Source organism: Limosilactobacillus pontis DSM 8475, from assembly GCF_001435345.1.
GTDB lineage: Bacteria > Bacillota > Bacilli > Lactobacillales > Lactobacillaceae > Limosilactobacillus > Limosilactobacillus pontis.
The window spans coordinates 1-55595 of record NZ_AZGO01000008.1 but is presented as its reverse complement, the minus strand read 5'-3'; the positions used below and the strand labels follow the sequence as shown (position 1 = coordinate 55595).

The window sequence follows — 55595 nt, the reverse complement described above, 5'->3', positions numbered from 1 at the left end:
ACTGACAAGCTACTTGACCGTGAGAAGGAATTGAAGGAACAATTGTTTAACTTACGTTTCCAGTTAGCAACCGGCCAATTGGAAAACACTGCAAGTCTGAAGCAAGTACGTAAGGACATTGCACGGGTTAAGACAGTTCTTCGTCAACAACAATTAAACAAATAAGAATACGAAAAGGAGGATTAGCGCATGAGTGAAGAACGTAATGCACGTAAGGTTTACCAAGGTCGCGTTGTTTCTGACAAGATGGACAAGACCATCACTGTCGTAGTTGACACTTACAAGAGTGCTCCTGTCTACGGCAAGCGTGTACGTTACTCAAAGAAGTACTACGCACATGACGAAAACAACGAAGCTAAGACCGGCGACACTGTACAAATCATGGAAACTCGGCCACTGTCAGCTAAGAAGCGTTTCCGTCTTGTAAAGATTGTCGAAAAGGCTGCTACCCTTTAATTAGCAGATAACTCTTAAATTCGTATTCTAATTCTTATTTGTAAATGGAAGGAGGACCTAACCGTGATTCAACAGGAAAGTCGGTTGAAAGTCGCTGATAACTCCGGTGCGCGCGAAATCTTAGTTATCAAGATTTTGGGTGGTTCCCGAGTTAAGACTGGTAATATTGGTGACATTATTGTTGCTACTGTAAAGCAGGCAACACCAGGTGGCGTTGTTAAGAAGGGTGACGTTGTTAAGGCCGTTGTCGTACGGACTAAGCATGGTCTGCACCGTAAGGATGGTTCATACATCAAGTTTGATGAAAACGCCGCTGTTCTGATTAACAATGACAAGAGCCCTAAGGGTACCCGTATTTTTGGCCCAATCGCTCGTGAGCTCCGTGGTGATGACTTCATGAAGATCGTCTCACTCGCTCCAGAAGTTCTGTAAGATTTAACCAAGAATAAGGAGGTGCACAATCAACATGTTCATTAAGACAGGTGACAAAGTTCGCGTTATCGCCGGTAAGGACAAGGGTAAGGAAGGTAGCGTTAAGAAGATCTTAGCTGCTGAAAACCGCGTTGTCGTTGAAGGCATTAACAAGATCAAGAAACATCAAAAGCCAAACAACGCTAACCCAAACGGTGGTGTTATCGATACTGAAGCTCCAATCAACGCTTCAAACGTAATGCTGATTGATCCTTCAACTAACGAACCAACCCGTGTCGGTTACAAGTTTGTTGATGGTAAGAAGGTTCGCGTTGCCAAGAAGTCAGGCAAGACCCTCGACTAATATTTGAAGAAAGGAGGAAAAACGACTAATGGAAAACCGTTTGAAAGCTAAATACGAAAGCGAAATTCGCCCAGCCTTAATTGAAAAGTTCAACTACTCTTCAGTTATGCAAGCCCCAAAGATTGACAAGATTGTTTTGAACATGGGTGTTGGTGATGCTACTACCAACTCAAAGAACCTGGATGAAGCTGTTGAAGAACTTAGCCTTATCGCTGGTCAAAAGCCACTGATTACCAAGGCTAAGAAGTCGATTGCCGGCTTCCGTCTTCGTGAAGGTATGGCAATTGGTGCCAAGGTTACCCTGCGTGGTGAACGGATGTACGATTTCTTGGACAAGTTAATCAACGTTGCTCTGCCACGGGTTCGTGACTTCCACGGTGTAAGCAACAAGGCCTTCGATGGTCGTGGTAACTACACCCTCGGTATTCGTGAACAATTAATTTTCCCAGAAATTGATTACGACAAGGTAAATCGTGTTCGTGGTTTGGACGTTGTAATCGTAACGACTGCTCAAAGTGATGAAGAATCACACGAATTACTTGCCAAGCTCGGCATGCCATTTGCTAAATAAAGGAGGTTCCACAAATTGGCTAAAAAATCAATGATTGCTAAGTGCAACCGTCCCGCTAAGTTCTCAAGTCGTGAATACACACGTTGTGCTCGTTGTGGACGTCCGCACTCAGTTTACCGTAAATTCCACCTATGCCGGATTTGCTTACGAGAACTTGCCCACAAGGGACAAATTCCTGGTTTGAAGAAGGCTAGCTGGTAAACAAATCACCGACAAAAGGAGGAAAACATCGATGTCTATGAGTGATCCAATTGCAGATTTCTTAACTCGTATTCGTAACGCTAACATGGCCCAACACGAATCAGTTGAGGCACCTGCATCAAAGATGAAGAAGGACATCGCTGAAATCTTGAAGAACGAAGGTTTCATTCGCGATGTTGAATATGTTGACGATAACAAGCAAGGCATCATCCGAGTATTCTTGAAGTACGGAAACGACGGTCAACGCGTTATTTCCGGCTTGAAGCGGATCTCAAAGCCTGGTTTACGCTCATACGTTAAGGCTGACGCTGTGCCAAAGGTTCTTAACGGTTTAGGTATTGCCATTATCTCAACATCTGAGGGTGTTGTGACTGACAAGGTTGCTCGCGCCAAGAACATTGGTGGCGAAGTTATCGCCTACGTTTGGTAATATTAATAATTAGTTAGGAGGTGTACGCATGAGTCGTATTGGTTACAAGGAAATTGACCTGCCAAAGGGCGTTGAAATATCACAAGATGGTAACGTGGTAACTGTTAAGGGGCCTAAGGGTACCTTATCTCGTGAAATCTCACCATTGATCAAGATGACCGTTGCCGACAACGTTGTTAAGTTTGATCGTGATGGCGATTCCAACAAGTTGAAGATGATCCACGGTACTACCCGGGCTAACGTTAACAACATGGTTGAAGGTGTTGTTGATGGTTACAAGAAAGTTCTGAAGCTCGTCGGTGTTGGTTACCGTGCACAATTCAAGGGTAACAAGCTGATCTTGACTGTTGGTTACTCCAACCCAGTTGAAATCGACAAGCCGGAAGATGTTGACATCAAGGTGCCAGATAACACCACGATCGAATTGAGCTCAATCAACAAGGAACACCTTGGTGATTTTGCTGCGCAAGTTCGTGCTGTTCGTTCACCTGAACCATACAAGGGTAAGGGTATTCGTTACGAAAACGAACACATCATCCGTAAGGAAGGTAAGACTGGTAAGTAATCTGATTAGGTTATTCTATCAGCGATTTATAATTAACATAAAATATTCAATAAGAGGTGACTATTGTGATTTCTAAACCAGATAAGAACAAGATCCGTCAACGCCGTCACATGCGCGTTCGCGGTAAGATTTCTGGTACTGCGGAGCGCCCACGCTTAAGTGTTTACCGTTCAAACAAAAACATTTACGCTCAATTAATTGATGACGTAAAGGGTGTGACGCTCGCTAGTGCCTCCACTATGGACAGTGAAGTTAGTGGCAAGACGAAGACTGAGCAAGCTAGTGGTGTTGGTGCCTTAATCGCCAAGCGTGCGGTTGCTAAGAACATCAGCAACGTTGTCTTCGATCGTGGTGGGTACCTCTACCACGGCCGTGTTGAAGCATTAGCTGACGCTGCTCGTGAAAACGGACTTAAATTCTAAAAAGAAGGAGGAATAACCTGCAATGACATCATCAGAATTCATTGATCCAGCAAAGTTGGACTTAGACGATCAAGTTGTTGCCATCAACCGGATTACCAAGGTTGTTAAGGGTGGTCGCCGGATGCGGTTTGCTGCCTTAGTAATCGTTGGTGATCGTAAGGGTCACGTTGGTTTCGGTACTGGTAAGGCCCAAGAAGTTCCGGAAGCCATCCGGAAGGCCCAAGCTACTGCTGAAAAGAACCTGATCACTGTGCCAATCGTTGGTACGACTATTCCACACGAAGTTATCGGTGTATACGGCGGTGGAAAGATCATGTTGAAGCCAGCCGTTGAAGGTTCCGGGGTTGCTGCCGGTGGTGCGGTACGTAACGTCATGGACCTTGCTGGTGTAGCTGATGTTACTTCAAAGCGTCTTGGTTCCAACACTCCTGTTAACGTTGTTCGTGCAACGTTTGAAGGTTTGAAGCACTTGAAGAGTGCTGAAGAAGTTGCCAAGCTTCGTGGCGTTTCAGTTGACCACTTGGCAGAATAAGGAGGGCACTAATTATGGCTAAAGTTAAAGTTACCTTAATCCACAGTGTTGCCCACCGTGAACCAACCCAACGTAAGACCGTTAAGGCATTGGGCCTGGGCAAGATCGGCAGTTCTAACATCCTGCCAGACAACGCCGCAACACGTGGTCAAATTTTCAAGGTTGCACACTTAGTTTCCATCGAAGAAGTTAAGTAATTACAATTAAATAATAAGGAGGTGCCTACTAAATGAAGTTAAATGAATTGAAGCCTGCAGAAGGTTCTCGTTCAAAGCGTCTTCGTAAGGGTCGTGGCCTGTCATCTGGTCATGGTTTTACTTCCGGACGTGGTACGAAGGGTCAAAAGGCTCATGGTAAGACTCGTCTGGGCTTTGAAGGGGGCCAAATGCCACTCTACCGGCAAATCCCAAAGCGTGGTTTCACCAACATTAACCGCAAGGAATACGCTATTGTTAACTTGACTGCATTGAACAAGTTCGATGACGGTACTGAAGTTACCCCACAAGTCCTGATGGAAAGTGGTCTGGTCAAGAACTTGAAGAGCGGTGTTAAGGTTCTTGGTAGTGGTAAGCTTGAGAAGAAGTTAACTGTTAAGGCTAACAAGTTTTCCGCTTCTGCAGTTTCTGCCATTGAAGCTGCTGGCGGTAAAACTGAGGTGATGTAATTTGTTCAAAGCCGTCAAGAATGCACTCGGGGTTAAGGATATTCGTAAGAAGATTCTGTTCACCCTGTTTGTATTGATTGTTTACCGAATTGGGGCGGCTATCACTGTTCCTGGAGTTAATGCTGCTGCACTGCAGGAGATTTCCTCGACCGGGTTAGCATCGATCCTCAATACTTTTAGTGGTGGTGGCTTGGAAAACTACTCATTGTTTGCAATGGGTGTTTCCCCATACATTACCGCTCAAATTGTTGTTCAACTGCTGCAGATGGACATTGTCCCGCGGTTTGTTGAATGGAGTAAGCAGGGTGAAGTTGGACGGCGAAAGTTGAATCAAGCAACTCGGTGGTTGACGATTGTGTTGGGGTTCATCCAATCGATCGGGATCACCGCCGGGTTTAATGCCTTGAGTTCAATCCACTTGGTTAACCATCCCGGGGTTCAGACCTATCTGACCATCGGATTGATCTTAACCGCTGGTACAATGTTTGCTACTTGGATGGGTGACATGATCACGGAACGGGGCCTTGGTAACGGGGTTTCCGTCATCATCTTCGCCGGGATTGTTGCACAGATGCCGGGTGGAATTCGGCAACTCTGGGATGATCAAATTGCGGGTGAATCTGGTTCCGCCCTCTGGATGGGAATCGGCTTCATCGCCTTAGTAGTTATTGCATTAGTCATTATTGTGGCATTCGTCACTTGGGTTCAACAGGCCGAGCGGCGGTTGCCAATTCAATATACTCGTCGGACAACCACTTCACCATCAAGTAGTTATCTACCATTAAAGATTAATGTTTCTGGAGTTATCCCAGTTATCTTCGCGGGTTCCTTCATTTCGACGCCGCAGACCATCCTGATGGCGTTCCAACAGAACCACGGTGGAGATACCTGGTACCAAGTTATGTCAACAATTTTTAATATGCAGTCTGGTCCGGGGATTACCCTTTACATTCTGCTGATTGTTGTCTTTACCTTTTTCTACGCCTTTGTTCAGGTTAATCCCGAAAAGCTGGCCGAGAACTTGCAGAAGCAAGGCAGTTACATTTCAGGTGTTCGTCCTGGAAAGGGAACGCAGGGATATGTTTCGTCACTGCTGATGCGCTTGAGCACGGTCGGTTCACTGATTCTGGGGTTGATCTCGTTAATCCCACTGGTTGCAAGTAACGTTTGGAACCTCAGCCAATCAATCGGTCTTGGTGGTACTAGTTTACTGATCATTGTTCAAATTGCATTGGATCTGGTTCGGCAATTGAATGGTTTAACCATGAAGCGCGAATACATTGGATTTATTCGTGAACCTGAAGGAGGAAATGAAAAATGAGTATGAATCTTGTTTTAATGGGTTTGCCTGGTGCTGGTAAGGGTACCCAAGCTCAGAAGATTGTGGAAGACTTCGACATTCCTCACATCTCAACCGGTGATATTTTCCGGGCGGCGATCAAGAATGAAACGCCGATGGGGCTCGAAGCCAAGAAGTACATCGATAAGGGTGAGCTTGTTCCAGACGAAGTCACTAATGGTATCGTCAAGGAACGGTTAGCGCAGGACGACACCAAGAACGGCTTCATGCTTGATGGTTTTCCTCGTAATCTTAACCAAGCAGCTGCCTTGGATAAGATGTTAGCTGAGAGTGACCGTCACTTAGATGCAGTCATCAACATCCACGTTGAACCGGATGTATTGGTTGAACGTCTGAGTGGCCGGTTCATCTGTCGCAACTGTGGAGCAACTTACCACAAGGTTTACAACCCAACCAAGGTTGAGGGAACCTGTGATGTTTGTGGCGGCCACGAATTCTACCAACGTGACGATGATAAGCCGGCAACGGTTAAGAATCGTCTTGATGTTAACATCAAACTGAATACACCACTGGTAGATTACTACCAAAAGCAAGGCGTTTTGCACACGATCGATGGTCAACAGGACATCGACAAGGTTTACGACGACGTCAAGAAAGTGCTTAATAATCTTTAATGCGGGTTATGCCTTGCGAAGTGTGGCTAGTTATGCTAAACTAGGCAAGGTTTATCTAGCTGACAGTGGGAAGTGACCGCACTTCCCACCGTTTTTACGTAATTTTCTTGATTAGGCAAGGAGGAACCATTCCGTGGCAAAAGCCGATGTGATTGAAGTAGAGGGTAAAGTTACCGAAACTTTGCCTAATGCGATGTTTAAAGTTGAACTGGAAAACGGAGCTGAGATCTTAGCCCACGTTTCCGGTAAGATTCGGATGCACTACATCAAGATCTTACCTGGTGACCGGGTTAAGGTTGAAATGTCCCCTTATGACCTGACCAAGGGTCGGATCACGTTCCGGTTTAAGTAGTAGTTAACAGGAACTCTCTAGGAGGATTTAATAATGAAAGTAAGACCATCAGTCAAGCGGATGTGCGAGCACTGCAAGATCGTTAAGCGTCATGGACGTGTTATGGTTATTTGCTCTGCAAACCCTAAGCACAAGCAGCGTCAAGGTAAGTAATAAAATTAATTAAGAACGGAGGTGCAATAAATGGCTCGTATTGCAGGTGTCGATTTACCTCGTGACAAGCGTATCGTAATCGGCTTAACTTATATTTACGGTATTGGTGATTCTCGTGCAAAGAAGATCCTTGAAAATGCCGGTGTTTCAGAAGACATTCGTGTTCGTGATTTGACTCCAGATCAAGAAGAAAAGATCCGTGCACAAGTCGACCAAATCCAAGTGGAAGGTGACTTGCGTCGTGAAGTTTCCATGAACATCAAGCGGCTCCAAGAAATTGGTTCATACCGTGGTATGCGTCACCGTCGTGGTTTGCCTGTTCGTGGTCAACACACGAAGAACAACGCCCGGACTCGTAAGGGTAAGGCCGTTACCATCGCAAACAAGAAGAAGTAATTAGATTATATTAAAAAAGGAGGTTAGTACTAGATATGGCAACCAAAAAGGGTACGCGTAAGCGTCGTGCAAAAAAGAACGTTGAAACTGGTGTTGCCCACATTCACTCAACGTTCAACAACACTTTGATCATGATCACTGATGTTCAAGGTAACGCTGTTGCTTGGTCATCAGCCGGTGTTTTAGGCTTCAAGGGTAGTCGTAAGTCTACGCCATTCGCTGCTCAGATGGCATCAGAAGCTGCTGCTAAGCAAGCAATGGAACACGGTATGAAGACCGTTGAAGTTGAAGTTAAGGGTCCAGGTTCCGGTCGTGAATCTGCCATCCGTGCTCTTCAAACAACTGGTTTGGAAGTTACTGTTATTCGTGATGTAACTCCAGTCCCACACAATGGTTCTCGTCCTCCAAAGCGTCGTCGTGTTTAATTGACATTGTTGGTATTTCCAGCAATTGCCTTTTCGTCTCAAATGCGAACCACGTTTTGAAAGGGGTACAGGGATAGAATGATCGAATTTGAAAAGCCAAACATTCACAAAATTGAAGAGACTGATAACTACGGCAAGTTTGTTGTAGAACCACTTGAACGCGGTTATGGAACTACTCTTGGTAATTCATTAAGACGTGTACTGCTGGCTTCACTCCCGGGTGCAGCAATCACCAGTATGCAAATTGATGGGGTTTTGCATGAATTTAGCACCGTTGAAGGTGTTACTGAAGATGTGACCCAAATTATCTTAAATCTTAAGAAGGTTTCCTTGAAGATCAACTCCGAGGATCAAAAAGACCTCGAACTTGATGTTAAGGGGCCGGCCGAAGTAACCGCCGCCGACATCCAGGGTGATGGGGAAGTCACTATCTTAAACCCTGACCTGCACATTGCAACTGTTGCTGATGGTGCGGAATTACACATTAAGATGACAGCTGATAAAGGTCGCGGTTACCTTTCTGCTAATGATAACAAGGCCCGGATGGAAGATCTTGCCATCGGTGTATTACCAATTGATTCCATCTATACCCCAATCGAACGTGTAAATTACACTGTCGAAAATGCACGTGTTGGTCAACGCAACGACTACGATAAGTTGACTTTGGATGTTTGGACTGACGGTTCATTAACACCTACTGAAGCGGTGAGCCTTGGGGCCAAGATTTTGACCGAACACCTGGCAATTTTTGTGGATCTGACTGAGGAAGCACAAAATTCCCAAGTGATGGTTGAAAAGGAAGAGACCCACAAGGAAAAGATGCTCGAAATGACAATTGAGGAATTGGACCTCTCAGTACGGTCATACAACTGCCTCAAGCGTGCTGGCATCAACACCGTCAAGGAATTAACTGATCGGACCGTTTCTGACATGATGAAGGTTCGGAACTTAGGACAGAAGTCATTAGAAGAAATTAAGCTTAAGTTAAATGATCTCGGTGTTTCATTCCGCCAAGATGATTAATTAACACCAATTGCAAAGGAGGGAACCACTTCATGAGTTACCGTAAATTAGGACGTACAAGTTCACAACGTAAAGCTTTATTACGTGATTTAACTACTGATTTAATTGTTAATGGTCAAATTACCACTACCGAAGCACGGGCTAAGGAAGTTCGTAAGACTGCTGATAAGATGATCACGCTTGCCAAGCATGGTGATCTTGCATCCCGGCGTAAGGCTGCTGCTTACCTTCGGAACGTCGTTGCTGACGTTAAGGAAGATGGCGACAACATTCGGATTCAATCTGCTCTTCAACACCTGTTTGAAGAACTTGCTCCAAAGTATGCTGACCGTCAAGGTGGTTACACGCGGATTCTGAAGACGATGCCTCGTCGTGGTGACGGCGCACCAATGGTTATTTTGGAATTCGTTGACTAATTTCTTGTCGACCAATAACTAAATACGTAATAAAGAATCACTATCATTGGTGGTATAGAGCGTTACGATGGTGGGAATACTCCCTAGTCTAGCTCGAATGCAGAAACCCTGCGCACCCCGGTGGTAAGTGATTTTTTAGTTTAAATTCCTTTTGATGGTGGAGGTTGGCTGTTAAAATAGTGATATTAACGATGTGAGGAGGAACGCGTGGTGGATGCAGTCACACTGACCAACGTTCAATTTCAATACCCCAATGCTGACCGGATGATCCTCGATGGCGTTAGCCTTCGTTTTCCCCAGGGTGAATGGACGGCAATCATCGGGCGTAACGGGAGCGGGAAGAGCACCTTGGCCCGCCTGATCGACGGTCTCTTACTCCCTAAGCAGGGACAGGTCACGGTTTGCAACCTGCCGGTGACCGAGGAGAACATGACGAGGGTGCACCAGCAGGTCGGAATTGTCTTTCAGAACCCCGATAATCAGTTTGTTGGTGCCACTGTGGCCGATGACGTCGCCTTTGGCTTGGAGAATCGCCAGGTTCCGCTTGCAAAAATGCGGTCCCGGATCCAACAGGCCCTGGCAGCGGTTGATATGACCGACCTGGCAAGTGCGGAACCGACGATGCTGTCCGGGGGACAAAAGCAGCGGGTGGCGATCGCCGGTATCCTGGCCCTTAAGCCGCAGGTGATCATCCTGGATGAGGCCACCAGTATGCTCGATCCGGCCGGGCGGCAGCTGGTTCTTGACCTTCTGCAGCGTCTGCGAACACAGCAGCAATATACGATTATTTCAATTACTCATGATCCCACGGAGATGGCGATTGCGGATCGGGTCGTGGTTCTTGATGGCGGCCAGGTTATCCGTCAGGGGGACACGGCCACGGTGCTGGCGGATGTCGACCTCCTGCGCCATGTTGGGGTTGGTGTGCCGGCGGGTCAGGCCCTCCGTCAGGCCCTAGTTGACCGTGGGATAACCGTGCCGGCCCGCTACTTCACGGAGGAAGAGATGGTGAGATGGATATGCCAGCAGTTGTAATTAAAAACGTCAGCTTTAATTACTCGTCACAAACGAAGCGCCCGGCACTGGACAACGTCAGTCTGCAAATTGCGCCCGGTAGCTTCGTCGGCATTGTCGGACATACCGGAAGTGGGAAGAGTACCCTGGTTTCTTTGATTGACGGTCTGGGCCGCCCAACCAGTGGCCAGATCCAGGTGGGGGACGTTGTGGTTGATGCCCAGTCGTCGGCAACTGACCTAGCTAAGTTGCGCCACCACGTCGGTTACGTCTTTCAGTTTCCCGAGCAGCAGCTCTTTGCCGAGACGATCGGCCAGGACATTGCCTTTGGTCCCACCAACCTGGGCTGGTCGGCCGACCGCGTCCAGGCTGCGGTCAGCGACGCCTTGAGGATGGTGGACCTGCCAGCGGAATTTGCCAAGCGTTCGCCTTTCGCTCTTTCCGGTGGTCAGATGCGGCGGGTCGCCATCGCCGGTGTCCTAGCCATGCATCCAGCCATCCTGATCCTGGATGAGCCAACCGCGGGGCTCGATGCCGCGGTCACGCACCGTTTGATGGCCAATATCGCCAAGCTCCACGTGGCCGGGACCACGATCCTCCTGATCACTCACCAGATGGATCAGGTGGCCCAGTATGCTGATCAGGTAGTGGTGATGAATCAGGGACGCCTGGTAAAAAGTGCCTCCCCGCGGGAGATCTTTGCCGATCCAGCATTTCTGATGGCTAATCACCTCAACGTCCCACCTGCCGTAGCGATATCTCACCGGCTCCGTGACGCTGGCCTAGCAATCGCCCCGGCGATGAGCATTGATGCCCTGGCTGATCAGCTAGCGGCCAAGTTAGGGGGGACGCCTGGTGAATAATAAGATTGTCTTTGGTAGCTATGTCCCGGTTGCCTCGCCCCTGCACCGTCTTGACCCCCGGATGAAGCTTTTGATGTGCATCTGGTACGTTATTCTGGTTTTCTTTGCCAACAGTTGGGGAACCAGTCTTTGGCTGCTGGCGGGACTCCTGCTAGCGATGCTGATGAGTCACGTCAGCTTCCGCCAGTACTGGCAAGGGTTGCGCCCGCTGGCTTGGGTGATCGTCTTCACGGTTGCCTTCCAGGTACTCTTCTCTAGCGGTGGGCGGCTTTACTGGCATTGGGGGATCATGTCGATTACCCATGATGGACTGGTGAACGCCCTGATCATCTTCTACCGGTTCATGGTTATCATCACTGCCTCGACGGTGCTCACGGCGACGACCCCGACCCTGCGGATTGCAGACGGCTTGGACTGTTTCATGCGGCCGCTGAAGTTCTTACGGGTACCGGTCAACCAGATTACGTTGATGCTGTCGATCGCCCTGCGCTTTATCCCGACAATCATGGATGAAGCGGGTAAGATTACCAACGCCCAGCGGTCACGGGGGATGAACTTCCACCAGGGAACCCTGGTTCAGCGGGTAAGGCACCTCGTTCCGGTCCTAATCCCGTTGTTTGTCAACTCCTTCAAGCGAGCTGAGGACCTGGCCACCGCCATGGAGGCCCGGGGCTATGATCCCGACAGCCCCCGGACCCACTTCCGTCAGCTGCACTGGCGGGGATGCGACACGATGACCTTTGTGGTGATGGTTTTGGTAACCACCATCCTATTCTTGATCAGAGGAGGACTATTGTAACTTTGTATCGCTATAAAATTACCTTTGCCTACGATGGCACCAACTTCTCCGGCTTCCAGATCCAGCCTCATAAGCGGACCGTGGAACAGGTGTTGAAGAATGCCGTCAACAAGATCGCTAAACACCCGGATCCCGCCATCCCGGTAATTGGGTCGGGGCGGACGGACGCCGGGGTTCACGCTCTCAACCAGGTTGCCCACTTTGATATTCCATACCACCTGAGTAACGATTCGATGCGGAAGGCCTTAAACAGCATCCTCCCCCTCGATATCCTGGTAAAGAAGGCTGAGGAGGTCACCCCCGACTTTCATGCCCGCTACAGTGCCCACCGCAAGACCTATCGTTACCGGGTCGACCAGGGGGAGTTCGTCAACCCCTTCAAGCGCAACTACACGGCTCACTTCAAGTACCCGCTCGACCTGGCGAAGATGAAGGAAGCTGCCAAGGACTTCATCGGTGAGCACGACTTCACTTCCTTTGTTGCCTCGGGGAGCCAGGCCAAGAGCAACTTCCGGACGGTGGAGAAGATCAGCATCTACCGCGACGAGCACGATAACGAGGTGATCTTCGAGTTCACTGGTAACGGCTTCCTCTATAACCAGATCCGAATCATGGTGGCCTTTTTGCTCGAGGTCGGCAGCAACCAGCGGCCGGTCAGCGACGTCAAGCGGGTGCTGGCGGCTAAGGACCGGACCCAGGCCCGGATGACCGCCCCGGCCAGTGGCTTGTACCTTGTATCAGTGGATTACGGAAAATGATTGACGCCGGGGGCAGAAGAAGGTATACTAGCACTTGGTATTTCTTTTCCATCTAATAACTCGGTACACTATTATATGTAAAAGAAAAACAAAATTGGAGGATTTAATCGTGAGAACGACATACATCGCAAAACCTGGTGAAGTTGATCGCAAGTGGTACGTTGTCGATGCTAAGGATGTCCCAATGGGTCGTCTGGCCACCGTCGTCGCATCAATTCTGCGTGGTAAGAACAAGCCAACATTTACTCCACACGTTGACACTGGTGACAATGTCATTGTTATCAACGCTGCGCAAGTTAAGTTAACTGGTAAGAAGGCTTCGCAAAAGAAGTACTACCGTCACTCAAACTACCCTGGTGGTTTGAAGGAACGGACTGCCGGTGACTTCCGTGCTAAGGAACCAGAGAAGCTTCTGGAAACTGCTATCAAGGGTATGCTTCCACACAACTCCCTGGGTCACAAGATGGGCTTGAAGCTGCATGTTTACGCTGGTGAAGACCACAGTCATGCTGCTCAAAAGCCAGAAGCATTGGACATTACGAACTTAATCTAAGGAGGGAATGGAATTGGCTCAACAAGTACAATACAGTGGTACTGGTCGGCGTAAGGACGCAACCGTACGTGTTCGCTTAGTACCAGGTTCAGGTAAGATTACGATGAACGGCAAGGCAATTGACGACTACATTCCATTTGCCGACTTACGTGCTATCGTAAACCAACCATTTGATGTTACCAAGACTAACGGCCAATACGACGTTATCGCTAACATCAATGGTGGTGGATTCTCCGGTCAAGCCGGCGCTGTTCGTCACGGGATCGCCCGCGCCCTGCTCAGCGTTGACCCTGACTTCCGTGACGCCCTCAAGAAGGCCGGTCTTTTGACTCGTGACCCTCGGATGAAGGAACGTCGTAAGCCAGGTCTGAAGAAGGCTCGTAAGGCTGCTCAATTCAGTAAGCGTTAATATTCGATTATCGCTTCAATATCAAAAGCATCAGCGCTTTGGCTGGTGCTTTTTTGTGTTTAGCTTCGGGATACACATTAGTCAGGAGCGCTTTTAACGACCGATAATAGTTTATTACTTCACATTTGAAAACGCTTCAGTTATAATTAAAGTGTTGATAGAAATTGGATATTGAGGAGGTAGTCTCTCATGGCAAAGAAAGTTGCAATTGTTACCGGTGGTAGTCAAGGGATCGGGAAGGCGATTGCCGAACGGCTCGTTCATGATGGTTTTGCTGTTGCCCTGGTCGCTCTGGAAAAGGATAAGCTGGATGCGACCGCTAAGGAGCTTGAGGACAAGGGTGGTGAAGCACTGCCGATCGTGGCTGACGTCTCCGATCGTGATGCCGTCTTCGCTGCGGTTGACCAGACCGTCGACCACTTTGGCGATCTTAACGTGATGGTCAATAATGCCGGCCTGGGCCCAACCACCCCGATCGACACGATCACCCCGGAACAGTTTAGTAAGGTTTACGGTGTCAACGTCGGTGGGGTCCTCTGGGGAATCCAGGCTACCCACCAGGCCTTCAAGAAGCTGGGTCACGGCGGGAAGATCATCAACGCCACCTCACAGGCCGGAGTTGTCGGGAACCCGAACCTGGCCCTGTACTCCGGCACCAAGTTTGCCATCCGGGGAATTACCCAGGTAGCCGCCCGGGACCTCGCGGATGAAGGGATTACCGTCAATGCCTACGCACCAGGAATCGTTAAGACGCCGATGATGTTCGACATCGCTCATCAGGTCGGGAAGAATGCCGGTAAGAGCGACGAATGGGGGATGCAGACCTTTGCCAAGAACATCGCCCTAAAGCGGCTTTCTGAACCAGAAGACGTTGCCAATGCGGTCGGCTTCCTGGCTGGACCGGACTCCAACTACATTACTGGTCAGACCATCATTGTCGATGGTGGGATGCAGTTCCACTAGAATAAATTTGCTAAGGACCCAGCTAAGAAGCTGAGTTCTTATTTTTGTTTAAAATGTAACGCCAAAGTGGGTTAACTTTGCTACAATTAGGAGCTAGTAGGACAAAGGAGGCCCATTTTTTGGCAAAACGTAGAAGAAAAGCAAAGAAGCGTCTTTCGACAACCAAGACGACGGTATGGATACTAGCAATCATCGTGATCTTCTTGGGAGTGTATGCCGGCCACCACTTCTATCGGATCTGGAACCAGCAGCGGATTGAGCAGCAGGCGTGGGAGCGGGATCGGGAGGCCAAGGAACTCTTCATCAAGCAGGTCGCACCGGAGGCCCAGGCAATGCAGAACACCTACCACGTCTATGCCTCGATCACGATTGCCCAGGCGATCCTGGAGTCGCAGTGGGGGACCAGCAAGCTGGCGTCACAGTACCACAACCTCTTCGGAATCAAGGGGACCGGTCCCAATTCTCGTGAACTGACTACCAAGGAGTATATCAACGGCAAGTGGATCGTAACCAAGGGTCGCTTCCGGGTTTATGACAGCTGGAGTGACTCGATCAAGGATCATACTAAGCTGATGCTGACCGGAACCGACACCAACCAGCAGAACTACGACCGGGTGGTCAAGGCCAGCAACTACCGGGAGGCTGCTCAGGCCCTTCAGGATTCCGGCTACGCCACCGACCCGGATTACGCCCAGAAATTAATCTCGGTAATCAAGGCTTATAAGTTATATAATTATGATAAGTAGTAAATAGAGGGGAGTAACGACGATGCGTGAACTAGAGGAAAAAATTAAAGAATACGGAACGGTTTTGCCGGGCAACGTCCTCAAGGTGGACGCCTTCCTGAACCACCAGGTGGACCCGGAATTGATGCTGCACGTGGGTCAAGAGTTTGCCAGGCTCTTCGCCGATGCAGGGGTTACCAAGGTCTGGACCGTCGAGTCATCCGGGATCGCCCCGGCGGTGATGACCGGGCTGGCGATGAAGGTGCCGGTGATCTTCGCCCGTAAGCACAAGAGTCTGACCTTAAACCAGAACATGTACGTAGCCGACGTTTACTCGTATACCAAGAAGACGACTAACCGGATCTCAATTTCCAAGAAGTACGTTTCACAAGACGACAAGGTCCTGATGATTGATGATTTCCTGGCAAATGGTCAGGCCGTTGAGGGGATGCTGGAGATTGCCGATCAGGCCGGTGTTCAGGTTGCCGGGGCCGGCATCGTGATCGAGAAGAGTTTCCAGCCAGGAGCCAAGGAACTCAAGGACCGGGGGATCCGGCTAGAATCACTGGCCCGGATCAAGTCCCTAGCCGACAACCAGATTGAATTTATGCCCGACTAGGCAGCGAAAGGAGCTTAAGCATGAAGAGGAATGCATTTTATCCAGGGAGCACCCTGGGGATCATTGCCATCAACCGGAACGGCGGTACCTTGATTGCGGCGGCAAAGAAGGCCGGGTTCAACGTCCTGGTCTACGTTGACCATGCCCAGCCAGCAATCACCAAGATGGCTGACGAGACCATCGTGGGGGCCTACAACGATAAAATCAAGCTGGCCCAGTTTGGTGAGGCTTGTGACGCCATCATTTACCAGACGCCGAACGTTGACGCCCGGGTCCTGCATTTTCTGGGTCAGTACGCCGCTATTCCGCAGGGGACCAACGGCCTGGAGATCATCCAGGATCGGTTGATGGAGCGGGCCTTTCTCGACCAGATCAACATCAACATCACCCCCTATGTTACGGTGGTCAGCCTGGATGACGTCTACCAGTCGATCGACTCAATCGGCTACCCAGCCCTGTTGAAGCCGATTCAGCGAGGATTGGGTGAGCAGTCAATGATCATCAAGCGCCAGTCCGATATTGTCCGGGCGGCGGACTTCGTTGAAACCGGAACCTACCTGCTAGAGTCCTGGATTGATCACACGAGCGAGTACACGATGACGGCGGCGACCGATGGTGAGGAGACTGCGATCTTCCCGCTGGCCAAGTTGCACTTCACGCCGGATCGTCAACTGCTCGCGGTTGCTGCCCCAGCAACTGTTAACGATGACATGTTGAATGAGATGCAGCGGATCGTGAAGAGCGTTGCCGGTTCGCTGGAATACAACGGAGTCTTCTCGGTTAACTTCTACGTTACCGGGACCGGGACCCTCTACGTCAAGAACATTGAGCTGGGACTGACTTCAATCGCCAATGTCTACGACACCACAACCAACGTTGATCAGTACGAGGAACAGATCCGGGCGACGGTGGGGATGCCCCTCCACCAGATTCAGCCCCTACAGGTGGGCTTGCTGATGGTCGTTCGCAAGTATCAGCAGCTGGCTATCCAGCGTCAGTGGCTTCTGAAGAACAACTGGCAGTTCCGGTTTTTCAACGATCAGGACGGTGACGACCAGAGCATTCTTGGCTTCGTCTGGGTCACGGGTAGTGATAACCTGGTCGACCTGGAGAATCAGGTGGACGATACCGAGGTTTGGAAGGAACCGGTCAGTGAGGAACAAGCAGATAATTAAATACAATAGGTAAAAGGGAGCAGCTCCGTGAAAGAAGCTGCTCCCTTTTGTTTAGTTGAAATGCGGTCGGTAGACGTGATAGAGGAAGCCGGCGAGGACCAGGGTGAGGACGTCGGCACAGGCCTGGGCGGCTAGAATTCCGGTGTAGCCGAAGAAGTGGGTCAAGACGACGATGACGACGGCAAAGATCAGCCCCTGCCGACTAAAGGAGAGCCAGAAGGCGGGAACGGCCTTGCCCATCGACTGGAAGGTGGTGGTCAGAACCATTACGATCCCGGCGATGGTCGTTGATGATGCCAGCCAACGCAGCATCCCAGTTCCCTCGCGGACGATGACCGGATCGTGCATGAACAGGCGGATGATCTGGGGGGCCAGGATCATCATCAGGGCGGTCAGGACAATCGCCAAGCCGGCGACCACGGCCAGATCAAAGTGAAGGATCTGCCTAAAGCGGCGTTCGTCGCGGGCTCCGTAGGTGTAGCCGATCAGCGGTTGGGCACCGAAGGCAAATCCGACCATCACCATCACAATGATCGTGTTGACCTTCATGGCGATCCCCATTGCGGCGACGCTGTCGGCCCCGTAGGCAATCAGGTAGCGGTTGGTGAGGGCGGTGGCGAAGGTCACCATGATGTTGGTCACCGAGGCGGGGATGCCGATGGCGTATATCTCACGTTGAAGCCGGCCGGAGATCCGGGTCTCGTGGATTGAGGTGGTCAGTTTCTTGCTCCTGGTCCGCAGGTAGTAGACCATCAGGATGTCGGCAATGACGTTGCTGACCACGGTGGCGAGGGCCGATCCGGCCGCCCCCAGCCCGCAGGTGAAGATGAAGATCGGGTTGAGGACGATGTTGATCCCGGTCCCGGTGATACTGGCGATCATCGACTGGGAAGCCAAGCCCTCGGTCCGTAGGATGTTGGTCGGTGAGAGGCCGAAGATGATGAAGGTTGCCCCGGCGGCAATTACCAGATAGTACTCACGGGCGTACTTCCAGGTGGTCGGGGAAGCTCCCAGCATGTGAAGGACCGGAGTCTGGAAGATGAACATCAGGGCAGTGACGACCAGACCACAGGCGATGGATGCGTAGAAGCAGTAGCCGCTGACGTAGCGGGCCGTCTGATCGCGGCGCTCACCGAAGAGACGGGAGATCACCGAGCTACCGCCAAGCCCGAAGATATCCCCGATGGCGATCATCAACGTGAAGATTGGTGCCCCCTGGGAGACCCCGGCGACCAGGTCGGGGTTACCGGTCTTGGCGACGAAGAAGGTGTCGACCATGTTGTAGACGATCGTGACCGCCATGCTCATGACCACCGGCAGGGCCAGGATGAAGTAGGCGCGCTTGATCGAGGTGTTTTCAAATAGCTTATCCACACAATTCCTCCTTAATTAATACTAAATTTACAAAACAGGTTATTTTAGCACGACCGTCGTCGCACGGACAAGGCGGCCGGGGAATTTGCCGGTGCGTTTCGGCCCAAGGGAGCGGATTATTTGGTATAATATTAGCTGATGATTTTTTAAGAGAGGACGGTAACGGCGTGAGTAATAGTCAAGAGCTTTTAGAAGGAATGAATGACAAGCAGGCTGAGGCGGTAGTGACCACTGAGGGGCCGCTGCTGGTGATGGCCGGGGCGGGTTCCGGGAAGACCCGGGTCCTGACCCACCGGGTGGCCTACCTGATTGAGGAGAAGGGGGTTCTTCCCTGGAACATCCTGGCGATCACCTTCACGAACAAGGCCGCCAAGGAGATGCAGGAGCGGGTCGGCAAGCTGCTCGGCGAGAGTGCCAACGACGTCTGGGTTTCGACCTTCCACGCTCTGTGTGTGCGGATCCTGCGTCGCGACATTGAGAAGATCGGCTATAATCGGGCCTTCACGATTGCCGACACCAGTGAGCAACGGACGCTGATGAAGCGGATCTGTGGCGAGTTGAACATCGACACCAAAAAGTTCGACCCCCGCAGCATTCTCAGCGAGATTTCCAACGCCAAGAACGCCCTGCTGACGCCGGCTGAGTACAGCGATAAGGCTAACAGCATGTTTGAGAACATGGTAGCCCGGGCCTACAAGCTCTACCAGCAGGAACTGGAGGCCAACCAGGCCCTAGACTTCGACGACCTGATCATGAAAACGATCGAGCTGTTTGAACAGGACCAGGAGACCCTGGAGTTCTACCAAAACAAGTTCCACTACATCCACGTCGACGAGTACCAGGACACCAACGACGCTCAGTACCGCCTGGTTAACCTGCTGGCCCGTGGTTATCAGAACCTCTGCGTTGTCGGGGATGCCGACCAGAGCATCTACGGCTGGCGGGGTGCCAACATGAATAACATTCTGAACTTTGAGCACGACTACCCGCAAGCCAAGACGGTCATGCTGGAGCAGAACTACCGGTCCACCCAGAACATCCTGGACGCGGCCAATGAGGTGATTGTCAACAACGTCAACCGGCGCAAGAAGAAGCTCTGGACCGAGAATGGGCAGGGGGAGAAGATCTCCTACTACCGGGCCCAGAGCGAGCACGATGAGGCCCAGTTCATCGTTGCCAAGATCAAGGAGGAACGGGAGAAGCACGGCTACCACTACAATGATTTTGCCATCCTCTACCGGACCAATGCCCAGTCACGGGTGGTCGAGGAAACCTTCCTGAAGAGCAGTGTGCCCTACACGATGGTCGGGGGCCACAAGTTCTACGACCGCAAGGAAATCCGGGACGTCCTAGCCTACCTGACCCTGATTGTCAACCCCCAGGATTCGATGAGCTTCACCCGGGTCGTCAATACTCCCAAGCGGGGCATCGGCATGACCAGTGTTGAGCACCTGCGAGAATTTGCCAATGACAACCACTGGTCCCTCCTTCAGGCGGCCGAGAACGTCGACATCGCCAACCAGATTACCAGCCGGACCCGGAACAAGATCGCCGCGTTTGGCGACCTGATGAAGAACCTAACCAAGCAGTCCGAATACCTGAGCCTGACTGACCTGACCGACCAGATTCTGGAACTGAGCGGCTATAACAAGATGCTTGACCAGGACAAGAACCTCGAGGCGCAGGCCCGCCGGGAGAACCTGGACGAATTCAAGTCTGTGACCCAGGAGTACGACGAGAAGCACAAGGACGATGAGGGTGATAACATCCAGAAGATCACCAACTTCCTGGCCGACCTAGCCCTAGTTTCCGACCAGGACGACGTCGACGAGCAGGCACCGGCCGTCACGCTGATGACCCTGCATGCGGCCAAGGGGCTGGAGTTCCCGGTTGTCTTCCTGGTTGGGATGGAAGAGGGGATCTTCCCACTCTCCCGGGCCGTCATGGAGGACGACGAGCTGGAGGAGGAACGGCGCCTGGCCTACGTCGGGATCACTCGGGCCAAGAAGAAACTCTACCTGACCAATGCCTTCTCCCGTCTGCTGTATGGACGGATCCAGCGCAACCAACCGTCCCGCTTCGTCGAGGAGATCAACCCCGACCTGCTGCAGTTTGAAAACAGTGACGAGGGTAATGACCTAAACGAGCGTAAGCTGCCGTTTGGGCAGGGAGTCAAGCGCAGCAGCTGGGGCAATCGCAAACAAGCCGCAGCCACGGCGACGACCTACAGTTCCCAGCAACACCATTACCGTGACGCCGGGAAAAAGGTCAAGCCAATTACCAACACTGGGACTGGGGCCGACAAGGTCAGCTGGAAGACCGGTGACAAGGTCCAGCACAAGAAGTGGGGCCAGGGGACCGTGGTCAAGGTCAGCGGGACCGGTAACGACATGGAGCTCGATATTGCCTTCCCACAGCAGGGGGTCAGACGGCTCCTGGCCAGTTTTGCCCCAATTACCAAAGTTGATTGAGAGAAGTGAGGCCATACAATGGATAAACAAGTACCAGTAAGCCAGCTCAGTCTGGCGGCGGCCAAAGAAGAGATTGCCCCCCTCCGTAAGCAGCTCACCCAGTGGGGGAAAGAATACTACGAGCAGGATAATCCTAGCGTAGAAGATTACGTCTACGACCGGGCCTACCAGCGCCTGGTTGAACTGGAGACCCGGTTTCCCGAACTGAAATCGGCGGACTCCCCAACGCAGCGGGTCGGCGGGGCGGTGACCACCCAGCTGACTAAGGTCCACCACGATATCCCGATGCTGTCGATGGGGGATGTTTTCTCCGTGGACGAGTTGATGGACTTCAACCGTCGTCAGCAAGAAAACGGCGACGTGACCGTGGCCCCGGAATACAACCTGGAGCTCAAGATCGACGGCCTGTCCCTCTCCCTGGTCTACGAGAATGGAAAGCTGGTTCAAGGATCGACCCGCGGTAACGGGACGATCGGCGAGGACGTAACTGCCAACGTGATGACGATCAAATCGATCCCCCACCAGCCCCCCGAGCCGTTAACCTTGGAGTTTCGGGGCGAGTGCTACATGCCTAAGGCGTCCTTCGTAAAATTGAACCAGGAGCGCGAGGCGGCGGGCCTGCCCGTCTTCGCCAACCCGCGGAACGCGGCGGCGGGTAGCCTTCGTCAACTTGACCCTAAGGTGACGGCCAAGCGGGACTTGGCAACCTTCATGTATTACGTGCCGGAATATCAGAAACTGGGGGTGACCACCCAGGCCGAGTCCCTCGATCGGATGCGGGAGCTTGGCTTCAGTGTCAATCCTAATAACCGGGTGGTTCATAGCGAGGAGGAGATCGCTGTCTACATTGACGAGTACACCAAGCAGCGTGACCAGCTGTCATACGGGATCGACGGGATCGTGGAGAAGGTCAATGACCTGGCCACCGAGAACGCCCTCGGCAACACGGTCAAGGTACCCCGCTGGGAGATTGCCTACAAGTTCCCACCGGAGGAACAGGCAACGATTGTTCGGGACATCGTCTGGACGGTCGGCCGAACGGGCAACGTGACGCCGACCGCGGTGATGGACCCGGTTCAACTGGCCGGGACGACGGTCAGCCGGGCCTCCCTCCACAACCCAGACTACCTGCGGGAGAAGGATATCCGCCTCGGCGACACCGTCTACATCCACAAGGCCGGCGATATCATTCCCGAGATCTCCCGGGTTGACCTCAAGAAACGTCCGGCCGATAGTCAGGAGTATGTGATTCCAACCAAGTGCCCGATCTGTGGGGCTGAATTGGTTCACTTAGACGACGAGGTGGCCCTGCGCTGCATTAACCCAATGTGTCCGGCCCAGATCAAGGAGGGGTTGGCCCACTTTGCCTCCCGGAACGCCATGAACATCGATGGCCTGGGACCAAAGATCATCCAGCAACTCTGGGATCGAAAATTGATCCATGACGTGGCTGACCTTTACCACCTGACCTACGACCAATTGTTAACTTTAGATAAATTTGGTGACAAATCGGCTAATAACCTATTGACATCAATTGACAATAGTCGTAATAATTCTGTCGAGCGCTTATTATTCGGCCTTGGTATCCGTCACGTTGGCGCCAAGGCGGCCCAACAGATCATGGCCCACTTTGGCAACCTGGACCAGCTGATGGCGGCCAGCGCCGATGAGATCGCAGCCGTCGACGGAATTGGTCCGACCATCGGCGAGAGTGTCCACACCTACTTTGCCAATCCGCAGGTAGTGGCACTGATTGACGAGCTCCGGGATGCGGGGATCAATTTTTCCTACCAGGGGCCGGCCGCCACGGTGGCGGTAGAGAGCGACTGGAACGGTCGTCGGGTTGTCTTAACCGGGAAGCTGGAAGAGATGACCCGCGGTGCCGCAAAGCAGTGGCTTGAGGCTCACGGTGCCAAGGTAACTAGCAGCGTATCAAAGAAAACAGATATTGTCATTGCGGGAACGGCGGCCGGCAGTAAGCTGACCCGTGCTCAGGACCTCGGGATTACCGTTTGGGACGAGGCCCGGTTCCACCAAGCAATGCAGGAGGAAGAATAATCGTGAATGCGAAAGTAAAGAAAATTACCGCTGCCACCATGATCCTGATGAGCAGCCTTGTTCTAGCATCATGTGGCTTCGGCGGGCACTCATCCTCATCCAAGGATTACACCACGACCGGTTCCGGTGGTGGCAACTATCAGGGGGTTATCCAAAACGGTCGCTATAAGACCAGCAAGGCCCGGGGGATCAACGTCAGCCAGAACGATAACCAGTATAACCTGAAGAGCTTTGAAAATGGGCTGACCCAGGTTTCAAAGCGGGTCTTCTCACCGAAGAGCTACATCTTCCAGGAGGGGCAGTACCTGGACACCAGCACGCTGGAAGACTGGCTCGGACGAAAGACGAAGAATAACCCGTCCGGTCTGAATCCAGCCGAGGGGAAGCAGAGCAACCCGAACCCGATATACATTCAGCAGATCGAGGAGCAGGACTACATGGAAGAGAGTGGTAACTCCATGAAGCTGAAGGGGATGACCATCGGGATTGGGATCAACTCCGAGTATAACTACAAGAAGAAGGATGATGGCCCAAGCTTCACCAAGAAGATTAGTGACGCAGAGGTCAAGCGTCAGGGAGAGATCGCTGCGGCCAAGGTCCTCAAGCGGGTCCGGCAGAAATCGGGTGTCGGCGACATTCCAATCGTGATTGCCCTCTACAAGCAGGCACCGGATGACAGCCTAGTCGGTGGGAGCTTCTTTGCCTACAGTAAGAATAGCGGTAGTACGATCAGCGGCTGGCACCAGTTGAACTACAAGACCGTGGTTCTGCCAAAGGCCAGCGGGACGACCAGTTCGACGGGGAGTGCCAGCCAGACTGACAACGATAGCTTCTCCAACTTCAAGAGTCAGATTCAGAGCTTCTTCCCGAACCTGAGCGGGGTTACCGCCCAGGCCCAGTACAAGAACGGCCAGCTGAACGGGATGCACATTACCGTGACGACTCAGTTCTATAGCCAGTCGGAGATCGCCAGCTTCACCCAGTACATCGCCCGGGCGGCTAAGAAGTACCTGCCAAACGGGATTCCGATTGACATCCGGATCCAGTCTGACTCCGAGATGCAGGCAATCGTTTACCGTGACGCCGGATCTGATACCTTCCGGACCCACATCCTGACATCATACTAGAAGTAAAAGATCAGCTTGATCGGCTTAGCCGGTTCGGCTGATTTTGATTTATCATGGCCCTTTGATAAAAATCGAGGACATTCTGTGCTAAAATTATAAAATGTATGTATACAAAATTACTGGAAAAGAGGTAGAGAGAATGGCCAGTAAAATCACTGAGCAACAGGTAGAACACGTTGCTGAACTTGCCAAGCTTGAGTTCCCCAAGGACGAACTGGGTAAGTTTACCACTCAATTAGGAAGCATTATCGATATGTTTGAAGACCTCACTGCCGTCGACACCGATGGGGTTGAACCAATGACTTCAGCCACCGACCGGGTCAACGTGATGCGTGAAGACAAGGCCGTCAGATCATCCAAGGAGGAGCGCGAGGCAATTCTGAAGAACGCGCCGGACACCGATGGCGGTTATATCAAGGTTCCAGCAATCATTGACGAAAGCGAGGACGGCGAATAATGGATTTCTATCAAACTGATCTGACCCAGTTACACGATGACCTGGTCAACAAGAAGATCAGCGCCACGGAACTGGCCAAGGAGACCTTCGACCACATCAAGGATAACGACGATCAGGTCAAGGCCTTCATCACCCTGAACGAGGACGCAGCCATAAAGCGCGCTCAGGAGATTGACGCGGCCGGGATCGCCGGGGACCAACTGGTTTCTGGGGTGCCACTGGCGGTCAAGGATAACATCCTGACCAAGGGACTGACGACGACGGCCGCCTCCAAGATGTTGGCCAACTTCAACCCGGTTTACGACGCCACGGTTGTTGACAAGCTGAATCGTGCCGGTTTCATCAACGTCGGTAAGACCAACCTGGACGAATTTGCCATGGGTTCCTCGACGGAAAGCTCCGCCTTCTTCACCTCCCACAACCCGTGGGACCTGACCCGGGTACCCGGCGGTTCCTCAGGTGGTTCGGCGGCAGCCGTTGCGGCCGGTGACGTCCTCGGCGCCCTCGGTACCGATACCGGTGGTTCCATCCGGATGCCAGCCTCCTTTAACGGCGTGGTCGGCATGAAGCCAACCTATGGCCGGGTTTCCCGGTGGGGGATCATTGCCTTCGGTTCCAGCTTTGACCAGGTTGGCTGGTTGACTCGGACCGTCAAGGACAACGCCTACCTGACTGCCCTGATCGCCGGCAACGATGAACACGACATGACCTCCTCACTCAAGGAGGTACCGGACTGGGCCGCCAACCTGAACGACAGCACCAGTGTCAAGGGCCTGCGGATTGCCGTGCCAAAGGAGTACTTCGATGACCTGGATGAGGATGTGCATGACGTTATCAAGGCAGCCCTAGACCACCTCGAGTCCCTCGGCGCCATCATCGACGAGGTTAGCCTGCCGCATACCAAGTACGGGGTACCGGCTTACTACATCCTTGCCTCATCTGAGGCCTCATCCAACCTGCAGCGTTACGATGGGATCCGTTACGGCTTCCGGGCCAAGGACGTCAAGAACCTGGAAGACGTCTACGTGCGGTCCCGTTCCGAAGGCTTTGGTGAGGAAGTCAAGCGGCGGATCATGCTGGGGACCTTCTCCCTGTCCGCCGGGTTCTACGACGCCTACTTCAACAAGGCCGCCAAGGTTCGTCGCCTGATTGCCCAGGACTTTGACGATGTCTTCAAGAACCACGATCTGATTCTGGGGGCTACCGGTGCTTCCACCGCCTTCAAGATCGGTGCCGAGATTGACGACCCGAAGAAGATGTACATGAACGATGTCTTGACCGTGCCAGTTAACATGGCCGGTCTGCCGTCGATGTCTGTCCCAGCCGGCTTCTCCGCAAAGAATGGGATGCCTGTTGGCCTGCAGATTATTGGGAAGCCATTCGACGAACAGACCATCTACAATGCCGGTTACGTCTTTGAACAGACGACTGACTTCCACAAGCAAGCACCAAAGTTAGGGGGCCAAAACTAAGATGAACTTTCAAACAACCATTGGGCTCGAAGTCCACGTTGAATTAAAGACGAATTCAAAGATCTACAGTCCATCACCGGTTGAGTATGGTGACCAGCCAAACGCCAACACCAACGTGATCGACTGGGGGTACCCCGGTGTTTTGCCAACCCTGAACAAGGGGGTTGTTCGTGATGGGATCATGGCCGGCCTGGCCCTGCACGCGCAGATTGCCCACCACATGCACTTTGATCGAAAGAACTACTTCTACCCAGATAACCCGAAGGCCTACCAGATTACCCAATCCGATACACCAATCGCTCATGACGGGTGGATCGAGATTGAGGTCAACGGCAAGAAGAAGAAGATCGGGATCGAAGAGATGCACATCGAGGAAGATGCCGGGAAGAACACCCACACCAGCAAGTACTCCTACGTCGACCTCAACCGGCAGGGGACGCCGCTGATCGAAATCGTCTCTAAGCCAGATATTGCCTCCCCAGACGAGGCCGTGGCCTACCTGGAGGCCCTTCGGCAGCGGGTCCAGTTTACCGGGATCTCCGACGTGAAGATGGAAGAGGGGTCGATGCGTGTCGACACCAACATCTCCATCCGGCCGGTCGGCTCCGATCAGTTTGGGACCAAGACGGAAATGAAGAACATCAACTCCTTCAACTACGTTCGTAAGGCCCTGGCCTTTGAAGAGAAGCGGCACCAGAATGTCCTGATGTCCGGTGGTCACATTGCCCAGGAAACGCGGCGATACGATGAGCCAACCGGGACCACGGTTTCCATGCGGACCAAGGAAGGGGCCGATGACTACCGTTACTTCCCAGAACCGGATATCCCAGACTTAAACGTCAGTGATGACTGGATCAAGGAAATTGAATCCGAGATGCCGGAAATGCCGGGTGAACGGCGTAAGCACTATGTCGACGACCTCGGGTTGACCGACTACGACGCCATGGTTCTGACCCAGACGAAGGAAATGTCTGACTTCTTTGAGGCTACCGTCAAGGATGGTGGCGATCCAAAGCGGGTGGCCAACTACCTGATGAACGATGTGAACTCCTACTTAAACGACCAGCACCTTGACCTGCCAGAGACCAAGCTGACACCAGCCAACCTGGCCGGGATGGTCAAGCTGATCGAAGACGGTACCATCTCATCCAAGATGGCTAAGAAAGTCTTCAAGGGGATCCTGAAAGGAGAGGAACCGAGTGCCTACGCTAAGGCACACGGTTTGGTTCAACTCTCGGACCCGGCTCAGCTGCAGCCAATCGTCGACGATGTCCTGGCCAACAACCAGCAGTCCATCGACGACTACAAGAGTGGTAAGGACCGGGCATTCGGCTTCCTGATGGGGCAGATCATGAAGCAGACCCGCGGGAAGGCTAACCCACAGATGGTTACCCAGCTGTTGAAGAAGTCCTTGGCTGCCATGTAGCAAAGGAGGATTGGCCATGCGAAAACGAGCGCGAGTGATTTATAACCCAACTTCTGGTCGGGAGGCCCTGCGCATCGACCTGGTGGACATCCTCTCGATCTACGAGCAGGCCGGCTATGAGACCAGTGCCTTTGCCACCACGCCGGCACCAAACTCCGCTAAGAACGAGGCCCGGCGTGCGGCTGAGGAGGGTTTTGACCTGATCGTGGCTGCCGGTGGTGACGGGACTCTAAACGAGGTTGTCAACGGGATTGCCGGGTTGAAACACCGGCCGACGATGGCAATCATCCCCGCCGGGACCACTAACGATTACGCGCGGGCGTTGCGGATTCCGCGTGATGATCCGATTGCGGCGGCCAAACTGATCCTGCGCAAGAACAAGAAGTTCAAGATCGACATTGGCCAGGCCGGCGATAACTACTTCATGAACATTGCGGCCGGGGGAACCCTGACCGAGCTGACCTACGATGTACCATCACAGATGAAGTCGTTGTTTGGCTACGCCGCCTACTTTGCCAAGGGGGCCGAACTCCTACCCCGGGTTAAGCCGGTCGACGTAGATATCAAATATGACGGCCAGGAGTACCGGGGCCAGGCCTCAACGCTTTTCCTGGCGCTGACCAATTCAGTTGGTGGCTTCGAGCAGATTGTACCCGACGCTTCGCTGGACGACGGGAAGTTCACGATGATCATCGTCAAGAAGAGCAGCCTGATCGATATGCTGAGCCTGATGGCGAAGGCCTTGCAGGGTAAGCACATCGGTGACCCGGGAATCATCTATGCCAAGGCGACGGACGTTGAGGTGACGCCGCTAAATAAGGATGACCGGATCATGATCAACCTGGATGGTGAATACGGTGGCGATGCACCGATGAAATTCCACGATCTCAAGCAACACCTGGAAGTAATCGCCAACTTAGACGAGATTCCGGACGATGCAATTACTGAATCACCCGACTTCAAGCGGGTTGAGAAGGACTTCGTCGAGGGTGTCAGCAAGATCAATCGGGATCAAGAAATGTAATGAATAGCATAAAAGGGACTAGTTGATCGGCTGTGATTGGCTAGTCCCTCTTTTTTGTCCCGGAGTAGAAGTACTCCCGAGAAAACAAAAAAGCCCAGTAGAATAACATCTACCGGACTTATCTTATGCCCCAAACAGGATTCGAACCTGTACATGGAAACCCATACAACGACCTGAACGTTGCGCGTCTGCCAATTCCGCCACTGGGGCATCGCTGTTAAGTTGTTTTGTTATCTCAACCAGACAACATAAATAATTATATCTAAATTCTGGAGAAATGCAATACTTTTTTCAAAATTTATTTGAAAAAGTTTTTAAAACCAGAGTGTAACCACGACGAGGGCGATCACCAGGGCAAAGATGGCCATGTATGAACGGTTGGGATTGCCAAAGGTCTCGCGCTTCAGGCGGAAGTTGGTCTCCATAAAGGCATCCACCAGGATCAGGTAAAGGATCACAGGCAAAGGCCAATCCACAGTTCGTGTGGGAAGGTCAGAATTAATTTGATGATGGTAACGGTCAGTAGGGTGAAGAAACAGAGCCGGGCAAGAATCAACCAGTCGGTCACGTGTTTTTCCTTCTTGGCCTTGCTGCCACCAAGGTTGGCCACGATCAAGAACGCGGTGGCAAAGATCGCGATTGCTTGTAACATTGGAGCCCCTCCTTTCTCCCTAATTTTAACATTCCCCTACGACTGACACCAGCAGACTTTTGACTTGAAAAAAATTGTTAAAAAGTGTAAAGTAGCATGTACTGTATACGAATATATAAATGAGGTGAAATTTAGTGGCTGATTTCGAAATTGGTGACGTTGTGAAGGGTAAGAAGTTTGGGCCGCTGGAACACGACTTTTCTGGTGTTGTTGAGAAGGTCTACACCAACTCAATCATGGTTTCAATCCAAGACTTTGATCCCGCCGACAAGAGCGGGGTCAACGAGCTGAACGGTCGGGCCGTAATTCGCCAGAAGGAAGCAAAGATGATCAAGGCCGTGCCGCGCGTGGAAAAAGACGACGAGGCTGACGAAGACAAGGAAACAAATACGACATCTAAGTCAACTAAGTCAGCATCCAAGGCCAAGGCAACCCCCAAGAAAAAAACTCGGAAAAAATCAACAAAAAAGGCTGACAAATAGTCAATAAAGTTATATACTGGCTTAGTAAGTTAATTGAGCTAGTTTATGCGGGTATAGTTTAGTGGTAAAACACAACCTTCCCAAGGTTGCGTCGCGAGTTCGATTCTCGTTACCCGCTTCAGTCAGGCAGGAGTTGTTGCTCCTGCCTTTTTTGTATAGACAGACGGCTCAGCCCGTTTCTGCTATAATGACCGAGAATGAAGAAAATGGGGGATTATCGTGAAAGTTAAAGTGCCAGTTCATAAGAATGAAGAGTACCCGGCTAAGGTGGTCGACTTATCATACGAGGGCAACGGGGTCGTCAAAATCGACGACTTCCCGGTCTTTGTGCCCAACGCCCTGCCGGGGGAAGAGGTCACCGTTAAGATCACCAAGGTGGCCAGTCACTTTGCCTGGGGGCGGGTGATGGCCTGGCAGACCAAGAGTCCGGACCGGGTGGACGTTAAGGATAAGAAGTACATCCAAACTGGGATTGCACCACTGGGTCACCTGAAGTACGCAGCCCAGTTGAAGTTCAAGCAGCATCAGATTGAAGAGCTCTTGGAGAAGGCTCACCTAGATGATATTGAGGTATTGCCGACGATGGGGATGGACCAGCCTTACCACTACCGGAATAAGGCCCAGGTGCCAGTTAAGATGATCAGGGGCCAGCTGCAGACCGGCTTCTACAAGCGGGGGAGCCACAGTCTCGTACCGATTGAGGACTTCTACATCCAGGATCCGAAGATTGATTCGGCAATCGTGGTCGTTCGCAACCTCTTGCGCAAGTACCACGTGACCCCGTACGATGAGCGAACCAGTAAGGGGGTTATCCGGACGGTGATGGTGCGGCGTGGCTATTACAGCCATGAGCTGATGGTAGTATTGGTCACCAATACCCGGCGCTTGCCGATGGCCGACCAGATCGTGAATGGTATCGTGGCCGGGGTACCGGAGGTCAAGAGCATTGTCCAAAACATTAATGACAAGCGGACCAACCGCCTGCTGGGTGACCGGAACAGGACCCTGTGGGGGAAGGACGAGATCCACGACCAGCTGCTGGGGATTGACTTTGCGATCTCACCGCTGTCCTTCTACCAGGTCAACCCGCAACAGACCGAGCGCCTCTACCAGACGGCGATTGACAACGCCGGATTGGACGGTAGCCAGACCGTGATCGATGCCTACTGCGGGATTGGAACGATTTCCCTGGCCGTGGCCAAGCACGCCAAGCAGGTCTACGGGGTCGAGATCGTCCCTGCCGCAATTGAAGATGCCAAGCACAATGCCAAGCGTAACGGGATCAAGAATGCCCAGTTTGTAGTTGGGAAGGCGGAGGACCAGTTTGCTAAGTGGCAGGCGGCCGGTCTGAAACCGGACGTGGTTATCGTCGACCCGCCGCGTAAAGGAGTGGCCGAAACGCTGATCGAAGCCACCGGCCAGATGGCATCAAAGAAGGTTATCTACGTGTCCTGTAACCCGGCAACCCTGGTCCGGGACATCAAACGCTTCGGGGAGCAGGGCTACCATGTAGTCAAGCCAATCCAGCCCGTCGACCAGTTTCCGCAGACGACGCATGTCGAGAGCGTTACTGTGCTGGAACGCGTCTAGCAGGAGCGTGAAAGCATTAGAAATGCTCCATGCGATAGCCACTCGAGAATGAGAAATGATTGGTTAGTGGCGAACCGTTGAGAGTGTAACGATGATGGAACGGGGAAATAGGTGATATTTAGGGTGTACTAATTTCCATCTTTGTGATTGGAATTAGTGCACTTTTGTTTTGCGCGATAGGACTAGTATGTTGGGGGAGCTAGGAAGGTTTATGAAATTTATCCAGTATAGCCTGGTGGGTAAAGTGATTAGGCAGTGTTATACCAATAGCATTAGCGAGTTTAGTTCATACCCATTAGGTCAAAAGGTGAGGGTGACAACGAGTGATCGGAAGGAGTATGTTGGCTTTTGGTCAGCACCATATAACCCTGCTGTAGTAAAAACGGTTGAATTATTACGGTACAATTTAGATGAGGGTACCGGGATGCTGAGGAGTCATGATCTGAATGGCGATACAATAATATTTGTTCCGGTAGCGCCCATTGTGAAGATCGAGGCCATCATGCACAGCAACCCCCGCTGGGGAACGCGGCCAACCAATAAGTTTGAATTTGCAAAGACGGTAAAGTTCGACCCCGAGACGGATCCGTTTAAGAATTGGCCTAGAAAATAGTTTCCTGTAGAGTGATTGAAGTTAATGATCTCTTGAGATATTTAAAAAGTCGCCACCTTGGATTCTAGGTTGAGTTCCAAGATGGTGACTTTTTTAGACCTTTTGCCATTTTAAAGCACATAGCCTTTGTATAGGCAAGCTACCGATCCATATAAAAAAGGAAATCCAAAATGGAAGATCTTAATTCAATCAGCATTCAGATGGAAATTTAACTTTCATATAAGGGTAAACTATATCTTTTGGAGCCAGTCTACGATAAGTCGGGCATTTATGCCGTAGCCTGGATGCTATCAACGGATGGTGGAAATAAGAGCAAGAGGATAGATGAGACCGAACCAGCAAAAGTCATAGAGATTCTCATTGATGGTGTGCCATTGAGAAGAATATGGCCGTTGGTTTCTGTAGAAATGATGTAATATTGCTCAACAAACGAAATTCCCAGAATTATCTCTCAGGGTATCGTACATTGTTGAAAGTAGGTGGGAAAATGAAAACCAGTAAGCAATTAATGGAGAACTTTAATTATTTAACCGATCCCATGGCGGTTGGTAAATATGGTGAACGCTTTGCGAGCCTGGAAGCATTTGTTGCCGCAATGGGTGCCAACATGGAACTCGATTTTGTGTTCAACCATATTCGCTGGTACCTTGGCCCGGCTAAATGTGGCTACATACTTAGCAAAGATGATGGACAATGGACGCATCCATTTAATTCGATCGATGAAATATTGAATTATGATTTCAATGGCTTGAACATTCGCCAAAATTGGTCAGAAATTTTTATCAACGAGCTATAGAAATACCCTCAGCAAGCTTGTGACCCTCAAAAGCGCTACAATAGCCCCAAAGGAGGACAAAAACAATGCCATACGATTTCAAAAAAGAACAGCGCTCCCTGTACCACCCGGGCAAGCGTCCGGCCCTTATTGACGTCCCCACGATGAACTACATCGCCGTCCGTGGGCAGGGCGATCCTAACCAGCCGGACAGTGAATATAAGCGCTCGATCCAGGATCTTTACAGCGTGGCTTACACTATCAAGATGAGCAAGAAGGGATCTCACCATATTCCGGGTTACTTTGATTTTGTCGTGCCACCGTTGGAGGGTTTCTGGTGGCAGGATGGGGACCAGGGGATCGACTTCACCCGTAAGGACCGCTTCCACTTCGTCTCCTGTATCCGCATGCCAGACTTTGTTGACCGGGCTACCTTTAACTGGGCAGTCCAGACGGCCAGCACCAAGAAGCAGCTTGACCTTACCAACGTTGAGTTTCTTACCCTTGATGAGGGCCGCTGCGCTCAGATCATGCATGTCGGGACGTATGATGAGGAAGCCGCAACCATCGCTAGGCTGACCGATTTTGTTACGCAAAACGACCTACAGCCTGACTACTCAGCCACCCGGCGCCACCACGAGATCTACCTCTCTGACCCGCGGCGGACCAAGCCAGAAAACTGTAAGACGGTGATTCGGATTCCGGTACGTTGACCTTAGCGAGTTTATTTCCCGGATAATACACAACGAAGAATGTTCGTAGTAAAATTAGGGTGATTCAAGTAAAGAAGGCAGCGTCAATGACGTCAGACCTTATATTAGCTAACCAGCGCGGAATTGCGGTTTCAATGGATACCATGGAGGCAAGCTCACAGGGTGAGGAATACCGGAGGACCAACCAGTAGTAATCAATCAACCACCCCGCTGCTGCCGCTTAACAGTGATCCCCTACCGTTTTTAAACGGGGACGAATTGAATTAATGACGCAAAAGCCTTGACCAGCTCGCTAGCCGGTGCTTTTTAAATTAGGAGGTGTAGTGATAAATGAATATCCGTCAGACGGCCCCCTGGCCAATCCCGCCGGATGCCCAGGGGGCAGTGGCAGACTAAGCACGGTTATTGCCAGATCAAGTACAGCTGGCGGCAGGCGGGCTGGCGCTACGAGGCCCGCTGGCACGAACGGATCCCGAAGGCCAAGCTGATTACGCGGCCCAGCTGGCGCCTTGACCGGGTCCGACCCGGTAAGGGATACGGCCCTCATGTCCAGCCACGGCTGGCTGAAACCAGGGTGGGGGATCGCTGGTTACCCCTGCGGCGGATCCGTTATGCAGCGGTGCGCTACAACCATGGTCAGGCGACCACGGCGGATATTCAGATGCTGCGGGCGGCCCACCCGGTAGCCGTCGCCAAACCATTTCCCGGGAAATAAGAGGTGAGATCAATGAATAAAAATATGGAGCTCGGTCATCGCCTGGTTAAACAGCTAGACGTACTGGCCGGGGAGGGCTGGCCCGGACCTGCCTGCCACGTATACCGGTGCAACCTCCAGCGGTCACCGCGGACGCACCGCCTCCTCAACACCACTTTCCATCAGGCCCACCTGGTTGGCAGTCCCCTATACATGCGGATGCTGGAAGCAAGTCAGTTGACCGCTCGTCAGCGGCTTAGCCTGATCTTGGATCGTCACCTGGGCGCACGTGTTGAATGGACCGGCTTTCTTCAGCTGACCAGTCACGACTACCAGTTGGACCCCACGATATCGCCACTTGCCCCATTCTATGCCGAGTTTCGGCAGCTGGTCCGTGATGCCTATCCGGGGACAGCCGGGCTACGAGCGGATGAATTGGGGCACCGTCTTCACCTCTTTCGGGCCTACCTGGATCACCAGGCCATCACCTACGTTCGTGCCTACACTGACGGTCTTCCTGACGAGGCTTGTGATCTCGACCGCCTGTATCAGTTTGCTCACGACCATCACGTGGCCCTCGATTTTCAAACCGCGGCAGCCTACCATAACCGCCAGCACGGCCCAGCTGTGTATCCACGAAACATGAAGGTCCAGCTACGGCGCAACTCCTATGCCCGCCGTGTGAATCCAGCCCGGATGATCGAGTTCATTGTTGATATCGACAGCGGCGACTTTGTCAGTGAGTGGAACGTTTACCGCAGCCAGCCGAATGGGCGAGTGGACGCTGATCCGCACCATTACACCGCGGCGGACCTGTACCAGGTAGCGAACACCGAGTCCTTTAACTACGGGATCCCGCATGGCGGTTACTTTGTCTGGCCCCGCGACCGCCAATCCCACCGCCGCCTGGATATCGACCAGCCCACGGACAGTCGGATTCGTGCCCGGGCTAAGGGCTATTGGAAGACCCCGCGCCTATATGCCGACCTGGTGAAGGGGCCCCGCGATGTTCTGGCCTGGCGCCTGGTGCCCGCTAGCGTCCGCACACAGCTCTATGCCGCTTTTGTCCACGATACTCAAACCCACCGTAACCAGGGTATCAACTACTTTCTATTAAAGAGTCCACGCTACCGTTGCTACCACGTCGGCCGTGGATGTGATAAAATGAGGCCATCTTAGGTACTTGCAGGCGATACCTAGCCCAACATTGCCGTCGACGGAAAGGATCTAACATGCGGATTAATGTTTTACAACACACGCCAAACGAGGGCCCAGGGTCGATTCAGGACTGGGCCCACGTGCATGACCATGAATTCTACGTCTACCATCCCTACCAGTTCGGCAACCTCCCGACCGCAGACGAGACGGACCTCCTGGTAATCCTTGGCGGCCCGATGAGTCCCAACGATGACCTGCCCTGGATCAAGGAGGAGCGGGTGCTGATCCAGCAGCTACTTGACCAACATAAGCCGATCTTCGGCGCCTGCTACGGTGCCCAGCAGATTGTCAAGACGCTAGGCTACGCGGTCACTAAGGCACCGCACAAGGAAGTCGGTTGGGCACCCGTTTACCGTCAGTCGGACGCTATTCCGGGCATCCCGGACCAGCTGGTGGCCCTTCACTGGCACGAGGAAATGTTTCAGGTGCCAGCCGAAGCCCAGCTGCTCTTCTCCAGCGACCTGGTCGAAAACCAGGGCTTCCTGCTCGGTGACAACGTGATCGGCCTACAGTTCCACTTCGAGCCGCAGGTCGATAACGTTCGCGAGATGGCGGTCAACGATGACCAATATCCATTGGAACACAATGACCTCCACCAGACCCCACAAGAGATCATTGACCACGGGGTTCCGGCGGCCAACAAACGGGTCATGTTCAGCCTGTTAGATTACATCACGAGATAGAAAAAGGGGAACGACGCCCGCCGGATAGCGGGGCCGTTCCTTTTGTTTTGGTGAAATACATTAAAATCTTGCTCATTATATCCCAAAAGTGTTACAGTTGAGTGCGAGATAAAAAGATGAGGGTGGAGAAGCGATGACTGGAAAATATGATGCGATTAAGACGGCATTAAACGAGCCCGCGATGAATGCCAAGATGTTTGCCTGTCGCTTTGGATTGGAAGTAAAAAAGCACCGGGTGCTGACGAATGGGCGAGCAAGTCGCTATCCATACCCGGTCAACCTGCGTTCCCGGCGGCACAACCTGTACCTAAACTCTGGGTTTACTGATGATATGATTGACTTTGAGACCGAGCCGGTCGTTGGTAGCAAGCGAGCGGTACAGCACTTAAAGGCCCTGGAGCAGATCATGATCGCCAACCTGCACGACGATGAACGCCTCTGGCCACTGAGCATGGCCCCAGCGCCACTCTACCAAAATGACCTGGACTACCTCAAGACGGACTTTACCAAGCCGTGGGGCCAGGCCAATCACGACTACCTGGGGAAAAAGTATGGAATCGCCCAGGAGATCTTGGGGGATGTCCACGTTAATTTCAGCCTGGACAACGACCTGGTTCAGGAATTGTACCAACGCTTCTATACTGACCGTTACACGAGCCTGACCGACTTTCAAAACCACCTCTACTTCAAGTTGGCTCAGCACTTCTACCTCTATCAATGGCTCTTCACCTACCTCTTCGGCGCCAGCCCGGTCACCGAGGACATGCCACAGAGCTTCCCAGACGATCTCCAGTTACCGGTACGGAGCCTGCGCTGCAGCAACTACGGTGATGACAATCTGGCTACGGAGCAGGTAACCTACGCCTCACTGGAGGAGCACTTCAAGCAGCTCCAGGCTTACATCGACAATGGAACCTTCTACAGCTTGAAGGAGTTCTTCGGTCCGGTGCGGATGCGGCGGCATAACCACGATAACAACGACCTGATGGGAATCCTCAACAACGGGATTAACTACCTGGAGTTTCGGAACTTTGACCTTGACCCGCTATCCCGGACGGGGATCAGTGACGACACGATCAACTTCCTGGAGCTTCTTCTCCTGGACAGCCTGGTTTCACCACTACCGAATAACCTGGCGCACAGCTTGGTCGAGGCCCGGAAACTGAATAACGAGGTGGCCCTCCAGAAGGCCAAGGACGAGACGGAATGGATGAAGAAGGCGGCCAACGAGTTGATGATCGAGCTCCAAGCCTTCGTCGAGGACTTCAACGCTCCGCGAGAGTACCGGCTAGCATTGACCTTTGCCCAACGGCGAATCGACGACCCGTCGCTGACCATCAGTGGTCAATTGGCAGACCAGTTGGAGAATGGAAACCTCCTGTCATTTGGCCTGAAGATCGCTAATGACCGCTACACTGCTAATATCGGCTATCAGCACCCCCTGCAGGCCCTTAGCAATGAATATTCCGACGATGCCCAGCGCCTGGTCCGGGCCGCAATTGAACTCGGTGTTCAGACCCGCCTGGAGCCGACCGCGATTACCCTGTCGGTCGGTGATCACCAGGAGGTCTACCAACCGCATGGTGAATTTGACTTCAGCAAGGGCGCCCGTGAGTTTGTTCTCAACGTCTTTCCTGAGGCTGCGGCATTTCAGGAAGAGCAGTAAGTAAAGTTTAAGGGGAGGTACAAGCTGTGGCCGTGTTGGTCCCAGCTTTTTTATTTCCCGGGAAATAAAGGTGAGAAGAAATGAGTAAGATTGGAATCATTGGATTAGGACACGTCGGCCGGCTGCTGGCCCACCAGCTACTGGTGACGGGAATGGGGGATGAGTTGGTGCTGATTGACCGGGATGACCAATTGGCCCTGGCCGTCCAGACCGACCTGCGTGATGCCGCGGTTGCCCTGGCCGGCCACCCCAAAATTATTATTCAGGACTACGCTGCATTGCGGGATGCCCAGGTCATCGTCGTGGCGGTGGGCAAGAGCAGCCTGATCGCTGACCAGCCAATGGCTGAGCTGGTCTTCAACCATGACGCCATCAAGCAGGTGGCTACTCAGGTCAAGACCAGTGGCTTTACCGGCGTTGTCCTTAATCTGAGCAACCCCAACGAGGCGGTCACCGCCTACCTCCAGCAGCAGCTCCTCCTGCCGCCCAAGCAGGTGCTGGGAATCGGCACCGTTTTAGAGACGGCCCGCCTGCACCAGGCGATCGCCGCGGCGGCCAAGCTTGCCCCGGCCAGTGTGTCCGGCTTCGTTTATGGTCAACACGATGGTCAGCAGGCCTTTGCCTGGTCGACGGTCCGGGTTAACGGCCAATCCCTTGACCAGACGATTAATGGCCACCACCTTGACCACCAACAGCTCAAGATCAACGCCGACCTTGACAACTGGTACACTTTGCAGGGGCTGGGCTACAACGCCAGCGCGGCCTGCACCTGGGCAGCTCGGATCGTCAGAGCAATCCTGACCGATGAGCAGCTGGCCCTACCGGTGGCAATCTTCCAGCCCCAGTACGAGGGTTACGTCAGCTTCCCGGCCCTGATAGGTCGGCAGGGCATTGGTAACCTCCTTTTGCTCAATCTCTATCCGGTTGAACAAGCCGGAATCAAAACCGCCGCGGCGACGATCGGTCAACAGGTTGCGGCACTACAAAGGATGGATGAAAACAATGATTAAACGCTTAGCAATATACTGTGGGGCCCGTGACAGTCACGATCCCCGTTACCTTCAGTCAGCCCACGAGCTTGGTCTGACGATGGCCAAGCACCAGATCGAACTGGTCTATGGTGGGGGTCGCTACGGCCTGATGGGTGCCGTTGCCCAGGGGGTCCTCGATGGGCAGGGGATTGTCCACGGGGTGATTACCAAACAGCTGGCCGGGCGTGGGGTTACCTTCGAGGCGGCTACCGACCTGCACCTGGTCGACGACATGGATACCCGTAAGGAAACGATGATGAAACTGGCCGATGGGATGCTGGCCCTTCCCGGCGGCCTGGGGACCCTTGAGGAGATTAGCCAGGCGGCATCTTGGATGACCCTTGGCAACAACGACAAACCAATTGCCTTTTATAACCTCAATGATTTCTATTCTCCCCTGCAGAAGCTCCTGGTCGAGATGAATAAGGCCGGTTTCCTGGAGCAGCGCTACCTGGATAGTCTCTGCTTCAGTGCCGACTTCAAGCGGGTCCTGGCCTTCATGAATAGCTATCGGGCACCAATGCGGCGGCATTATAAGAACGAAAAAAGAAGTTTAAACTAAAAAAAGCCGTATCAACGGCGGTCAAATTATTGTAATGGTTGAATCGCATAGACCTGGTCATCGGCCTCGTCGGTAAGCGAGACGGGCCGGTTTTCGTTGGCGCGGATCGTAATGTGATAACCGAACTTGTCGAGGAAGACCAGCTTATCGGCTTTGATCTGTTGAACGGTGGCCGGAATGGGTTGATTATCGATGTCCAGTTTTAATTCAGGAGAAATGGTGATTTTGTGGGATCGATCGCGTTCCTTATCATAATATTGCCAGGTGCCAGTGTAAAAAATTGGTAACGCGGTCGTAGTGTTACTCTTCTTGGCGTGACTGAACCCTAAAGTACTGCTGAGTCCAGCCATCAGTCCCGCACCGAAAAGTAACATTCCCTTTTTCTTCATATTTCATCAGTCTCCTCAATTAAGTATGTGATAAGTCAAATTTAGCTCCAAGATTATTATACATACATTTGTATTATGAGAAGATTTCATTTCTGTTAAAATCACGCAATAATTGGTAAAATTAGGTGTAAGCAATTTTAGATTACGTAAAGGGAGACGAGAAAAGGATGCTTAAACTCGGAATTATTGGAACGCACATTATCACTGATCAGATGTTAGATGCAGCTAAGACGACCGGCAAGTACCAATTGACGACGGTTTATTCACGGGCGCTGGCCCGGGCCAAGGAATTTGGTGAGCCATATGGTGCCACTGAATTCTACGATGACCTGAATAAGTTCTTCGAAGAGGGGGACTTCGACGTTGTCTACATCGCCTCACCAAACAGCCTCCACTACCAACAGGTTCGGTTAGCGATCGAAAATGACAAGTTCATCATCGTTGAGAAGCCGGCCTTCGTCAACCCGGACGAGTTCAGCGCAATCGAATCCCTGCTGGCAGCCCACCCAAAGGCCCGGCTGGTCGAGGCGGCCCGCCACATCCACACACCACTCTACCAACAGGCCCTGGAAAAGGTCGATTCGATGAAGCAGAACCATTGCCAGGGGGCCACGATTACGGTCATGAAGTACTCCTCCCGTTATGACAAGGTTCTGGCCGATGACAAGCCATACCCGAACATCTTCACCCTGAAGTTTGCCGGTGGGGCACTGATGGACCTCGGGGTATACGCCGTCTATGGTGCAGTTACCCTGTTTGGTGAACCGTCAACGGTGGTCTACTACCCAACCCTGGCCAAGACCGGCGTCGATGCCAAGGGTGTGGCCATCCTGAACTACCAGGACTTCTCTGTCACTCTGAACTTCGGGAAGACGGCTAACTCCCACCTCGACTCCGAGGTCTACGGTCTCAAGGACACCTTGGTCTTTGACAGCATCTTCAACACCAAGCAGGTTACCTACTATGATGCCGACCAGAACGCCCACCCGCTGGACGCCCCGGTCGAGAAGAACTCGATGACGGATGAGATGAATGACTTTGCCGACCTCTTCAACAACCCCGACGACGAAGGCGAGATGAAGAAGTACAAGCACTGGATGGACCTGGCACGGACGGTCAACTCCGTCATGTACTCGATGCGCCAATCCGCCAACCTTATTTTCCCCGCCGACAATGATCAGGAATAGGATGATGTTTAATTGATCAAACAGTTTCAAGAACACTTTAACGAACGCTACCAGGAACCAACGGCGATCCAGTCAGCCGTCGCGGCGGCACTGGCCAATGATCAATCGGTCCTGGGGATTGCCCCAACCGGTTCCGGGAAGACTTTGGCCTTCACCCTGCCCCTCCTGCCCAAGGTGATGCCGGGGACGGGGACCCAACTGTTGGTCCTGTCGCCTTCTCAGGAGTTGGCCTTGCAGACCGCCCGGGTGATGCGGGAATGGGCAACCCTGATCGGGGTCAAGGTTCAATCCCTGACCGGGGGCGCCAACCTTCGCCGCCAGGTGATGAAGCTTCATGAGCACCCGGATGTCGTTGTCGGCACCCCCGGCCGGGTCCTCCACATGCTGGATAACCACCACCTGAAGCTCGGCCACCTCCAGACCTTGGTGATTGATGAGGCGGACGACCTCCTCCAGGATGATACCCAGGCTGTGGTTGAGGATATCGAACGGGTCACGCCGCTCAGCACGCAACTGGCCTTCTTCTCAGCCACCAAGTCACCGGTATTCAACGACCTCGACGTAATGTTTGGCCGGGACATTGTGACCTACGACGTCCGCAACACTGACCACTCCCGCGGCCCGGTCAAGCATGGTTACCTGACCGCCCGGACCAACCAGCAAAAGACAGCGATCCTGCGGCGATTAGCCAGTGTCAAGGACTTCCGGGCCTTGGTCTTCTTCAACAGTACCCGGACGCTGAACTACGCAGCCAGCCGCCTGCGCCATGAACACGTTGCCGTGGGAACCCTTGGTGGGCGTCAGCGCCAGGTTCAGCGGGAGAAGGCGATGCGGATGTTCCGCAAGCGCCAGCTGAAGCTCCTCTTGACCACCGACCTGGCCGCCCGGGGGCTCGATATCCCGAAGCTGCCGGGAGTGATCAACTTTGACCTCCCCAAGCAGACTAACACCTACATTCACCGGGCCGGACGGACGGGCCGGCAGGGTGAACCGGGCGTGGTCCTGAACCTTGGGGATGACCACGACATCCGTGACCTCAAGAAGCTGCTCACGGATACCGACTACCGCCTGGTGCGGATGTATATCGGCAACGACCAGCTGACCGACCAGAAGCCGGTGGCCGGCCAAAAGGTGGTTTCCTTAGGGAAGCAGGCCAGTCGCCGCCTCCAGGAAGAACAGCATGACGATGGTAATGTCCACAAGCGGATCCACAAGACCCTGGCCAGCTTCAGCAAGCCCCAGCGCAAGCGGCACAAAAAGAACCGGAAGAACAAGGGAATTCGGCTCAAGCACCGCCGCAAGAACGCGGGTAAGTAATTAAAAAGAATATTACCGTCTTTACCTTCTAAGGATAAAATGCGATAATATTCTTTGTTTGGTCCCATAGTATAATTGGATAGTACATCCGCCTCCTAAGCGGTCGATTCCGGTTCAAGCCCGGATGGGATCATCATTGTCAACCGTGTCGAACCATCGCGACACGGTTTTTGTGTAAGTTAGACAATCAAAAAAGGGGAGATCATCATGCGGGGGCCGTATCAGATTATGTCGTTATTTGGAACGCGGGCGGAGGCGTTGAAGCTGGCCCCGGTGATCGAACGGATGCAGGCGGCACCAGACACCTGGCAGCCAATTGTGGTTACCACCGCCCAAGAACAACACCAGCCCCAACTGCGCCAGGTCCTTGACCGGTTGAAGATCACACCGGACTTCAACTTGGACGTGGCTGGCGGGCCGGAATACGACCTGGTTGAGCAGCTCAGCAAGCTCCTCCATAATCTGAACAACGTCATGCACGCCAGCCAACCAGACATGATCCTGGTAGCGGGGGATGCGACGACCAGCCTTGCCGCCAGCCTGGTCTGTTTCTACCAGCACCTGCCATTGGGGCACGTCGAGGCTGGCTTGCGGACCTACGATAAGGAGCTGCCTTTCCCTGACGAAATGCACCGGCGTTTGACTGATGACCTGGCGGACCTTTACTTTGCGCCGACGACCCGGGCCCGGGACAACCTGCTCAAGGAGTTTCACCCGGCCGAGCAGATCTACGTCACCGGGAATACCTCGATTGACGCGGTCGAGGAGGCGCTCAGCCCGGACTTTCACAGTGACCTGCTCAATGGGCTGCCGGACAGTCACCGTTTAATTATCCTGATGATGAGTCGGGCGGAAAACGTCGGGGAGCCGATGCGCCAGGTCTTTCATACGGTCCGGGACATCGTCGAGACCAACCCCGATGTCGAGCTAGTCTGCCCATTGACGCCAGATCCCGAGGTGATGAGCCTGGCGGGGGAGGTCCTCGGTGAGCGGGACCGGATCCACCTGACCAAATTGTTGCCCCACAAAGACTTCCTCAACATTGCGGCCCGCAGTACCCTAATCATCACTGATTCCGGAACCATCCAGGAGGAGGCTCCAGCCCTGCATAAGCCGGTCCTCCTCCTGCGGGAAAAGACTGAGCGTCAGGAAGCCGTCGACGTCGGGGCGGTCCAGATTGTTGGTACCGACCCGACCAGCATCCAGCAGGCGGTCTTTGAGCTGCTAAACAATGAGCGGGCCTACCAGAAGATGGCCACGGCGCCGAACCCATTCGGTGACGGCCACGCCAGCGCCCACATCCTGGGAATCATTGAGGATTACCTGAAGGCCAAATAGCACGAAAAAACGGCTGAAGAGCGAAAGTTCACTCTCCAGTCGTTTTAATTTAGTCTTCGTCCTTGCCGTGTTCCACAATGTCGCGGTTATCGTGGAAGATCAGCCATTTCGAGAAGATGTAGTTGGCGATCACGACGATGACGTTATCGATGATCTTGACAATCAGCTGCTGGAGCGGGCTATTGAACTTCAGCAGACTGATGCCGACGTACATGATGATCACGTCCATGATCAGGGTCAGCCCCCGGTAGAAGTAGAACCAGAAGAACTCCTTAAGAAAGGCCTTGACGGTCGAATAGTGGGAGCCGAAGACCCAGACCTTGTTAGTAAAGTAGGCGACCAGAACGGACAGGAACCAGGCGATCACGTTAGCCAGCTGGTAGTTCCAATGGACCCCGGAGCTGAGAAACTGGAAGACCACAATGTTGACGACCGTGGTGACCACGCCCCAGAAGAGGTAGGCGATGACCGAGCGGTACCTGTTGAAGAGGGCGACGAGCTTAGTCATTGGCCTGCGCCGCCTTTTCTACGAGCTGCTTGGCAAAGGCGTCCAGCTTCTTGATGTCGTCCTCGTCCGGTGCCAGGTTGACGTGAACGTTCTCAGCCCCCTTGCTAGCACCAGTTTTAGCCAGGGCCTCACCGAACTTATCGACAGCCACGCAGAAGTCGTTGCCGTAGAAGGTGTCGCCAGAACCGGCCACCCCGTAGACCTTGCCATCCAGCTGTTCCTCCTGGAGGTCGTCATAGAAATCGAGACCTTCTTCGGGCAGGGCTCCCTCATCGTAGGTGTATGGACAGATGACGCAGATGTCGACATCGTTGAAGTCGGCAGGGTCGGCCATTGTTATTTCAGTTTCCTCGACGTCGACGTTCAGGTCCTCCAGGGCATCGGTGATGATGTCGGCCACGTCCTCGTTATTACCGGTGATTGTCGCGTAGACCACAAGAGCTTTCATTGATTATTCCTCCATAGTATCGATATTGCTACTTAATTATAACAGTTTCATAGTATAGCATGCTTTGGGCAGAACGGGGGAACTAGTGGTATACTGTTAAAGATAGAAATGTCAAAAAAGGAGACATATTGAGAGAATGATTACGTTAAAATCACCTCGTGAAATTGAAGCGATGGAAAAGGCCGGGGCCGCACTGGCGGGAATGCACCTCGGGATTCGTGAGTTTATTCGGCCGGGGATGTCCAGCTGGAAGATCGAAGAGTTCGCTCGCAAGTACTTCAAGGCGGCTGGCGCCAAGGCTGAGCAGATCGGCTTTGAAGGCTACAAGTACGCTACCTGTGTCAGTGTCAACGACGAAATCTGTCATGGTTTCCCGCGCAAGAAGCTGGTCCTGAAGAAGGGGGACCTGGTCAAGGTTGACACCGTGGTCAGCGTCGACGGTTTCTTCAGTGATTCCTGCTGGTCCTATGCGGTCGGTGAGGTTAAGCCGGAGATTGCCAAGCTGATGGACGTCACTAAGAAGGCCCTCTTCATGGGGATCGACCAGTGTGTTCCGGGCAACCGGATCGGTGACATCGGTGCTGTAATTCAGCACTACACCGAAGACGAGAACGGCTACGGTGACGTTCGAGAGTTTGTCGGTCACGGGATCCAGCCAACGATGCATGAAGATCCGATGGTGCCGCATTACGGTGAGCACGGTCAGGGTCTTCGCCTGCGGAACGGCATGACAATCACCGTTGAACCGATGATCAACACCGGTACCTGGGAGGCCGACACCAGCGACCCGAGCGGCTGGCTGGCCAAGACGGCTGATGGCGGTTGGTCTTGTCAATACGAGCACACGCTGGTGATCACCAATGATGGTCCCAAAATCTTAACTTCGCAGGATCCCGAGGCCGATGCCAAGTACCTTTATGATGACAACTACGCTAAGTACCTCGACCACTACGGCAAGATTGCCCGTGAAATCGCCGAACAATTCAAGTAAAAGCAAGGGAAGGCGCCCTCCGTTTTTGGGGGCGTCTTCTTTTTGTACAAAATTAGTTAAATTGACTTTCAAAACGAAATATTCAAATGAGAAATTTGGGTAACTAACTTCATAATCTTAAGTCGGCGCGGATGCTTAGTTAAATAAAGCAAAGCGTCTAGTTGATTTCTCATTTTAAAAGTAATCTTTTCAGAATAATTTGCATAGCACAGAAGAGATGAAATGTTTTCCAGGGCAACACATCTTTGCATGAATAATCATTTTTACGATTAATATGCATTGATTAATACTAATATGCAGACAGATATGCATATTTTGAATGAGAAAAAGATTAGAGTCTGCCCGGATCACTTTTATTTTACTCAGAAAGGGCTATACTTAAATTATTAAATGATTTCTTATTTTTATTTAAGAAAGTTAAATTATTTGGAGGTCTAATAAATTGGACGATCAAAGTGGTAATACAAAGAAAATGATTACTACCTTCGGCCTGGTGGCGATGATCATCACCTCAATCTTCGGATTCGGGAATGTTTCAAACGCCTACCTACAAATGGGCTACGGTAGTATTATTTGGTACGCATTAGCCGGGATCTGTTTCTTCTTCCCATGCGGTTTAATGATGGCCGAATATGGTTCAACCTTTAAGGATGCCAAGGGTGGTATCTATTCCTGGCTGGCCGGCTCGATCGGTGAGCGGATGGCCTTCATTGGGACCTTCGTCTGGTTAGCATCCTGGATCGTCTGGATGGTTTCTACTGCCTCACGGATCTGGATCACCTTCTCCGCACTGATCTTCGGTAAGGACACGACCCAGCAGTGGCACTTCTTGGGACTGACCTCGACCGAACTGATCGGGGTCCTTGGGATCATCCTGATGCTGATCTGCACCTACTTCAGTTCACGGGGCATGACCGCGATTGCTCGGGTTGGTTCCCTCGGTGGGATCTTCACCGTGGTTGTTAACATCATTTATGTTATTGCAGCAATTATTGTTTTAATCGTTAACAAGGGTGCCATCGCCCAGCCATTCCACGGTGCTAAGGACCTGATCCTTTCACCAAATCCACAGTTCCAGACACCGATTGCCATTATTTCATTCGTTGTCTACGCCATCTTTGCCTATGGGGGGATGGAGTCTCTGGGGTCCGTTACTGATAGTATGGAGAACCCCGAGAAGACGTTCCCACGTGGCCTGATCATCGCCTCCATCTTCACGATTGGGGCCTACGTTGTCATGATCATCATGGCTGGTTGGTTTGCCAACTACAACGGTGACTTTGCCAAGGGTTCAACCAACCTGGGGAACGCCACCTACGTGCTCTTCAACATCCTGGGGGTAAAGCTGGGCTTGGCCCTGGGTTGCTCCTACGCCACGGCGCTGGTTTGGGGTGCTGCCATGACGCGGATCGTTGCCTTCTCACAGGCCCTCGGGTTCCTGGGTGCGCTCTTCGTTCTGATGTACTCACCAATCAAGGCCTTCATCCTGGGGTCTAACCCAGAACTTTGGCCAAAGAAGCTGACCAAGCTGAACAAGGCCGGAATGCCAGCCGACGCCATGTGGCTGCAGGTAACCATCGTTTCCATCATCATCTTATTGGTGGCCTTCGGCGGTTCCGCTGCCCAGAAGTTCTACACGGTTCTGACCGATATGGCCAACGTGTCAACCTGTTTCCCATACCTGTTCCTGGTGGGTGCCTTCCCATTCTTCAAGGCTAAGAAGAACCTTGATCGGCCGTTCGTAGTCTTCAAGAATCGGTTCTGGACCAATGTCTTGGTATGGTTCGTTGAGATTATCCTGATTATCGGGATTATCTTCACCTTCGTTCAACCAATGCTGGATCACGATTGGCAGACGGCCTTCTGGACGATTGCCGGCCCAATCTTCTTCGCCGCGGTTGCCCTGATCTTCTACCAGGTTTCTGCCAAGAAGCACCACATCAATGAAAAATAGTTAATTTAACCCTTATGTTAAGGCTCGCTAACAATTTGCTAGCGGGCCTTATTTTTTACCATTGGTCTGGTATAATAGCCCTATATTTTGGGGAGGGTAGTCATGACAGAAGAGCCGGGAAAAATGAAGAGGTTTATTGCGTTGCTAATGGAGCACTTCCAGATGGCGCAGATTTCAAGCTCGGCAGCGGTATTGGCCTACTATACCCTGCTGTCGATCTTTCCGGCCGTCCTGGTGATTGGAAACCTCCTGCCGATGGTGGGAATCGATGCGAAAACGGTCCTGAGCTATCTTCAGACTGCGGTGCCAGATGCCGTTTATAGCTTCCTCCAGCCGCTGATCTACGACTTCCTTCAGCGGGGGAGTGGAGGCCTGCTGACGACCGGGGCCCTGATTGCCCTTTGGTCGACCAGCCAGGGGATCGCGGCCTTCCAGCGGAGTGTTAACTTAACCTATGGGGTGGCCCGTAATCAGAATCCGGTCAGCAACCGGGTGATCTCATTCATCTGGATGATTGTGGTACTGGCCATTATCTTTGTAATTGTCCTCCTGTACGGTCTCGGTGAACAGGTGCTGAAAAGCATTCAGCCGATCTTCAACTTCCGGCGTGAATATATCTATATCTTCAACTCCTGGCGGTGGCCGGTTACCTTTGCCGTCCTCTTTATCGCCCTCTGCCTCCTTTACTACTTTGTACCTAATGCCAAGGTCCGCCTGCGCTATGCCGTGGCCGGGGCTTTCATGGCAGCGCTTCTCTGGATGGGGCTGTCGCGGTTGTTCTCCTTCTATACGGTGATCTTTCGCCACAGCGTCATCTCTTACCAGACGATCGGGGCCTTCATCGCCATGATGGTTTGGCTGGACTGCTCCGGCTACGTGATCATGCTGGGGGCCGTCCTCAATGCGACCCTCCAGGAGGCCCATGAGGGGGAGCTTCGTGAGCGGGAACACTTCTGGCAGCTGGGTGACAATCGGCATAATAAAAAGGAGCAGTAACCGGGATGGCTACTGCTCGCTTTGTTCGCGGTGAATTACTTATTGGTGGTCTTTTCGGCGTCATTGAAAAGCACGGTGTCGACCGTGTCAACGTACTTGGCAGCCAGCGGGGTGGCACATAGCTGCTCGTCGCCCTTGACGAAGAGGTTGGCGGCGGCAATCAGGTCCATTGCCTGGCGGACGGTCTTGGCGTCGAGGTCGCTGTTGGCGTAGCTGAGCTTGAGTAGGTGCTTCTTGCCCTTGTTGGTCTTGAATGTGAGGTTGAGTGATTTCATGTTAGATTACCTTCCTTTGCTTAGTCGAGGGTAACGTGGTCCGTGACGATGACGTTGACACCAACGCACTTTTCGTTGGTCAACAGGGCGACCGCCTGGGTCAAGCTGGTGAGCTGGTCATTGCTGAACTGTTGACTAACATTGTTGAAGAGGTGGTTGACCCCTTTAGGATGTTGGTCCCCGACCATCGTGACTTGCACCTTTGCAGACTTGAATTGACGTTCCATACTCATGTTGAGCACTCCTTTACTGTTAGTGTTGATAAGTAGCGGCCACTGCTTACACTTATACAGACGGTTGGGGAGGGCGGATGTAAAGGAGAATCTGAAAAATGGGTAAAATTACCAAAATCGAGGCCCAGAAGCGACGGGGCCGTTACAACGTCTACCTGGATGGCAAGTACGCCTTCCCGGTGGCTGAGAGTGTCTTGATCAAGTTTCGCTTGATCAAGGGGATGGAGTTGGATAAGAAGCAGGTGGCCGCGATCACGACCGCCGACCAGCAGGCGCGGGCCTACTCACGGATGCTGGACTACCTGGCCCACCAGCTGCGGACGGAGAGTGACATTGTCAAGAAGCTCCATGACCTAGAAACGCCAGAGCAGTTTGTGGGGCCAATTCTCCAGAAGCTGCGTGAACAACACCTGGTGGACGACCACGAGTACGCGGCCAGTTACGTGCGGACGGCAATAATTACCAGTTTGAAAGGGCCGGGGGTAATTCGCCAATATCTGCGGATGAAGAAAATTGGGGAGAACGACATTGCCGATGCGCTGGCCCAGTTTACCCCCGATCAGCAGCGCACCAACGCTAGTAAGCTGGCTGAGAAACTCTTTCGCCGCTACCGCAACCAACCCTTGATGCGTCAGGAGCAGAAGGTGCGGCAGGGGCTACTGACCAAGGGATACACAAGTACAATTTTCGATCAGATTCGTGAACAGGTAACCCCGCAGGAGGATCCCGACCAGCAGGAGGAACTGTTGGAAAAGACGGCCACAAAATTGTGGCATCGCTACCGGCGTTATATCGGGCGTGACCGGATCCAGCACTTCAAGCAGGGGATGTTCCGACGGGGGTTCGACCTCGACCGCGTCCAGGCCTGGCTGGACCAGCAGGAAGAAGGGCTTTCCTAATGGGAGAATTAATGGTATTATTTGCTTTGATTGTATTTTACTAAAAAACAGGAGTTTACTATCTTGAAAGTAAAAATCTTAGTTGCCGTTCATAAGAACTACCGGATGCCGGATGATCCGATGTACCTGCCTGTTTTTGTCGGTAAGGAGGTCCGCCCGGCGGTCAACCATACCTTTCAGGGCGACAACACGGGGGATAACATTTCCGCGAAGAACCCGCATTATAATGAATTAACTGCTCTCTACTGGGGATGGAAGAACCTCGACGTCGACGCCCTCGGTCTGGTTCATTACCGGCGTTACCTGTCGATGAGCCACTCCAAGGACTTGTCGACCATCCTCAACCAGGAGCAGGTCGAGCAGCTCTTCCAGGATGCCGACGTGATCCTGCCGAAGAAGCGGCACTACTATATTGAAACAAATGAGTCCCATTACCTGCACGTTCACGAACATGCACCATTGGAGATCACGCGTGAGGTGCTGAAGCAGGACTATCCGGAATACATGCCGGCCTTTGAGCACGTGATGAAGCAGACTTCAGCCCATTACTTCAACATGATGGTCATGAAGAAGCAGCCGCTGGATGAATACTGTAGTTGGCTGTTTGAGGTGTTGGGCAAGGTTGAGCAGCAGGTTGACTATTCCAGCTACACACCATATGAGCAGCGGGTCTTCGGCTTTCTTAGTGAGCTCCTGCTAGATACCTGGTTGAGGACCCACCAGGAATATCGGACGGTGGAGGTCAACCGGGTCTTCCTCGAGAAACAGAATTGGCCGCTGAAGATTGCTAAGTTCCTGAAACGGAAGGTTACCGGCCACGGTGAACATTAATCAGTGAGGTGGTATAATGCCAAAGTTATCGATCGTCGTTCCATGCTATAATGAGCAGGAGTCAATTCCGCTCTTCTATTCGGCGGTGGAGAAGGTCGTCCGGCAGATGCCCGTCGAGGTCGAATACTGGTTCATCAATGATGGGTCGGGTGATCATTCACTAGAAGAGATGCGCAAGCTTCACCAGTCCGATCCGGACCGGGTCCACTACGTATCATTTTCCCGTAACTTTGGTAAGGAGGCGGGACTCTATGCGGGCCTGCAGGCGGCCACCGGTGACTATGTCGTGGTCATGGATGCCGACCTCCAGGATCCGCCGGAGTACTTGCCAGTGATGTACAAGGCGATCTCCAGTGGTAAATACGACTGCGTAGGGATGCGGCGAACGGACCGGAAGGGGGAGGCACGCTTCAAGTCCTTTCTGAGTGACCAGTTCTACAACGTCATCAATAAGATCTTGGACACCAAGATTGTCTCTGGTGCCCGCGACTACCGGATGATGACTCGCCAGATGGTCGATGCTGTCTTGTCACTGACCGAGTATAACCGCTTCTCTAAGGGGATCTTTAACTGGGTCGGCTTCAATACGAAGTACCTCCCGTATAAGAATGTAGAGCGGGTTGCCGGGACCACTGATTGGTCGACTTGGAAACTGTTCAAGTACGCCTTCGATGGGATTACCGATTTCTCGGAGGCCCCGTTATCGATTGCCACCTGGATTGGGGGACTGTCGGCGTTTGTTGCGATTATCGGTCTGATTGTCGTAATTGTCCGGCGCTTCATCGTTCCAGGGAGCAGTGTGAATGGTTGGGCGTCACTGGTCTGCATCATGTTATTGCTGGGTGGAATTCAGCTACTCTGCCTGGGAATTGTTGGCCGCTACATCGGTCGTATCTACATGCAGACTAAGAAACGTCCAATCTATATTGTAAAAGAGAAAAAATAAGGCATAGGAGTATGGAAAAAAAGGTAGAAATCAAGCAACGATCGAAAGGGTACCTTTTCTGGAAAAGGTTCTTTGATATTGTGCTGTCTTGCATCGCGCTGGTCTGTTTCAGTCCGGCCTTCCTGGTAGTGTTCATCGTGAGCCGCTTCGGCAGTAACAAGGGACCACTGTTTTACAAACAGGTTCGAATCGGCTGGCATGGCAAGCCGTTCAAGATCTATAAGTTCCGCTCGATGGTGGCTAACGCTGATGCCATCCTCGAGAACGATCCAGAACTGTACGCAAAGTACGTTGCCAATAACTATAAACTGGAACCGGAGGAAGACCCCCGGATCACCCGCTTGGGACGGTGGCTGCGGAAGACATCGATCGATGAAATCCCCCAGTTTCTAAATATCCTGCGTGGTGAGATGAGTATCATCGGACCACGGCCGGTGGTTAAGAAAGAACTCGCTGAATATGGAAATAGGGTTGATAAATTCTTATCCGTTAAGCCCGGTGCAATGGGACTCTGGCAATCCAGTGGACGGAGTAATATTCCTTATCCAGAACGTTGCGACGTGGAACTAGAGTATGTTGATAAGGCCTCATTGGCTTTTGACACTAAGATTATGTTTAAGAATATTATTAGCATTTTTAAGAGCGAAGGCGCCTATTGAAGAATGAGCGTTTTTGATAGGAGGTAAAGTTGAATGAAGGTTTCCAAAGCAAACCATCGACTCTTAGATATACCAATTACAGGGGAACAAATTTACCTTTTTGCTTTTTGCTTTTATTTTATCCTTGCTTTTTTACAGACAACTACATATATAGCTTATGTCAGTGAGAAGGCCTCACAAAAAATAGCACTTCTTGCTGTAGTGCTTTTATTAGTAAAAATATTTATTTATGATAATAATTCTTTAAGGTCTTTTATAATAAACATACTTGCGCTAGAATTCTTAGTAGTTATTTGGCGGACTTCCCATGACGTAAAGTTTTTCTCGCTGGGGATGTTTGTATTAGGTGCACGAAATGTTAATTTCAGAAAAATAATATACTTGTATCTAAGCATCGGTACCATTTTTCTTATTTTCACGGTTGGTTCTTCCCTAAGTGGTCTAATTAAAAATTTGATTTATTATCGAGGAACTGATACCAGTATCGTTCGTCAGTCACTGGGAATCCTTTATCCAACCGACTTTGCTGCGCATGTACTCTTCTTATTCTTGGCTTACCTTTATCTACGTTTTGATAAGATCAATGTACTGGATTACCTGGCCTTAATTATTGCAGCAATCGTAATAACAGTTATCTGTAATGCAAGATTAAACGTATATGCCCTGTTATTGGCTATTCCGGTATTTTTCTTCGGTAAGAGAGCAAAAAGCGGAAAGATAATCAGTTCCTTTATCGCCGCCTTTTATTGGACCGTGCCTACAATTGCTGCTTATTTCATCATTATGTTAACGGCCTTTTATGATAAGTCTAATAATATTATGTTGAAGCTTAACCACCTGTTGTCTGATCGTCTTAAGTATGGATCGGCGGCATTTAAGCAGTATGGGACATCTTTGCTCGGACAGCATGTTCAGGAACATGGCTGGGGTGGTTTAGGCGGACAAAATATGGCAGATCACAGTATGATGAATAGCTATTTCTTTATTGATTCGTCATTTTTGCGTTTATTTATAATTTACGGAATCTTAGTCACCATTGCCGTCTTGTTGATTATGACGATTATTTCTTGGCGATCTATTCATAATAATTCTTATGCATTAGCAAGCGTAATGATGATTGTGACTATCAGTGCTGTGGTTGAACAGCACCTACTTGATCTAAGTTATGATCCCTTTTTGATAGCTTTGCTGGCAAATACTTCATTGCCACTGCTTGGTGATAAAGGATGGAGGAAGAAAGTTGAAAAATTACACTCTTAAAGAGCTTACTCAGATGTTCTGGAAAAGTTTGTGCTTAATTATTATTTTAGCCATTGTCGGTAGCGGTGCTATGGGTATCTATGCTAAGCATAAGCAAACAACAACTTATACGGCTACACGAGATGTCATGATTACTCATAATTTGAATAATGTTCAAGCAAGTGATGGTAATCCATATGACACAAGAGTGAATGCTGATATTAATATGATGCCAACCTATGCTAGCATAGCCGAAAATAAGAGTATCTCTGTTCAAGCTCGTAAGTATTTACCGAAAAAATTAAAGAAGCAATACTCAGTGGATGCACTAAATAGCACTATTGACAGTGAAAGTCACCAACAATCATTAGTTCTCACGCTGAAAGCCAAAACGACTTCCCCAAAGGACTCTGTTGAGATTGTCAATGCAACATCTAAAGCTTTGAAACAACAATTACCTAAGTTACAGCCTGGTGTTGGACGAATAGTCTTATTAGAAAAGGCATCTCCAAAGACCGTTAACGCTACTACCAAGCCTGGATTAAAGAAATATGTGGCGGCTGGCCTAGCTCTAGGGGCATTATTGGGTATTATCATTTCATTTATTGTAATTACCCTTAAGGATATTGCTAAAAGAAATACGCTCGGCAAAAAGAATTAGTAGAAAGGGTTAATTATGAAAAAGTATGATTATCTAGTAATAGGTGCAGGACTTTTCGGGGCAACCTTTGCCTACGAAGCCGCTAAGCGTGGCAAGCGCGTCAAGGTGATTGAAAAGCGTGATCACATTGCTGGTAACATCTATACTAGAGAAATTGATGGCATCCAAGTCCACCAATATGGTGCCCACATCTTCCATACTTCAAACAAGAAGATCTGGGATTACGTCAACCAGTTTGCTGAATTTAATCGGTACACCAACAGTCCAGTGGCCAACTACAAGGGTCACATGTACAACCTGCCCTTTAACATGAACACCTTCAGTGAGATGTGGGGGGTCCGGACACCACAGGAAGCTGAAGACAAGATCAATGAACAGCGCCAGGAAATGGCGGGTAAGAAACCACAAAACCTGGAGGAACAGGCAATCTCATTGATTGGCCGTGATATCTACGAGAAGTTGATCAAGGGCTACACTGAGAAGCAGTGGGGACAAAAAGCTACGGAGCTGCCGGCCTTCATCATCCGGCGGTTGCCAGTTCGGTTAACCTATGACAACAACTACTTCAACGACCTCTACCAGGGGATTCCAATTGGCGGCTACACCCAGATTGTTGAAAAGATGCTAGCCAGTGACCTGATCGACGTTGAGACCGGCGTTGACTTCTTTGCCAAGAAGGATGAATACCTTAAGGATTACCCTAAGATTGTCTTTACTGGAATGATCGATCAGTTCTTCGACTACCAGCTGGGGGAATTACAATACCGGAGCCTTCACTTTGAGACCGAAGAGAAGCCCGTTGGTAATTACCAGGGGAACGCGGTCATCAACTACACTGATGCTGAGACGCCATACACCCGAATCATTGAGCATAAGCACTTTGAATTTAGTAAGGGTGACAAGGACAAGACGATCATCACCCGTGAGTATCCAGCTGACTGGCACCGTGGTGATGAACCATACTACCCGGTTAACAACCAACGTAACAACGAACTCTACACCAAGTACGCTCAATTGGCTAAAGAAAAGGCCGATAACGTGATTTTCGGGGGTCGTTTGGGTCAGTACCGGTACTACAACATGGATCAGGTCTTGGGGGCTGCATTAAAGTCAGTCGACCAGGAATTTAAGTAATAAAATTTGATGGCGGATTGAGAATAGATTCTCGGTTCGCCATTTTAATATTGTTAAGGCGGTTTTCATTACCTTTTGTTTAGTATAATACAGTAAGCAGTCAATAACGATACGTATTGAAAATGAATAAAAGGGCGTGAGCCGCGGCTTCTTGCGGTTCACGCTCTTTCTTTAGTTACGACATACTTGTTGCACTTCTTCTGCCCATGGTAGAAAAGCCTCAATGTCGCTCCTTTTCTGATTGGGTAGTCGATCAAACAGGTATTTGA

General features: G+C 51.7%; 69 protein-coding genes and 3 tRNA genes (1 of these 72 running past the window's edge). 63 read left to right on the top strand and 9 right to left on the bottom strand.

Features of this window, described 5'->3' with window-relative positions:
* From rpmC to FD34_RS00680, 30 genes are all read left to right on the top strand, one after another.
* A protein-coding gene (gene rpmC, locus FD34_RS00815) for a 50S ribosomal protein L29 (RefSeq protein ID WP_057805829.1) crosses the window boundary here: on the top strand, window positions 1-165 show its 3' portion. Its footprint begins 42 nt before the window's first position; only the last 165 of its 207 coding nucleotides appear in the window; the start codon falls outside the window, past its left edge; the stop codon is at window positions 163-165.
* A gap of 24 nt (window positions 166-189) precedes the next feature.
* A complete protein-coding gene (gene rpsQ, locus FD34_RS00810) occupies window positions 190-456 on the top strand; it encodes a 30S ribosomal protein S17 (protein ID WP_057805827.1) in 267 nt (88 codons plus the stop codon).
* A 63-nt stretch (window positions 457-519) separates the two neighbouring features.
* Entirely contained in the window at window positions 520-888 is a 369-nt protein-coding gene (gene rplN / locus FD34_RS00805; protein ID WP_003714461.1) for a 50S ribosomal protein L14, read from the top strand.
* A gap of 34 nt (window positions 889-922) precedes the next feature.
* Window positions 923-1231, top strand: a complete 309-nt coding sequence (gene rplX / locus FD34_RS00800; protein WP_057805826.1) for a 50S ribosomal protein L24 — start codon at window positions 923-925, stop codon at window positions 1229-1231.
* Between the two features lie 28 nt (window positions 1232-1259).
* Window positions 1260-1802 (top strand): 50S ribosomal protein L5, encoded by a 543-nt coding sequence (rplE, locus tag FD34_RS00795; protein WP_057805825.1) that lies wholly within the window; start codon window positions 1260-1262, stop codon window positions 1800-1802.
* A 15-nt stretch (window positions 1803-1817) separates the two neighbouring features.
* Window positions 1818-2003, top strand: coding sequence for a type Z 30S ribosomal protein S14 (locus FD34_RS08290; protein ID WP_003664547.1), 186 nt, complete (start codon window positions 1818-1820; stop codon window positions 2001-2003).
* A gap of 31 nt (window positions 2004-2034) precedes the next feature.
* Entirely contained in the window at window positions 2035-2433 is a 399-nt protein-coding gene (rpsH, locus tag FD34_RS00790) for a 30S ribosomal protein S8 (protein WP_057805823.1), read from the top strand.
* A 28-nt stretch (window positions 2434-2461) separates the two neighbouring features.
* Window positions 2462-2998 (top strand): 50S ribosomal protein L6, encoded by a 537-nt coding sequence (rplF, locus tag FD34_RS00785; RefSeq protein WP_057805822.1) that lies wholly within the window; start codon window positions 2462-2464, stop codon window positions 2996-2998.
* Between the two features lie 56 nt (window positions 2999-3054).
* The gene (gene rplR / locus FD34_RS00780; RefSeq protein ID WP_057805820.1) at window positions 3055-3420 is read left to right on the top strand and encodes a 50S ribosomal protein L18; all 366 of its coding nucleotides are present in this window, start codon (window positions 3055-3057) and stop codon (window positions 3418-3420) included.
* A 22-nt stretch (window positions 3421-3442) separates the two neighbouring features.
* Window positions 3443-3952 (top strand): 30S ribosomal protein S5, encoded by a 510-nt coding sequence (gene rpsE, locus FD34_RS00775; RefSeq protein WP_057805818.1) that lies wholly within the window; start codon window positions 3443-3445, stop codon window positions 3950-3952.
* A gap of 14 nt (window positions 3953-3966) precedes the next feature.
* On the top strand, window positions 3967-4149 hold the full coding sequence (gene rpmD / locus FD34_RS00770) for a 50S ribosomal protein L30 (protein WP_047767366.1): 183 nt from the start codon (window positions 3967-3969) through the stop codon (window positions 4147-4149).
* 32 nt (window positions 4150-4181) lie between these two features.
* A complete protein-coding gene (gene rplO, locus FD34_RS00765; protein WP_057805816.1) occupies window positions 4182-4616 on the top strand; it encodes a 50S ribosomal protein L15 in 435 nt (144 codons plus the stop codon).
* A 1-nt stretch (window position 4617) separates the two neighbouring features.
* Complete coding sequence (gene secY, locus FD34_RS00760; RefSeq protein ID WP_057805814.1) at window positions 4618-5937, top strand: preprotein translocase subunit SecY; 1320 nt, start codon at window positions 4618-4620, stop codon at window positions 5935-5937.
* On the top strand, window positions 5934-6590 hold the full coding sequence (locus FD34_RS00755; protein WP_057805812.1) for an adenylate kinase: 657 nt from the start codon (window positions 5934-5936) through the stop codon (window positions 6588-6590). The genes secY and FD34_RS00755 overlap by 4 nt, the downstream gene beginning before the upstream one ends.
* 133 nt (window positions 6591-6723) lie before the next feature.
* On the top strand, window positions 6724-6942 hold the full coding sequence (gene infA / locus FD34_RS00750; protein WP_003664537.1) for a translation initiation factor IF-1: 219 nt from the start codon (window positions 6724-6726) through the stop codon (window positions 6940-6942).
* A gap of 33 nt (window positions 6943-6975) precedes the next feature.
* Window positions 6976-7095, top strand: a complete 120-nt coding sequence (rpmJ, locus tag FD34_RS08285; protein ID WP_003714521.1) for a 50S ribosomal protein L36 — start codon at window positions 6976-6978, stop codon at window positions 7093-7095.
* Between the two features lie 30 nt (window positions 7096-7125).
* Complete coding sequence (gene rpsM, locus FD34_RS00745) at window positions 7126-7491, top strand: 30S ribosomal protein S13 (protein ID WP_057805809.1); 366 nt, start codon at window positions 7126-7128, stop codon at window positions 7489-7491.
* A 35-nt stretch (window positions 7492-7526) separates the two neighbouring features.
* Complete coding sequence (gene rpsK, locus FD34_RS00740) at window positions 7527-7916, top strand: 30S ribosomal protein S11 (RefSeq protein WP_057805807.1); 390 nt, start codon at window positions 7527-7529, stop codon at window positions 7914-7916.
* Window positions 7917-7994: 78 nt separating this feature from the next.
* Window positions 7995-8939, top strand: a complete 945-nt coding sequence (locus FD34_RS00735) for a DNA-directed RNA polymerase subunit alpha (protein WP_057805805.1) — start codon at window positions 7995-7997, stop codon at window positions 8937-8939.
* A gap of 32 nt (window positions 8940-8971) precedes the next feature.
* Window positions 8972-9355: a 50S ribosomal protein L17 gene (gene rplQ, locus FD34_RS00730; RefSeq protein ID WP_057805804.1), complete on the top strand. Its 384-nt coding sequence runs from the start codon at window positions 8972-8974 to the stop codon at window positions 9353-9355.
* 210 nt (window positions 9356-9565) lie between these two features.
* Window positions 9566-10390: an energy-coupling factor transporter ATPase gene (locus FD34_RS00725; protein ID WP_083479750.1), complete on the top strand. Its 825-nt coding sequence runs from the start codon at window positions 9566-9568 to the stop codon at window positions 10388-10390.
* Window positions 10369-11232, top strand: a complete 864-nt coding sequence (locus tag FD34_RS00720; RefSeq protein ID WP_057805802.1) for an energy-coupling factor transporter ATPase — start codon at window positions 10369-10371, stop codon at window positions 11230-11232. Before FD34_RS00725 ends, FD34_RS00720 begins: the two co-directional genes overlap by 22 nt.
* Window positions 11225-12031: an energy-coupling factor transporter transmembrane component T family protein gene (locus FD34_RS00715; protein ID WP_057805801.1), complete on the top strand. Its 807-nt coding sequence runs from the start codon at window positions 11225-11227 to the stop codon at window positions 12029-12031. The genes FD34_RS00720 and FD34_RS00715 overlap by 8 nt, the downstream gene beginning before the upstream one ends.
* A 2-nt stretch (window positions 12032-12033) precedes the next feature.
* Window positions 12034-12789 carry a tRNA pseudouridine(38-40) synthase TruA gene (gene truA / locus FD34_RS00710; protein ID WP_057805799.1) on the top strand — a complete coding sequence of 252 codons (756 nt, stop codon included), beginning with the start codon at window positions 12034-12036 and terminating at the stop codon, window positions 12787-12789.
* A 109-nt stretch (window positions 12790-12898) separates the two neighbouring features.
* Window positions 12899-13342, top strand: a complete 444-nt coding sequence (gene rplM / locus FD34_RS00705) for a 50S ribosomal protein L13 (RefSeq protein WP_057805798.1) — start codon at window positions 12899-12901, stop codon at window positions 13340-13342.
* A 7-nt stretch (window positions 13343-13349) separates the two neighbouring features.
* Entirely contained in the window at window positions 13350-13751 is a 402-nt protein-coding gene (rpsI, locus tag FD34_RS00700; RefSeq protein WP_057805795.1) for a 30S ribosomal protein S9, read from the top strand.
* Between the two features lie 189 nt (window positions 13752-13940).
* Window positions 13941-14714, top strand: a complete 774-nt coding sequence (locus tag FD34_RS00695) for a (S)-acetoin forming diacetyl reductase (RefSeq protein WP_057805794.1) — start codon at window positions 13941-13943, stop codon at window positions 14712-14714.
* 119 nt (window positions 14715-14833) lie between these two features.
* Window positions 14834-15460, top strand: a complete 627-nt coding sequence (locus FD34_RS00690; protein ID WP_057805791.1) for a glycoside hydrolase family 73 protein — start codon at window positions 14834-14836, stop codon at window positions 15458-15460.
* A 22-nt stretch (window positions 15461-15482) separates the two neighbouring features.
* Window positions 15483-16058 (top strand): xanthine phosphoribosyltransferase, encoded by a 576-nt coding sequence (locus tag FD34_RS00685; protein WP_057805789.1) that lies wholly within the window; start codon window positions 15483-15485, stop codon window positions 16056-16058.
* Window positions 16059-16078: 20 nt separating this feature from the next.
* Window positions 16079-17233 carry an ATP-grasp domain-containing protein gene (locus FD34_RS00680; RefSeq protein ID WP_057805787.1) on the top strand — a complete coding sequence of 385 codons (1155 nt, stop codon included), beginning with the start codon at window positions 16079-16081 and terminating at the stop codon, window positions 17231-17233.
* Window positions 17234-17284: 51 nt separating this feature from the next.
* Here the strand turns inward: FD34_RS00680 and FD34_RS00675 are convergent, their stop codons facing one another.
* Window positions 17285-18607: an MATE family efflux transporter gene (locus FD34_RS00675; protein ID WP_057805785.1), complete on the bottom strand. Its 1323-nt coding sequence runs from the start codon at window positions 18605-18607 to the stop codon at window positions 17285-17287.
* Between the two features lie 167 nt (window positions 18608-18774).
* On the opposite strand from FD34_RS00675, the gene pcrA reads away from it, so the two are divergent.
* From pcrA to FD34_RS00640, 7 genes are all read left to right on the top strand, one after another.
* Window positions 18775-21078: a DNA helicase PcrA gene (pcrA, locus tag FD34_RS00670; RefSeq protein WP_057805783.1), complete on the top strand. Its 2304-nt coding sequence runs from the start codon at window positions 18775-18777 to the stop codon at window positions 21076-21078.
* A gap of 18 nt (window positions 21079-21096) precedes the next feature.
* Complete coding sequence (ligA, locus tag FD34_RS00665) at window positions 21097-23136, top strand: NAD-dependent DNA ligase LigA (protein WP_057805781.1); 2040 nt, start codon at window positions 21097-21099, stop codon at window positions 23134-23136.
* A gap of 2 nt (window positions 23137-23138) precedes the next feature.
* Entirely contained in the window at window positions 23139-24263 is a 1125-nt protein-coding gene (locus FD34_RS00660; protein ID WP_152936763.1) for a CamS family sex pheromone protein, read from the top strand.
* 139 nt (window positions 24264-24402) lie between these two features.
* Window positions 24403-24720 (top strand): Asp-tRNA(Asn)/Glu-tRNA(Gln) amidotransferase subunit GatC, encoded by a 318-nt coding sequence (gene gatC / locus FD34_RS00655; protein ID WP_057805779.1) that lies wholly within the window; start codon window positions 24403-24405, stop codon window positions 24718-24720.
* Window positions 24720-26192 carry an Asp-tRNA(Asn)/Glu-tRNA(Gln) amidotransferase subunit GatA gene (gene gatA / locus FD34_RS00650; protein WP_057805777.1) on the top strand — a complete coding sequence of 491 codons (1473 nt, stop codon included), beginning with the start codon at window positions 24720-24722 and terminating at the stop codon, window positions 26190-26192. The genes gatC and gatA overlap by 1 nt, the downstream gene beginning before the upstream one ends.
* Before the next feature lies 1 nt (window position 26193).
* Window positions 26194-27618 carry an Asp-tRNA(Asn)/Glu-tRNA(Gln) amidotransferase subunit GatB gene (gatB, locus tag FD34_RS00645; RefSeq protein WP_057805776.1) on the top strand — a complete coding sequence of 475 codons (1425 nt, stop codon included), beginning with the start codon at window positions 26194-26196 and terminating at the stop codon, window positions 27616-27618.
* Window positions 27619-27634: 16 nt separating this feature from the next.
* Window positions 27635-28642: a diacylglycerol kinase gene (locus FD34_RS00640; protein WP_057805773.1), complete on the top strand. Its 1008-nt coding sequence runs from the start codon at window positions 27635-27637 to the stop codon at window positions 28640-28642.
* Between the two features lie 126 nt (window positions 28643-28768).
* Here FD34_RS00640 and FD34_RS00635 read toward each other — a convergent pair.
* The 3 genes from FD34_RS00635 to FD34_RS08710 all read right to left on the bottom strand — a co-directional run bounded on the left by FD34_RS00635 (window position 28769) and on the right by FD34_RS08710 (window position 29294).
* Window positions 28769-28852: transfer RNA gene (locus FD34_RS00635), tRNA-Leu, on the bottom strand.
* Window positions 28853-28956: 104 nt separating this feature from the next.
* Window positions 28957-29106: a hypothetical protein gene (locus FD34_RS08715; protein ID WP_235805947.1), complete on the bottom strand. Its 150-nt coding sequence runs from the start codon at window positions 29104-29106 to the stop codon at window positions 28957-28959.
* Window positions 29097-29294 carry a hypothetical protein gene (locus FD34_RS08710; RefSeq protein WP_057805771.1) on the bottom strand — a complete coding sequence of 66 codons (198 nt, stop codon included), beginning with the start codon at window positions 29292-29294 and terminating at the stop codon, window positions 29097-29099. Before FD34_RS08710 ends, FD34_RS08715 begins: the two co-directional genes overlap by 10 nt.
* A gap of 134 nt (window positions 29295-29428) precedes the next feature.
* Between FD34_RS08710 and FD34_RS00625 the strand changes: the two genes are divergently transcribed.
* The 12 genes from FD34_RS00625 to FD34_RS00570 all read left to right on the top strand — a co-directional run bounded on the left by FD34_RS00625 (window position 29429) and on the right by FD34_RS00570 (window position 39321).
* Window positions 29429-29776, top strand: coding sequence for a hypothetical protein (locus tag FD34_RS00625; RefSeq protein ID WP_057805766.1), 348 nt, complete (start codon window positions 29429-29431; stop codon window positions 29774-29776).
* Between the two features lie 47 nt (window positions 29777-29823).
* Window positions 29824-29894 (top strand) — tRNA-Gly (locus FD34_RS00620).
* A 101-nt stretch (window positions 29895-29995) separates the two neighbouring features.
* On the top strand, window positions 29996-31366 hold the full coding sequence (gene rlmD, locus FD34_RS00615) for a 23S rRNA (uracil(1939)-C(5))-methyltransferase RlmD (protein WP_191980189.1): 1371 nt from the start codon (window positions 29996-29998) through the stop codon (window positions 31364-31366).
* A gap of 424 nt (window positions 31367-31790) precedes the next feature.
* A complete protein-coding gene (locus tag FD34_RS08705; RefSeq protein WP_235805946.1) occupies window positions 31791-31979 on the top strand; it encodes a hypothetical protein in 189 nt (62 codons plus the stop codon).
* A gap of 487 nt (window positions 31980-32466) precedes the next feature.
* Window positions 32467-32775, top strand: a complete 309-nt coding sequence (locus FD34_RS00605; protein ID WP_057805761.1) for a hypothetical protein — start codon at window positions 32467-32469, stop codon at window positions 32773-32775.
* A gap of 65 nt (window positions 32776-32840) precedes the next feature.
* Window positions 32841-33467, top strand: coding sequence for a GyrI-like domain-containing protein (locus FD34_RS00600; protein WP_057805759.1), 627 nt, complete (start codon window positions 32841-32843; stop codon window positions 33465-33467).
* Between the two features lie 370 nt (window positions 33468-33837).
* On the top strand, window positions 33838-34182 hold the full coding sequence (locus tag FD34_RS00595; protein ID WP_057805758.1) for a hypothetical protein: 345 nt from the start codon (window positions 33838-33840) through the stop codon (window positions 34180-34182).
* A 12-nt stretch (window positions 34183-34194) separates the two neighbouring features.
* The gene (locus FD34_RS00590; RefSeq protein WP_235805945.1) at window positions 34195-35340 is read left to right on the top strand and encodes a DUF3114 domain-containing protein; all 1146 of its coding nucleotides are present in this window, start codon (window positions 34195-34197) and stop codon (window positions 35338-35340) included.
* A 53-nt stretch (window positions 35341-35393) separates the two neighbouring features.
* Entirely contained in the window at window positions 35394-36062 is a 669-nt protein-coding gene (locus FD34_RS00585; protein WP_057805756.1) for a type 1 glutamine amidotransferase, read from the top strand.
* A gap of 133 nt (window positions 36063-36195) precedes the next feature.
* A complete protein-coding gene (locus FD34_RS00580; RefSeq protein ID WP_057805755.1) occupies window positions 36196-37728 on the top strand; it encodes a glutamate--cysteine ligase in 1533 nt (510 codons plus the stop codon).
* 80 nt (window positions 37729-37808) lie between these two features.
* Window positions 37809-38738: a lactate/malate family dehydrogenase gene (locus tag FD34_RS00575; RefSeq protein ID WP_057805754.1), complete on the top strand. Its 930-nt coding sequence runs from the start codon at window positions 37809-37811 to the stop codon at window positions 38736-38738.
* Window positions 38731-39321, top strand: a complete 591-nt coding sequence (locus FD34_RS00570) for an LOG family protein (protein ID WP_057805753.1) — start codon at window positions 38731-38733, stop codon at window positions 39319-39321. The genes FD34_RS00575 and FD34_RS00570 overlap by 8 nt, the downstream gene beginning before the upstream one ends.
* 26 nt (window positions 39322-39347) lie before the next feature.
* Here the strand turns inward: FD34_RS00570 and FD34_RS00565 are convergent, their stop codons facing one another.
* Window positions 39348-39710, bottom strand: coding sequence for a DUF4828 domain-containing protein (locus FD34_RS00565; protein ID WP_057805752.1), 363 nt, complete (start codon window positions 39708-39710; stop codon window positions 39348-39350).
* A 167-nt stretch (window positions 39711-39877) separates the two neighbouring features.
* On the opposite strand from FD34_RS00565, the gene FD34_RS00560 reads away from it, so the two are divergent.
* From FD34_RS00560 to wecB, 4 genes are all read left to right on the top strand, one after another.
* Window positions 39878-40897 (top strand): Gfo/Idh/MocA family protein, encoded by a 1020-nt coding sequence (locus FD34_RS00560; protein WP_057805751.1) that lies wholly within the window; start codon window positions 39878-39880, stop codon window positions 40895-40897.
* A gap of 12 nt (window positions 40898-40909) precedes the next feature.
* A complete protein-coding gene (locus FD34_RS00555) occupies window positions 40910-42214 on the top strand; it encodes a DEAD/DEAH box helicase (protein ID WP_057805745.1) in 1305 nt (434 codons plus the stop codon).
* A gap of 60 nt (window positions 42215-42274) precedes the next feature.
* Window positions 42275-42347, top strand: a tRNA-Arg gene (locus FD34_RS00550).
* 74 nt (window positions 42348-42421) lie between these two features.
* Window positions 42422-43552 carry a non-hydrolyzing UDP-N-acetylglucosamine 2-epimerase gene (gene wecB, locus FD34_RS00545; RefSeq protein ID WP_057805744.1) on the top strand — a complete coding sequence of 377 codons (1131 nt, stop codon included), beginning with the start codon at window positions 42422-42424 and terminating at the stop codon, window positions 43550-43552.
* A gap of 49 nt (window positions 43553-43601) precedes the next feature.
* Here the strand turns inward: wecB and FD34_RS00540 are convergent, their stop codons facing one another.
* Entirely contained in the window at window positions 43602-44060 is a 459-nt protein-coding gene (locus FD34_RS00540) for a GtrA family protein (protein WP_057805742.1), read from the bottom strand.
* The gene (locus FD34_RS00535; RefSeq protein ID WP_057805740.1) at window positions 44053-44508 is read right to left on the bottom strand and encodes a flavodoxin; all 456 of its coding nucleotides are present in this window, start codon (window positions 44506-44508) and stop codon (window positions 44053-44055) included. Before FD34_RS00535 ends, FD34_RS00540 begins: the two co-directional genes overlap by 8 nt.
* A gap of 136 nt (window positions 44509-44644) precedes the next feature.
* Between FD34_RS00535 and map the strand changes: the two genes are divergently transcribed.
* The 3 genes from map (at window position 44645) to FD34_RS00520 (ending at window position 48449) form a co-directional block, all read left to right on the top strand.
* Window positions 44645-45499, top strand: coding sequence for a type I methionyl aminopeptidase (gene map / locus FD34_RS00530; protein WP_057805737.1), 855 nt, complete (start codon window positions 44645-44647; stop codon window positions 45497-45499).
* Window positions 45500-45941: 442 nt separating this feature from the next.
* Complete coding sequence (gene yjeM / locus FD34_RS00525) at window positions 45942-47453, top strand: glutamate/gamma-aminobutyrate family transporter YjeM (protein ID WP_057805735.1); 1512 nt, start codon at window positions 45942-45944, stop codon at window positions 47451-47453.
* Window positions 47454-47555: 102 nt separating this feature from the next.
* Window positions 47556-48449, top strand: coding sequence for a YihY/virulence factor BrkB family protein (locus tag FD34_RS00520; RefSeq protein ID WP_057805733.1), 894 nt, complete (start codon window positions 47556-47558; stop codon window positions 48447-48449).
* A 35-nt stretch (window positions 48450-48484) separates the two neighbouring features.
* On the opposite strand, the gene FD34_RS00515 is transcribed toward FD34_RS00520, so the two are convergent.
* Window positions 48485-48724 carry a DUF2922 domain-containing protein gene (locus tag FD34_RS00515; RefSeq protein WP_057805731.1) on the bottom strand — a complete coding sequence of 80 codons (240 nt, stop codon included), beginning with the start codon at window positions 48722-48724 and terminating at the stop codon, window positions 48485-48487.
* A 20-nt stretch (window positions 48725-48744) separates the two neighbouring features.
* The gene (locus FD34_RS00510) at window positions 48745-48957 is read right to left on the bottom strand and encodes a DUF1659 domain-containing protein (protein ID WP_057805729.1); all 213 of its coding nucleotides are present in this window, start codon (window positions 48955-48957) and stop codon (window positions 48745-48747) included.
* A 98-nt stretch (window positions 48958-49055) separates the two neighbouring features.
* On the opposite strand from FD34_RS00510, the gene recX reads away from it, so the two are divergent.
* The 7 genes from recX to glf all read left to right on the top strand — a co-directional run bounded on the left by recX (window position 49056) and on the right by glf (window position 55326).
* Window positions 49056-49856 carry a recombination regulator RecX gene (gene recX, locus FD34_RS00505; protein WP_057805727.1) on the top strand — a complete coding sequence of 267 codons (801 nt, stop codon included), beginning with the start codon at window positions 49056-49058 and terminating at the stop codon, window positions 49854-49856.
* 63 nt (window positions 49857-49919) lie between these two features.
* Window positions 49920-50687, top strand: coding sequence for a DUF4422 domain-containing protein (locus tag FD34_RS00500; protein WP_057805725.1), 768 nt, complete (start codon window positions 49920-49922; stop codon window positions 50685-50687).
* Window positions 50688-50703: 16 nt separating this feature from the next.
* Window positions 50704-51633 carry a glycosyltransferase gene (locus tag FD34_RS00495; protein ID WP_057805723.1) on the top strand — a complete coding sequence of 310 codons (930 nt, stop codon included), beginning with the start codon at window positions 50704-50706 and terminating at the stop codon, window positions 51631-51633.
* Window positions 51634-51644: 11 nt separating this feature from the next.
* A complete protein-coding gene (locus FD34_RS00490; RefSeq protein WP_057805721.1) occupies window positions 51645-52292 on the top strand; it encodes a sugar transferase in 648 nt (215 codons plus the stop codon).
* 33 nt (window positions 52293-52325) lie between these two features.
* The gene (locus tag FD34_RS00485) at window positions 52326-53552 is read left to right on the top strand and encodes a hypothetical protein (protein WP_057805718.1); all 1227 of its coding nucleotides are present in this window, start codon (window positions 52326-52328) and stop codon (window positions 53550-53552) included.
* Window positions 53533-54192 carry a Wzz/FepE/Etk N-terminal domain-containing protein gene (locus FD34_RS00480; RefSeq protein WP_057805716.1) on the top strand — a complete coding sequence of 220 codons (660 nt, stop codon included), beginning with the start codon at window positions 53533-53535 and terminating at the stop codon, window positions 54190-54192. Before FD34_RS00485 ends, FD34_RS00480 begins: the two co-directional genes overlap by 20 nt.
* A gap of 15 nt (window positions 54193-54207) precedes the next feature.
* Window positions 54208-55326 (top strand): UDP-galactopyranose mutase, encoded by a 1119-nt coding sequence (glf, locus tag FD34_RS00475; protein WP_057805712.1) that lies wholly within the window; start codon window positions 54208-54210, stop codon window positions 55324-55326.
* Window positions 55327-55595 lie beyond the last annotated feature (269 nt).

Bases quoted from the DNA above. Each gene is read 5' to 3' on its own strand.
- rpsQ (WP_057805827.1), top strand. From the start codon at position 190: ATGAGTGAAGAACGTAATGCACGTAAGGTTTACCAAGGTCGCGTTGTT.
- rplX (WP_057805826.1), top strand. From the start codon at position 923: ATGTTCATTAAGACAGGTGACAAAGTTCGCGTTATCGCCGGTAAGGAC.
- rplE (WP_057805825.1), top strand. From the start codon at position 1,260: ATGGAAAACCGTTTGAAAGCTAAATACGAAAGCGAAATTCGCCCAGCC.
- rpsH (WP_057805823.1), top strand. From the start codon at position 2,035: ATGTCTATGAGTGATCCAATTGCAGATTTCTTAACTCGTATTCGTAAC.
- rplF (WP_057805822.1), top strand. From the start codon at position 2,462: ATGAGTCGTATTGGTTACAAGGAAATTGACCTGCCAAAGGGCGTTGAA.
- rpsE (WP_057805818.1), top strand. From the start codon at position 3,443: ATGACATCATCAGAATTCATTGATCCAGCAAAGTTGGACTTAGACGAT.
- rpmD (WP_047767366.1), top strand. From the start codon at position 3,967: ATGGCTAAAGTTAAAGTTACCTTAATCCACAGTGTTGCCCACCGTGAA.
- rplO (WP_057805816.1), top strand. From the start codon at position 4,182: ATGAAGTTAAATGAATTGAAGCCTGCAGAAGGTTCTCGTTCAAAGCGT.
- FD34_RS00755 (WP_057805812.1), top strand. From the start codon at position 5,934: ATGAGTATGAATCTTGTTTTAATGGGTTTGCCTGGTGCTGGTAAGGGT.
- rpmJ (WP_003714521.1), top strand. From the start codon at position 6,976: ATGAAAGTAAGACCATCAGTCAAGCGGATGTGCGAGCACTGCAAGATC.
- rpsM (WP_057805809.1), top strand. From the start codon at position 7,126: ATGGCTCGTATTGCAGGTGTCGATTTACCTCGTGACAAGCGTATCGTA.
- rpsK (WP_057805807.1), top strand. From the start codon at position 7,527: ATGGCAACCAAAAAGGGTACGCGTAAGCGTCGTGCAAAAAAGAACGTT.
- FD34_RS00735 (WP_057805805.1), top strand. From the start codon at position 7,995: ATGATCGAATTTGAAAAGCCAAACATTCACAAAATTGAAGAGACTGAT.
- rplQ (WP_057805804.1), top strand. From the start codon at position 8,972: ATGAGTTACCGTAAATTAGGACGTACAAGTTCACAACGTAAAGCTTTA.
- FD34_RS00720 (WP_057805802.1), top strand. From the start codon at position 10,369: ATGGATATGCCAGCAGTTGTAATTAAAAACGTCAGCTTTAATTACTCG.
- rpsI (WP_057805795.1), top strand. From the start codon at position 13,350: ATGGAATTGGCTCAACAAGTACAATACAGTGGTACTGGTCGGCGTAAG.
- FD34_RS00695 (WP_057805794.1), top strand. From the start codon at position 13,941: ATGGCAAAGAAAGTTGCAATTGTTACCGGTGGTAGTCAAGGGATCGGG.
- FD34_RS00685 (WP_057805789.1), top strand. From the start codon at position 15,483: ATGCGTGAACTAGAGGAAAAAATTAAAGAATACGGAACGGTTTTGCCG.
- FD34_RS00680 (WP_057805787.1), top strand. From the start codon at position 16,079: ATGAAGAGGAATGCATTTTATCCAGGGAGCACCCTGGGGATCATTGCC.
- ligA (WP_057805781.1), top strand. From the start codon at position 21,097: ATGGATAAACAAGTACCAGTAAGCCAGCTCAGTCTGGCGGCGGCCAAA.
- gatC (WP_057805779.1), top strand. From the start codon at position 24,403: ATGGCCAGTAAAATCACTGAGCAACAGGTAGAACACGTTGCTGAACTT.
- gatA (WP_057805777.1), top strand. From the start codon at position 24,720: ATGGATTTCTATCAAACTGATCTGACCCAGTTACACGATGACCTGGTC.
- gatB (WP_057805776.1), top strand. From the start codon at position 26,194: ATGAACTTTCAAACAACCATTGGGCTCGAAGTCCACGTTGAATTAAAG.
- FD34_RS00640 (WP_057805773.1), top strand. From the start codon at position 27,635: ATGCGAAAACGAGCGCGAGTGATTTATAACCCAACTTCTGGTCGGGAG.
- FD34_RS08710 (WP_057805771.1), bottom strand. From the start codon at position 29,294: ATGTTACAAGCAATCGCGATCTTTGCCACCGCGTTCTTGATCGTGGCC.
- FD34_RS08705 (WP_235805946.1), top strand. From the start codon at position 31,791: ATGCTGAGGAGTCATGATCTGAATGGCGATACAATAATATTTGTTCCG.
- FD34_RS00605 (WP_057805761.1), top strand. From the start codon at position 32,467: ATGAAAACCAGTAAGCAATTAATGGAGAACTTTAATTATTTAACCGAT.
- FD34_RS00600 (WP_057805759.1), top strand. From the start codon at position 32,841: ATGCCATACGATTTCAAAAAAGAACAGCGCTCCCTGTACCACCCGGGC.
- FD34_RS00595 (WP_057805758.1), top strand. From the start codon at position 33,838: ATGCCCAGGGGGCAGTGGCAGACTAAGCACGGTTATTGCCAGATCAAG.
- FD34_RS00590 (WP_235805945.1), top strand. From the start codon at position 34,195: ATGAATAAAAATATGGAGCTCGGTCATCGCCTGGTTAAACAGCTAGAC.
- FD34_RS00585 (WP_057805756.1), top strand. From the start codon at position 35,394: ATGCGGATTAATGTTTTACAACACACGCCAAACGAGGGCCCAGGGTCG.
- FD34_RS00580 (WP_057805755.1), top strand. From the start codon at position 36,196: ATGACTGGAAAATATGATGCGATTAAGACGGCATTAAACGAGCCCGCG.
- FD34_RS00575 (WP_057805754.1), top strand. From the start codon at position 37,809: ATGAGTAAGATTGGAATCATTGGATTAGGACACGTCGGCCGGCTGCTG.
- FD34_RS00570 (WP_057805753.1), top strand. From the start codon at position 38,731: ATGATTAAACGCTTAGCAATATACTGTGGGGCCCGTGACAGTCACGAT.
- FD34_RS00565 (WP_057805752.1), bottom strand. From the start codon at position 39,710: ATGAAGAAAAAGGGAATGTTACTTTTCGGTGCGGGACTGATGGCTGGA.
- FD34_RS00560 (WP_057805751.1), top strand. From the start codon at position 39,878: ATGCTTAAACTCGGAATTATTGGAACGCACATTATCACTGATCAGATG.
- wecB (WP_057805744.1), top strand. From the start codon at position 42,422: ATGCGGGGGCCGTATCAGATTATGTCGTTATTTGGAACGCGGGCGGAG.
- FD34_RS00540 (WP_057805742.1), bottom strand. From the start codon at position 44,060: ATGACTAAGCTCGTCGCCCTCTTCAACAGGTACCGCTCGGTCATCGCC.
- FD34_RS00535 (WP_057805740.1), bottom strand. From the start codon at position 44,508: ATGAAAGCTCTTGTGGTCTACGCGACAATCACCGGTAATAACGAGGAC.
- map (WP_057805737.1), top strand. From the start codon at position 44,645: ATGATTACGTTAAAATCACCTCGTGAAATTGAAGCGATGGAAAAGGCC.
- FD34_RS00520 (WP_057805733.1), top strand. From the start codon at position 47,556: ATGACAGAAGAGCCGGGAAAAATGAAGAGGTTTATTGCGTTGCTAATG.
- FD34_RS00515 (WP_057805731.1), bottom strand. From the start codon at position 48,724: ATGAAATCACTCAACCTCACATTCAAGACCAACAAGGGCAAGAAGCAC.
- FD34_RS00510 (WP_057805729.1), bottom strand. From the start codon at position 48,957: ATGAGTATGGAACGTCAATTCAAGTCTGCAAAGGTGCAAGTCACGATG.
- recX (WP_057805727.1), top strand. From the start codon at position 49,056: ATGGGTAAAATTACCAAAATCGAGGCCCAGAAGCGACGGGGCCGTTAC.
- FD34_RS00495 (WP_057805723.1), top strand. From the start codon at position 50,704: ATGCCAAAGTTATCGATCGTCGTTCCATGCTATAATGAGCAGGAGTCA.
- FD34_RS00490 (WP_057805721.1), top strand. From the start codon at position 51,645: ATGGAAAAAAAGGTAGAAATCAAGCAACGATCGAAAGGGTACCTTTTC.
- FD34_RS00485 (WP_057805718.1), top strand. From the start codon at position 52,326: ATGAAGGTTTCCAAAGCAAACCATCGACTCTTAGATATACCAATTACA.
- glf (WP_057805712.1), top strand. From the start codon at position 54,208: ATGAAAAAGTATGATTATCTAGTAATAGGTGCAGGACTTTTCGGGGCA.